Raw genomic sequence first — 56,882 nt, 5'->3', positions numbered from 1 at the left:
GCTTCGCTGGCGTCACGCCGAACAGCGCCCCCTCCTCGGCGAACCGCAGATCACAGGCCGCCGCCAATTGAGCCCCGCCACCCACACAGTGCCCGCGCACCGCCGCCAGCGTCGGCTTCGGGAACGCGGCGAGCGCCTCCTCCGCCGCCACGGCCAGCCCCTGCGCCTCCTCCGGCGAGCCCCGCAGCGTCGAGATGTCGGCACCGGCGCAGAACGTCCCGCCCTCGCCGGTGAGCACCAGCGCCCGCACGGCCGGATCGCCCGCGAGCCGCTCCAGCAGCGGCGGCAGGGACCGCCACATCGCGGCCGTCATGGCGTTGCGCTTCTCGGGATGGCGGATGACGACCGTCGCGACCGAGTCGGTCACGCTGTACAGCAACTGCGGCTCCATGCGCCGGATGCTATCCGGATGCCAAACCCGTACAACCCGAATAGTTCGCCGAGACGGCACAACAGGGACAGGACCAGTCCCACAACTGACCGTGTCATACGCCAACGGTCATAAGTGCTCGATAGTTGCTGACTTCTGTTCAGCCCTGGGGTAGGGAGCGCATCCTTACCAACACTCGGGGTGTGGCGACAATCGAGCGCGAGGGTGGCGACCGGACGATGGACAACGACGGGCGTGGGTTCGGCCCACGCCCAGAGGGCGGCGCGGCGCCCCTCGGCCCCGGGCCCGCGGATCCGCTGCCGTACGAAGGGGTCTGGCGGTTCACCGCACCGGCGGTCGACGCCTCGGTGCCGCAGGCGCGGCACGCCGTACGGGACCTGCTGATGCGTCAGGGGGTGCCCGTCTCGGACGATCTGGCCCAGGGGCTGCTGCTGATCGTCTCGGAACTGGTGACGAACGCCGTGAAGCACGCGGCGGTGCTCTCACCGACCATCGCCGTCGAACTGGCCGTCGGTGCCGAGTGGCTGCGCGTGGCCGTGGAGGACAACCACCCCTACCGGCCGACCGCACTGGAGACCGACCACGGCCGGACCGGCGGCCGCGGACTGCTGCTGGTGCGGGAGATCACCCGGGAGGCGGGCGGGGTGTGCGAGGTCGACCACACCGCGAGCGGCGGCAAGGTGATCTGGGCCACCCTGCCGCTCAAACCCGTGCGCTTCCCCTAGGGATCCCGGTCCGCCAGGGCCGTCGTCACCAGCCGGCCGACGTGCCGGTCAGCTCCCTGATCGCCGGCCGGGCCGCGTCCAGGACGGTCATGAACCAGGACGAGAAGGTGTCCTTGGCGTGCCGCTCCGCCAGCTCGGGCGGGGTCACGAACGCCGTCGACGCCACCTCCTGAGGGTCCGGCCGCAGCACGGCCTGCACCATCCCGACGAAGAGGTGGTTGTACTCCTGCTCCACCAGACCGGACTCCGGGTCCGGGTGGTTGTAGCGGACCGTGCCCGCCTCGGCCAGCAGGGACGGGGAGGCGCCGAGTTCCTCGAAGGTCCGCCGCGCCGCCGCCGCGAAGGGCGCCTCACCGGGGTAGGGGTGGCCGCAGCAGGTGTTCGACCACACGCCGGGGGAGTGGTACTTGCCCAGCGCCCGCTGCTGGAGCAGCAGCCGGCCGTACTCGTCGAAGAGGAACACGGAGAACGCGCGGTGCAACTGCCCGGGCGGCTGATGGGCGGCGAGCTTCTCCGCGGTGCCGATCGTCACGCCGTCCTCGTCGACCAGTTCCAGCAAAATCGCGTCTGCGGCGCCGTTCGACGGGCTCTGCGTCGCGGTGGCAGGTGTGATCGGCATACCCATCCTTCACATCGGTCTTCGCATCCCAAGTCTGCCGTACGAATCCGGCGCTCCCGGCACTTCGCGACGCGCCCGCATGTCCCGCGCGGTGGCGCGGAGCGCGGCGGCGCCGCTCGGAAGAGGGACCCAGTAGGGGATCGTGCCCGGCGCGGTGGGCCGAAAATCGTCCCCGCCGGTGCGGCGAGAGCCAGGGCGCGGACGTGCGCCGGAGCGCTGCGTACACCGGCGCACTCACAGCCCAACGCGCCCCACCAGTGACGTCAACCCCAGGGGTCTCAGAGGCGGGCGCGTCAGTGGCAGAGGCGCGCCTCATGCTCCGCGTGCCCGCCCGGCTCCAGCTGGAAGGTGCAGTGCTCCACGTCGAAGTGGCCGCCGAGACAGTCCTGGAGCTCGTGGAGCATCTTCTCGTGGCCGATCGCGCTCAGGACGTCCGAGCTGACGACCACGTGCGCCGACAGCACCGGCATGCCGGAGGTGATCGTCCAGGCGTGCAGGTCGTGGACGTCCTCCACCCCGTCGGTCGCCAGGATGTGGGCCCGCACCTGAGCCATGTCGACACCCTTGGGCGCCGCCTCCAGCAGGACGTTCAGGGTCTCGCGCAGCAGCTTCACCGTGCGCGGCACGATCATCAGCGCGATGACGAGCGAGGCGATCGGGTCGGCGGCCTGCCAGCCGGTGAACATGATCACCAGGGCGGAGACGATCACCGTGACCGAACCCAGGGCGTCCGCCGCCACCTCCAGGAAGGCGCCGCGGACGTTCAGGCTCTCCTTCTGGCCGCGCATCAGCAACGCCAGCGACACCATGTTGGCGACCAGGCCGATGACACCGAACACGACAGCGAGGTGGCCCTCGGTGTCCGCCGGAGTGACGAAGCGCTGGACCGACTCGTACAGGACGTACCCGCCGACCCCGAGCAGCAACAGACAGTTGGCCAGGGCGGCGAGTATCTCGGCGCGGGCGTAGCCGAAGGTCGCCTGGTCGCTCGGCGGGCGGCTCGAGAAACGGATCGCGAGCAGCGCCATACCCAGGCCCAGCGCGTCCGTCGCCATGTGCGCCGAGTCCGCGACCAGCGCGAGCGAGTCGGCGAGCAGCCCGCCGACGATCTGGACGACCACGATGCCGAGCGTGATCGCCAGCGCGACCCGCAGCCTGCCGCGGTACGCCGAGGTCGCCGTACCGCCGGCCGACGCACCGTGCGCGTGCCCGTGATCGTGCCCAGCCCCCATGAAACCGCCCTCCGGTGTTCATCCGATTGTCGCCCTGATCGCTATCGAGCACCCCAGTGAACTACGGGGAGGGGGTATGCGCAACGCGGCACTGAACACCGTTGTCATGTGTCCTGACCTGCGGAAACGATGTGCAGGTCAGAGCGCCCTCAGGGCCTCAGGAGCCGTGGTGCAGGAGCCAGCCGCGCCAGGCCGACTCGGCCATCTCGCGCACCCCGCGCCGCGCGGTCCAGCCGAGTTCCTCCGCCACCCGGGCCGCCGAGGCGACCGCCCGCGGCGCGTCCCCGGGGCGGCGGCCCTCGACCAGCGGTGGCCGGCGGTCACCGGTGACCTCGCCGATGACCGTGATGAGTTCACGTACCGAGACACCCTCGCCCCGGCCGATGTTGACCGTCAGATCGCCCGTGACGCCCCCGCCGGCGAGCCGCCGGGCCGCCGCGAGATGCGCCTCGGCCAGGTCGGCGACGTGAATGTAGTCACGGACGCAGGTGCCGTCCGGGGTCGGATAGTCGTCGCCGAAGATCCTGGGCGCCTCGTCGCGCGTGAGCCGGTCGAAGACCATCGGCACGATGTTGAAGACGCCCGTGTCGGCCAGTTCCGGTGCGGTCGCTCCCGCCACGTTGAAATAGCGCAGACATACGGTGGAGATCCCGTGCGCCCGGCCCGCCGCCCGCACCAGCCACTCCCCGGCGAGCTTGGTCTCGCCGTACGGGTTCACCGGCGCGCAGGGCGTGTCCTCCGTGATGAGGTCCACACCCGGGTCGCCGTACACCGCCGCCGACGACGAGAACACGAAGCGCTCGATCCCGGCCCCGGCGACCGCCTCCAGGAGGGTCACCAGACCGCCGACGTTCTCCCGGTAGTACCGCGTCGGCTGCGCGACGGACTCGGCGACCTGCTTGCGCGCCGCGAGATGCACCACACCCGTCACGCCGTGCTCGGCGAACACCCGTTTCAGCAGGTCACCGTCGAGCGACGAGCCCTCGACGAGCGGTACGCCCGCCGGGAGCCGCGCGGGCACCCCGGCCGAGAGGTCGTCCAGCGCGAGGACGCGCTCCCCGGCCTCGTCCATGGCCCTGGCCACGTGGGCCCCGATGTAGCCGGCACCGCCGGTGATCAGCCAAGTCATGGTCGTCCACCCTATGCGGCCCTGACCGGACCCGGCCCGATGTCCTCGATGTCCGGTCTGGGGGCGCGGTTTGTGGGGCGGGCCCCGGATCCACGATGATGATCGCGGCAAAGGCCTGGGCGAACCACGTCGATCGAGCTGCCGAACAGGCGGTGAACGGGGCCCTCCCGGCATCCGATAGCCTCTGCCGACATGCCGCCCGGGAGCTTTCCGGCGCGGGCGCCCCCACCATGTACAGCACTGGCGCGGACGCGTCGGTACCCAGGGAGTGAATTCGGTTGTCGACCGCCATCCTCACCGGTCAGCCGGTCCCCGGATCGTCGATCGAGGGCGATCTGCGGTCCCTCGGCTTCGACGTGCGGGTCGCGGCCGACGCCGCCGAGGCCGAGACCCTGCTCGCCGGGGTGCCGGGCGAGCAGCGCGTGGCCCTGGTCGACGCCCGGTTCGTGGGGCATGTGCACGCGCTGCGCCTCGGCCTCACCGACCCCCGCTTCCCGCTCGCCGCGATCCCCGGCGCCGTCACGGCCCAGCCGGCCGGCCGCCAGGCCCTGACCCGGGCGATGGCCCGCGAGAACTCCGCGGGCGGCGGCACCACCCTGGTCGACAGCCTCGCCGACCGCATCGTCACCTCCCTGGACGCCGACGGCACCGAGGTGCACCGCCCCGAGCTGGGCAGCCTCGTCGCCGCCGTCCCCGCCGACCCGCAGGCCCGTAACGAGGCACGGCAGGCCGTGACGGACGTCGACGACGAGGCCGTACGCCTGAAGTCGGCCGTGAAGTCCCGCGACGGCTTCTTCACCACGTACTGCATCAGCCCGTACTCCCGGTACATCGCCCGCTGGTGCGCCCGCCGCGGCCTGACCCCGAACCAGGTCACCACCGCCTCGCTGCTCACCGCCCTCATAGCGGCGGCCTGCGCGGCCACCGGCACCCGCGGCGGCTTCGTCGCGGCCGGCGTCCTGCTGATCGCGTCCTTCGTACTCGACTGCACCGACGGCCAGCTCGCCCGCTACTCCCTGCAGTACTCCACGCTCGGCGCCTGGCTCGACGCCACCTTCGACCGGGCCAAGGAGTACGCCTACTACGCCGGCCTCGCCCTGGGCGCCGCCCGAGGCGGCGACGACGTCTGGGCCCTCGCCCTCGGCGCCATGGTCCTGCAGACCTGCCGGCACGTCGTGGACTTCTCCTTCAACGAGGCCAACCACGACGCCACCGCCAACACCAGCCCCACCGCCGCCCTCTCCGACAAGCTCGACAGCGTCGGCTGGACGGTCTGGGTGCGCCGCATGATCGTCCTGCCCATCGGCGAACGCTGGGCGATGATCGCCGTGCTCACGGCGGCCACGACTCCCCGCATCACCTTCTACGCGCTGCTCATCGGCTGCGCCTTCGCGGCGACCTACACGACAGCGGGCCGCGTGCTGCGCTCCCTGACCCGCAAGGCCGAGCGGACCGACCGGGCGGCCGGCGCCCTGGCCGACCTCGCCGACAGCGGCCCGCTCGCGCAGGGCTTCGCCGAGGCGTTCAAGAAGGCCGCCCGCAGGCTGCCGGGCTTCACCGCCCCCGCCGTCGCCCTGCTCGGCGGCCTCGCCGTCGTCCTCACCGCGGCGCTGACGGACTTCGGCGGCCCCTGGCCGGTCGTCGCCGCCCTCGCCTACGCCATCACCTCGGGCCTGGCCGTCGCCCGCCCCCTCAAGGGCGCCCTCGACTGGCTGGTCCCCCCGTTCCTCCGCGCCGCCGAATACGGCACCGTCCTCGTACTCGCGGCCAAAGCGGACGTGAACGGAGCCCTTCCTGCGGCTTTCGGGCTGGTGGGCGCGGTCGCCTACCATCACTACGACACGGTGTACCGCATCCGCGGCAACGCCGGAGCGCCCCCGGCCTGGCTGGTGCGTTCCATCGGGGGGCACGAAGGACGGACGCTGCTCGTCACCGTCCTCGCCGCGCTGCTCACCGCCTCGCAGTTCACGGTCGCGCTCACGGCTCTCGCCGTGGCCGTGGCCCTGGTGGTGCTCGTCGAGAGCATCCGCTTCTGGGTGTCCGCAGGGGCGCCCGCCGTACACGATGAAGGAGAACCCGCATGATCGGCCTCGTGCTGGCGGCCGGCGCCGGACGGCGTCTGCGCCCCTACACCGACAGCCTTCCCAAGGCTCTGGTGCCGGTGGGCCCCGCGGGCATAGAAGGCGAACCCACGGTTCTCGACCTGACCCTGGCCAACTTCGCCGAGGTCGGCCTCACCGAAGCCGCGATCATCGTCGGCTACCGCAAGGAGGCCGTGTACGCGCGCAAGGAGGCGCTGGAGGCGAAGTACGGCCTCAAGCTCACCCTCATCGACAACGACAAGGCCGAGGAGTGGAACAACGCCTACTCCCTGTGGTGCGGGCGTGACGCCCTCAAGGACGGTGTGATCCTCGCCAACGGCGACACCGTCCACCCGGTCTCCGTCGAGAAGACGCTGCTCGCCGCCCGCGGCGACGGCAAGAAGATCATCCTCGCCCTGGACACCGTGAAGGACCTGGCCGACGAGGAGATGAAGGTCGTCGTCGACCCCGCCAAGGGCATGACGAAGATCACCAAGCTGATGGACCCCGCCGAGGCCACCGGCGAGTACATCGGCGTCACCCTCATCGAGGGCGACGCGGCCCTCGAACTGGCCGACGCGCTGAAGACCGTGTGGGAGACCGACCCGCAGCAGTTCTACGAGCACGGCTACCAGGAGCTGGTGAACCGCGGCTTCCGTATCGACGTGGCGCCGATCGGCGACGTCAAGTGGGTGGAGATCGACAACCACGACGATCTCGCCCGTGGACGGGAGATCGCATGCCAGTACTGACCCGGCTCATCCCCTCGCCGCTGGTCGTGGACATCCGCCCGGGTGCCCTCGACGACCTGGCGTGCGTCCTCGCCGACGAGCGCATCTCGCACTCCGGCCGCCTCGCCGTCGCCGTCAGCGGCGGCTCCGGCGCCAGGCTGCGCGAGCGCATCTCGCCGAGCATGCCCGGCGCCACCTGGTACGAGGTCGGCGGCGGCACCCTCGACGACGCCGTCCGGCTGGCGAGCGACATAAAGGCCGGCCACTACGACGCGGTCGTCGGCCTCGGCGGCGGCAAGATCATCGACTGCGCCAAGTTCGCCGCGGCCCGGGTCGGCCTGCCCTTGGTCGCCGTGCCCACGAACCTCGCGCACGACGGCCTGTGCTCGCCGGTCGCCACCCTCGACAACGACGCGGGCCGCGGCTCCTACGGCGTGCCGAACCCGATCGCGGTCGTCATCGACCTGGACGTCATCCGCGAGGCCCCGGTCCGTTTCGTCCGCGCCGGCATCGGCGACGCCGTCTCCAACATCTCGGCGATCGCCGACTGGGAGCTGGCGGGCCGCGTCAAGGGCGAGCGGATCGACGGACTCGCCGCGGCCATGGCCCGCCAGGCCGGCGAGGCCGTACTGCGGCACCCGGGTGGCATCGGGGACAACGACTTCCTCCAGGTGCTCGCCGAGGCGCTGGTCCTCAGCGGCATCGCCATGTCGGTGTCGGGCGACTCGCGGCCGTCCTCCGGAGCGTGCCACGAGATCAACCACGCCTTCGACCTGCTCTACCCCCAGCGGGCCGCCGCCCACGGCGAGCAGTGCGGTCTCGGCGCGGCCTTCGCGATGTGGCTGCGCGGGGCGCACGAACAGTCGGCGTACATGGCCGAGGTGCTGCGCCGGCACGGGCTGCCCGTGCTGCCGGACGAGATCGGCTTCACGACGGACGAGTTCGTCAAGGCCGTCGAGTTCGCCCCGGAGACCCGGCCCGGCCGCTACACCATCCTCGAACACCTCGACCTGAACACCGAACAGATCAAGGACACCTACACCGACTATGTCAAGGCCATCGGTAGCTGAACTCCGCCCCGTCGTTCACCCCGCGGGGGTGAAGGACCGGCGCAGCGGTGAGCACTGGATGGGACGCCTCTACATGCGTGAGGTGTCCCTGCGGGTCGACCGTTACCTGGTCAACACGAGGGTCACGCCCAACCAGCTCACCTACCTGATGACCGTCTTCGGTGTGCTCGCGGCCCCGGCACTTCTCGTGCCGGGGATCCCGGGTGCCGTGCTCGGCGTGGTGTGCGTCCAGATATACCTCCTGCTGGACTGCGTCGACGGCGAGATCGCGCGCTGGAAGAAGCAGTACTCGCTGGGCGGCGTCTACCTGGACCGCGTCGGCGCCTACCTCACCGACGCCGCCGTGCTCACCGGCTTCGGCCTGCGCGCCGCCGACCTGTGGGGCGGCGGCCGGATCGACTGGCTGTGGGCCTTCCTCGGCACCCTGGCCGCCCTCGGCGCCATCCTGATCAAGGCCGAGACCGACCTCGTCGGCGTCGCCCGGCACCAGACCGGGAAGCCGCCGGTCCAGGAGGCCGCCGCCGAGATCCGCTCCTCCGGCATGGCGCTGGCCCGCAAGGCCGCCGCCGCGCTCAAGTTCCACCGCCTCATCCTCGGCATCGAGGCGTCCCTGCTGATCCTCGTCCTGGCGATCGCCGACCAGGTCCGCGGCGACCTGTTCTTCTCCCGGCTCGGCGTGGCCGTGCTGGCCGGCATCGCGCTGGTGCAGACCCTGCTCCACCTGGTGTCGATCCTCGCTTCGAGCAGGCTGAAGTGAGCGGTATGAAGGTCGGCGCCGTCATCATCACCATGGGCAACCGCCCCGACGAGCTGCGCGCCCTGCTCGACTCGGTCGCGGGGCAGGACGGCGACCCGGTCGAGGTGGTCGTCGTCGGCAACGGCTCGCCCGTCCCGGACGTCCCCGAGGGCGTCCGCACGATCGAACTGCCCGAGAACCTCGGCATACCCGGCGGCCGCAACGTCGGCATCGAGGCCTTCGGCCCGGCCGGCCGGGACGTCGACATCCTGCTGTTCCTCGACGACGACGGCCTGCTGGCCGGCCACGACACCGCCGAGCTGTGCCGCAAGGCCTTCAAGGCCGACCCGAAGCTCGGCATCATCAGCTTCCGCATAGCCGACCCGGACACCGGCGTCACCCAGCGCCGCCACGTCCCCCGGCTGCGCGCCGCCGACCCGATGCGCTCGTCCCGGGTCACCACCTTCCTCGGCGGCGCCAACGCCGTCCGCACCCGCGTCTTCGCCGACGTCGGCGGCCTCCCGGACGAGTTCTTCTACGCCCACGAGGAAACCGACCTGGCATGGCGGGCCCTCGACGCGGGCTGGATGATCGACTACCGGTCCGACATGGTGCTGTACCACCCGACGACCGCGCCCTCGCGGCACGCCGTCTACCACCGCATGGTCGCCCGCAACCGCGTCTGGCTCGCCCGACGCAACCTCCCCGCGCCGCTCGTCCCCGTCTACCTCGGCGTGTGGCTGCTGCTCACCCTCGTACGCCGTCCCTCGGGCCCCGCGCTGCGGGCCTGGTTCGGCGGATTCCGCGAGGGCTGGACCAGCCCGTGCGGACCACGCCGTCCGATGAAGTGGCGTACGGTGTGGCGGCTGACCCGGCTGGGCCGGCCCCCCGTCATCTGACAAGCTCGTATCGGAGTATCCGGGAGCACCCGGGCCGTACCCTGGCCCCCGGCTCATGCAGGCCCGGACAGGCCGCGCATCTCGAAGACGAAAGTTTCCACTAGTGAGTGAGACAACGCACGACGCCACGGTCGCGGTCAACGCGCCCGCGGCGCCCGACGAGGGACTCACGGCGAGGGAGCTCGCCGCCAAGTACGGGCTGAGCGTGAGCGGCGCCCGGCCGTCCCTCATCGAGTACGTCCGTCAGCTCTGGGACCGGCGGCACTTCATCCTCGCCTTCTCCCGCGCGAAGCTGACCGCCCAGTACAGCCAGGCCAAGCTCGGCCAGCTGTGGCAGGTGGCCACACCACTGCTGAACGCGGCCGTGTACTTCTTCATCTTCGGCCTGCTCCTGGAGGCCGACCGGGGCATGTCCCGCGAGGTCTACATCCCGTTCCTCGTCACGGGCGTGTTCGTGTTCACCTTCACGCAGAGCTCGGTGATGGCGGGCGTGCGCGCGATCTCCGGCAATCTCGGCCTGGTCCGCGCCCTGCACTTCCCGCGCGCCTCGCTGCCGATCTCCTTCGCGCTCCAGCAGCTCCAGCAGCTGCTGTTCTCGATGATCGTGCTGTTCGCCGTCGCGGTCGGCTTCGGCCACTACCCGGACCTGTCCTGGGCGCTGATCGTGCCGGTGCTCGTCCTGCAGTTCTGCTTCAACACCGGCCTCGCGCTGATCATGGCCCGGGCGGGCGCCAAGACCCCGGACCTCGCGCAGCTGATGCCGTTCGTGATGCGGACCTGGATGTACGCGTCCGGTGTGATGTTCTCCATCCCGATCTTCCTCGAGGACAAGCCGGACTGGATCGCGAACATCCTCCAGTGGAACCCGGCCGCGATCTACATGGACCTGATGCGCTTCGCCCTCATCGACGACTACGGCTCCGAGTACCTCCCCGACCACGTGTGGGCGGCCGCCGGCGGCTGGGCCGTGCTGTTCGCCCTGGGCGGCTTCGTGTACTTCTGGAAGGCGGAGGAGAGGTACGGCCGTGGCTGAGCGCAAGCAGGACGAACGGATCCCCACCGTCATCGCGGACGACCTGCACATCGTCTACCGCGTCAACGGCGCGAAGAGCGGCAAGGGCAGCGCCACGGCCGCCCTCAGCCGCATCCTCAAGCGCGGCGAGGAGCGCGGCGTGCGCAAGGTGCACGCGGTGCGCGGCGTCTCCTTCGTCGCCTACCGCGGCGAGGCCATCGGCCTGATCGGCTCCAACGGCTCCGGCAAGTCGACGCTGCTGCGCGCCATCGCCGGTCTGCTCCCCGCCGAGCAGGGCAAGGTCTACACCGACGGCCAGCCCTCGCTGCTCGGCGTCAACGCGGCCCTGATGAACGACCTCACCGGCGAGCGGAACGTCATATTGGGCGGGCTCGCCATGGGCATGTCCCGGGAGGAGATCAAGGAGCGCTACCAGGACATCGTCGACTTCTCCGGCATCAACGAGAAGGGCGACTTCATCACCCTGCCCATGCGCACCTACTCCTCCGGCATGGCGGCCCGGCTCCGCTTCTCCATCGCCGCGGCCAAGGACCACGACGTCCTGATGATCGACGAGGCCCTCGCCACCGGTGACCGCAAGTTCCAGAAGCGCTCCGAGGACCGCATCCGGGAGCTGCGCAAGGAAGCCGGCACGGTGTTTCTGGTCAGCCACAACAACAAGTCCATCCGCGACACCTGCAACCGCGTCCTGTGGCTGGAACGCGGCGAGCTGCGCATGGACGGCCCGACCGACGAGGTGCTCAAGGAGTACGAGAAGTTCACCGGCAAGTAGTCCGGCACGCCCAGGGCCTCGCCGGAACTGTTCCGGCGGGGCCCTGCGTCTGGCAAAAGAAGCGTCAACTCCGGGCTTACTTAGGAATCTTGGGGCCAATCGGTGTGTTCTCGTGATGTGCGGGACACCCTGGCGATCCTCGATGCGTTGTACAACGTAAGCTGTACCGGTCCCGAAACGCGGCAATCAGGGCGATAATGCGCGACATCGCTCGTCGCACCGCCGTGCGGACGGCTGGGCGGCGTGTCCGAAATAGTATGTATTGGGTCGGCAGTGTAGAACGGGAGATGTGACGGCGATGGCTACGGAAACTCCCCAGCTCCACGCAGCACGTGCCGTCCTCGCGCCGGGCAGCCGGCGGTGACGGGAACCGGCACGGCGCGCGCCCTCGACCCGGAGCGCGGCACGCTCGACAAGGCCGCGGGCGAGAACTTCCCGGTGGCCCCGTTCTTTCTGCCCCGGGCCTGGCGCACCGACCTCATGGCCGTCTACGGCTTCGCCCGTCTCGTCGACGACATCGGCGACGGTGACCTGGCCCCCGGCGGTGCCGACGCCCGACTGCTCGGCGTGTCCCCGCAGGAGGCCGAGGACCGGCTGGTCCTGCTGGACGCCTTCGAGGCCGACCTGCGCAGGGTCTTCGACTCGACCCCGCGTCACCCCCTGCTGCGCCGCCTTCAGCCGACCGTCCGCCGGTGTTCCCTGACCCCCGAGCCGTTCCTCGGCCTGATCGCCGCCAACCGCCAGGACCAGCTGGTAGGCCGGTACGAGACCTACGACGACCTCCTCGCCTACTGCGAGCTCTCCGCCAACCCCGTAGGCCGTCTCGTCCTCACCGTCACCGGCACTTCGACGCCCGAGCGGATCCGCCGCTCCGACATGATCTGCACGGCCCTCCAGATCGTCGAGCACCTCCAGGACGTGGCCGAGGACCTCGGCCGCGACCGTATCTACCTGCCCGCCGCCGACATGAAGCGCTTTCACGTCGAAGAGGCGGACCTCGCCACGAGATCCGCCGGAGCGTCGGTCCGTGCGCTGATTGCGTACGAAGCGCAAAGGGCCCGGGATCTCCTGAATGAAGGCGCCCCCTTGGTGGGTAGCGTCCACGGCAGGTTGAAGCTGCTGCTCGCAGGGTTCGTGGCGGGAGGAAGGGCGGCCGTCCGCGCGATCGCCGCCGCCGATTACGACGTACTTCCCGGCCCGCCCAAGCCCGGCAAGGTCCGGTTGCTGCGTGAGGTGGGCGTGACTCTGCGAGGAGAGAGGTGATCCGGACCGTGGAGTCGGAACCACACGCGTCCCCACCGGTACTCGCCGCTTACAGCTACTGCGAGGCCGTCACCGGGCGGCAGGCCCGTAACTTCGCCTACGGCATCCGGCTGTTGCCGACGCCCCAGCGCCGTGCCATGTCGGCGCTGTACGCGTTCTCGCGGCGGGTCGACGACATCGGTGACGGTGCGCTCGCCGACGACGTCAAGGTGGCCAGGCTGGAGGAGACCCGGGCGCTGCTCACCCGGATCCGCGAGGGCGACGTGGCGGAGGACGACACGGACCCGGTCGCCGTCGCCCTCACGCACGCCGCAGGACACTTCCCGATCCCGCTCGGCGGCCTGGACGAGCTCATCGACGGCGTCCTGATGGACGTACGCGGCGAGACCTACGAGACGTGGGACGACCTGAAGGTGTACTGCCGCTGTGTGGCGGGGGCCATCGGACGGCTCTCGCTCGGTGTGTTCGGCACCGAGCCGGGGGCGCGCGGCGTCGAGCGCGCGCCCGAGTATGCCGACACGCTGGGGCTCGCGCTCCAGCTCACCAACATCCTCAGGGACGTCCGTGAGGACGCCGTGGACGGGCGCACCTATCTGCCCGCCGACGACCTCGCCAAATTCGGCTGCTCGGCCGGGTTCTCCGGGCCACGGCCACCGGAGGGCTCCGACTTCGCGGGCCTCGTGCACTTCGAAGTGCGACGGGCCCGCGCTCTTTTCGCCGAGGGCTACCGGCTGCTTCCCATGCTCGACCGGCGCAGCGGCGCCTGTGTCGCCGCCATGGCCGGCATCTACCGCCGCCTGCTCGACCGCATCGAGCGCGACCCGGAGGCCGTGCTGCGCGGCCGCGTCTCCCTGCCCGGGCGGGAGAAGGCCTACGTCGCCGTGCGCGGCCTGTCGGGCCTGGACGCCCGCCACGTGACCCGACGGACGGTCAGGAGGCGCGCATGACGGACGGACTGATCCAGGGAGAGGCCACCACCACCCGCCCTGTGGGTGCGGGCCCGCGCTGCCGGACAGCACCTCGGAGCACAACGCCGCACGCCCGGCAGGCCCGGCATGAGACCGAGCCGACGCTTTCCCCGGCCCGTCGGCGGGGGAGCGCCCCGGTCGCCGGGGCTGGGACGGGGCGTTCCGCGCGCGTGACCTCGGTGGCGGAGCGAGGGTGTGACGTCCGGCAGAGCCGGCATGAGAGCGAGCCGGTGCTCTCCCTGGTCCGCCGGCGCAGGCGCGTCGGTGTCGGGTCCGGTGGTCTCGCCGGCGTGACCCCGGCGGCCGAGCGCGGGCACGGCGCCTCGTCCGGCCACACCGTCGGAGACAAGCGGCGGGCAACCCTCCGGCGTGGGGTGGCGTCCCTGACGGAGACGGTCGGTCGTGCGTCGTTCGAGCGGTACGGCCGCCGCGCAGGGGAGGGTGCACGATGACCCGAGGCACAGGATCCCGGGGACCGGTCGCCGACGGGCGGCACACCGTCGTGGTGGGCGGCGGGCTCGCCGGCATCACCGCCGCGCTCGCGCTCGCCGACGCGGGCGTGCGCGTCACCCTGCTGGAGGGCAGGCCGAGACTCGGCGGGCTGGCCTTCTCCTTCCAGCGCGGCGAGCTGACCGTCGACAACGGACAGCATGTGTACCTGCGCTGCTGCACCGCCTACCGCTGGTTCCTCGACCGCATCGAGGGCGCGGCGCTGGCCCCGCTCCAGGACCGGCTCGACGTGCCCGTCCTGGACGCCGCGCGTCCCGCGGGGCGACGGCTCGGCAGGCTGCGGCGCGACGCGCTGCCCGTACCCCTGCACCTGGGCCGCAGTCTCGCCACCTATCCGCACCTGTCGCTCGCCGACCGAGCCAGGGTGGGCCGGGCCGCCCTCGCGCTCAAGGGGCTCGACCTCGCCGATCCCGTCCTGGACACGCAGGACTTCGGCAGCTGGCTGGCCGCGCACGGCCAGTCGAAGCGCGCCGTCGAGGCCCTGTGGGACCTGGTCGGGGTCGCCACCCTCAACGCCGTCGCGGGCGACGCCTCCCTGGGGCTCGCCGCGATGGTGTTCAAGACCGGTCTGCTGTCCGACCCGGGCGCGGCCGACATCGGCTGGGCTCGCGTCCCGCTGGGCGACCTGCACGACCGGCTGGCCCGCAAGGCGCTCGACTCCGCGGGCGTCCGTACCGAGGTCCGTGCACGCGTCACCTCCGTCTCCGAGAATGTGAACGGAGGGTGGAGCGTCCAGGCTCCCGGCGAGACGCTCCAGGCCGACGCCGTCGTGCTCGCCGTACCCCAGCGCGAGACGCACGACCTGCTGCCCGCGGGTGCCCTCGACGCGCCGGAGCGGCTCCTGGAGATCGGCACCGCGCCGATCCTCAACGTCCATGTGGTGTACGACCGCAAGGTGCTCACCCGGCCGTTCTTCGCCGCCCTCGGCACCCCGGTGCAGTGGGTGTTCGACCGGACCGAGGCGTCCGGACTGCGCGAGGGGCAGTACCTCGCGCTGTCGCAGTCGGTGGCCCAGGACGAGATCGACGAACCCGTGGCCGTGCTGCGCGAGCGGTACCTGCCCGAGCTGGAGCGGCTGCTGCCGCCCGCCCGCGGTGCCGATGTGAAGGACTTCTTCGTCACCCGGGAGCGCACCGCGACGTTCGCTCCCACCCCCGGCGTCGGGCGCCTCAGGCCCGGCGCCCGCACCAAGGCATCCGGCCTCTACCTGGCCGGAGCGTGGACCGCCACCGGGTGGCCCGCGACCATGGAGAGTGCGGTCCGCAGTGGTGTGAGCGCGGCGGACGCCGTGCTGGGCGCCCTGGGCCGGCCCCGCCCGCGGCACCTCTTCGAGTTCGAGGAGGCGGCGTGATGCTCGCTCGGAACAGCGCGGCAGACGGCCCCCGCACCCCCGGTACCGCGACAAGAGGAGAGACTGTGCCCACTGTGCCCCCGGCCTCGAAGACTGCCGAGGCGGTGGACGTGACCGCGCTGCTGGAGCGCGGCCGGACCCTGGCCACTCCGGTACTGCGGGCGGCCATCGACCGCCTGGCACCTCCCATGGACACTGTTGCCGCCTACCACTTCGGATGGATCGACGCCCAGGGCCGGCCCGCGGCGGGCGACGGCGGCAAGGCCGTACGCCCCGCCCTCGCGGTGCTGTCCGCCGAGGTCATGTCCGCCGCCCCCGAGACCGGCATCCCCGGCGCCGTCGCCGTGGAACTCGTCCACAACTTCTCCCTCCTCCACGACGACCTGATGGACGGCGACGAACAGCGCCGCCACCGCGACACGGTCTGGAAGGTGCACGGCCCCGCCCAGGCCATCCTGGTCGGCGACGCCCTGTTCGCCCTCGCCAACGAGGTGCTGCTCGAACTCGGCACCGTCGAGGCCGGCCGCGCCACCCGCCGCCTGACCACCGCCACCCGCGCCCTGATCGACGGTCAGGCCCAGGACATCTCCTACGAGCACCGCGACCGTGTCACCGTCGAGGAGTGCCTGGAGATGGAGGGCAACAAGACCGGCGCCCTGCTCGCCTGCGCCAGCTCCATCGGTGCGGTCCTCGGCGGCGCCGACGACCGCACCGCCGACACGCTGGAGAAGTACGGCTACCACCTGGGCCTCGCCTTCCAGGCCGTCGACGACCTCCTCGGCATCTGGGGCGACCCGGACTCCACCGGCAAGCAGACCTGGAGCGACCTGCGCCAGCGCAAGAAGTCACTGCCGGTCGTCGCCGCGCTCGCGGCGGGCGGGTCCGCCTCCGAGCGGCTCGGCGAGATCCTCGCCGCGGATGCCAAGGCCAGTGACTTCGAGAACTTCTCCGAGGAGGAGTTCGCGGCCCGAGCCGCCCTCATCGAGGAGGCGGGCGGCCGCGAATGGACCGCCGACGAGGCACGCCGTCAGCACACCATCGCCATCGAAGCCCTCGACGCCGTCGACATGCCCGACCGGGTGCGGGAGCAGTTCACGGCCCTCGCGGACTTCGTCGTCGTACGAAAGAGATGATCACTATCGGTCGAATAGCCCTCGCGTAGTCGCCGGCCGGTGCCGCGAGACACCACGGAGCACCGGCCGACGGCGGACCCACAGCAGCTGCACACCTTGCACCACTGCACGAAGGGGAAGCCATGACAGCGACGACCGACGGAAGCACCGGGGCCCCGCCACCCCGCGCTGCCGCGGCCAGCGACACCGCCATCGACAACACCACCCCCGCGGCGGCCGGGGTACCGCAAGCCGCCGCCCGCGCCGCACAACGCGCCACCGACTTCCTGCTCTCCCTCCAGGACGCCCAGGGCTGGTGGAAGGGCGACCTCGAGACCAACGTCACGATGGACGCCGAGGACCTGATGCTCCGCCAGTTCCTCGGCATCCGCGACGAGAAGACCACTCAGGCCGCGGCGCTGTTCATCCGCGGTGAGCAGCGCGAGGACGGCACCTGGGCCACCTTCTACGGCGGCCCCGGCGAACTCTCCGCCACCATCGAGGCCTACGTCGCCCTCCGCCTGGCCGGCGACGACCCCGGCGCGCCGCACATGGCGAAGGCCTCCGCCTGGATCCGCGAGCAGGGCGGCATCGCCGCCGCCCGGGTCTTCACCCGCATCTGGCTGGCCCTGTTCGGCTGGTGGAAGTGGGAGGACCTGCCCGAACTGCCCCCGGAGCTCATCTACTTGCCGAAGTGGGTGCCGCTCAACATCTACGACTTCGGCTGCTGGGCGCGGCAGACCATCGTCCCGCTGACGATCGTCTCCGCGAAGCGGCCGGTACGCCCCGCGCCCTTCCCGCTGGACGAGCTGCACACCGACCCGGACCGTCCGAACCCGGCCAAGCCGCTCGCGCCGGCGTTCAGTTGGGACGGCGCCTTCCAGCGGATGGACAAGGGCCTGCACGCCCTGCGGAAGGTCGCGCCGCGCCGGCTGCGCAGAGCCGCGATGAACAGCGCCGCCCGCTGGATCATCGAGCGGCAGGAGAACGACGGCTGCTGGGGCGGCATCCAGCCCCCGGCCGTGTACTCGATCATCGCCCTGCATCTGCTCGGCTACGACCTGGAGCACCCGGTGATGCGGGAGGGGCTGGCGTCCCTGGACCGGTTCGCCGTGTGGCGCGAGGACGGGGCCCGGATGATCGAGGCCTGCCAGTCGCCGGTGTGGGACACCTGCCTGGTCGCGATCGCGCTCGCGGACGCCGGACTGCCCGCCGACCACCCGCAGTTGGTGAAGGCCGCGGACTGGATGCTGGGCGAGGAGATCGTCCGGCCCGGTGACTGGTCGGTGCAGCGGCCCGGACTGCCGCCCGGCGGCTGGGCGTTCGAGTTCCACAACGACAACTACCCCGACATCGACGACACCGCCGAGGTGATCCTCGCGCTGCGCCGGATCGCCCACCACGACCCGGTGCGGGTCGACAAGGCCGTCGGGCGCGGCGTGCGCTGGACGCTCGGCATGCAGTCGAAGAACGGCGCGTGGGCCGCCTTCGACGTCGACAACACCAGCCCGTTCCCGAACCGGCTGCCCTTCTGCGACTTCGGCGAGGTCATCGACCCGCCCTCCGCCGATGTCACCGCGCACGTCGTCGAGATGCTCGCGGTGGAGGGCCTCTCCCACGACCCGCGCACCCGGCGCGGCATCGAGTGGCTGCTGGCCGAACAGGAGCCCGACGGCTCCTGGTTCGGCCGCTGGGGCGTCAATTACGTCTACGGCACCGGGTCGGTCGTACCCGCCCTGGTGGCCGCGGGCATCCCCGCCGCGCACCCGGCGATCCGCCGGGCCGTGACCTGGCTGGAGTCGGTCCAGAACGACGACGGCGGCTGGGGCGAGGACCTGCGCTCCTACAAGTACGTCAAGGAGTGGAGCGGCAGGGGCGCCTCGACCGCCTCCCAGACGGCGTGGGCCCTGATGGCCCTGCTCGCGGCGGGGGAGCGGGACTCCAAGGCCGTCGAACGCGGCATCGAGTGGCTCGCCGCCACCCAGCGGGAGGACGGTTCCTGGGACGAGCCGTACTTCACGGGAACGGGCTTCCCGTGGGACTTCTCGATCAACTACCACCTCTACCGGCAGGTGTTCCCGCTCACCGCGCTCGGCCGGTACCTGCACGGGGAGCCCTTCGCCGACCGGCACCAGGGCGCCGGGGCGGCCGGGAAGCCGCTCGCCGCGGCCGAGGGGAGCGGGGAGACCGGGAAGCCGCTCGCCGACGCCGAGGGGAGCTGATGAGCACACAGCCCGCTCCGGCCCCGCTGCTGATCGCCTGCGCGCTCGGCATCGAGCAGTTCGCCCTGCGCGCGGGGGACCGTGGCGGCGCCGGCGGGCCGGTCACCGTGCTGCGGACCGGGATGGGGCCGGCGGCGGCCGAGCGGTCCGTCACCCGGATGCTCGCCGGTCCGGCCCTGCGCGACGCCGCCGTTCTGGCCACCGGCTTCTGCGCGGGGCTCGCGCCCGGCATGCACCCCGGTGACCTGGTCGTCGCCGAGGAGACCCGCGACCCGCGCGGCACGACCGCCTGCGTCGGGACCGACCTGCTGGTCAAGGAGCTGGGCCGCGCGGTGCCCGGGCGGACCGTGCACACCGGGCCGCTCACCGGCTCCGACCACGTCGTCCGAGGTCACGAACGGTCCGATCTGCGCGCGACCGGCGCCATCGCGGTCGACATGGAGTCGGCGGCCACGCTCCTGAGCGCCGTGCGCGCGGGCGAGCGCCCGGTTGCGGCCGTCCGGGTGGTCGTGGACGCTCCAGAACATGAACTCGTCCGGATCGGCACGGTGCGCGGTGGAATATCAGCTTTCCGTGTTCTTCGTTCCGTCCTACCCGCTTTCTTCGAATGGCACCGTTTCTTGCTGCTCCCCAGGAGGTGAGCCAGATGGCCATGCCGCTCCGACAGTCCATCAAGGTCGCTACGTACTTGGCTGAACAGAAGCTGCGTCGGCGGGACAAGTTCCCGCTCATCGTGGAGCTGGAGCCGCTGTACGCCTGCAACCTCAAGTGCGAGGGGTGCGGCAAGATCCAGCACCCGGCCGGGGTGCTCAAGCAGCGGATGCCGGTCGCGCAGGCCGTGGGGGCCGTGCTGGAGTCCGGTGCCCCCATGGTGTCCATCGCAGGCGGCGAGCCGCTGATGCATCCGCAGATCGACGAGATCGTGCGGCAGCTGGTGGCCAAGCGGAAGTACGTCTTCCTGTGCACCAACGCCCTGCTGCTGCGCAAGAAGATGGACAAGTTCAAGCCCTCCCCCTACTTCGCGTTCGCGGTGCACATCGACGGGCTGCGCGAGCGGCACGACGAGTCGGTGGCGAAGGAGGGCGTGTTCGACGAGGCGGTCGAGGCCATCAAGGAGGCCAAGCGGCAGGGCTTCCGGGTGACCACCAACTCGACCTTCTTCAACACGGACACCCCGCAGACCATCATCGAGGTGCTGAACTTCCTCAACGACGACCTCAAGGTCGACGAGATGATGATCTCGCCCGCCTACGCCTACGAGAAGGCCCCCGACCAGGAGCACTTCCTCGGCGTGGAGCAGACCCGCGAGCTGTTCAAGAAGGCCTTCGCGGGCGGCAACCGGCGGCGCTGGCGGCTCAACCACTCCCCGCTCTTCCTGGACTTCCTGGAGGGCAAGGTCGACTTCCCGTGCACCGCCTGGGCGATCCCGAACTACTCGCTCTTCGGCTGGCAGCGCCCCTGCTACCTGATGGCCGACGGGTATGTGCCGACGTACCGGGAGCTGGTCGAGGACACCGACTGGGACAAGTACGGCCGCGGCAAGGACCCGCGCTGCGCCAACTGCATGGCGCACTGCGGCTACGAGCCCACCGCCGTCCTCGCCACCATGGGATCGCTGAAGGAGTCCCTGCGCGCCATGCGCGAGACGGTCTCCGGAAACCGGGAGTGAGGCCATGACCGCCATCCCGCTGGGCGTTCCCGAGGTACCGGTCCGGCCGATCGCCGAGCGGCGCGTCTCGCGCCGGATCCAGGTCGGTCCGGTGACGGTCGGGGGCGGTGCCCCGGTGTCGGTGCAGTCGATGACGACGACCCGTACGTCCGACATCGGCGCCACGTTGCAGCAGATCGCCGAACTCACCGCGTCCGGCTGCCAGATCGTCCGGGTCGCCTGCCCCACGCAGGACGACGCGGACGCGCTGGCGACCATCGCGCGCAAGTCGCAGATCCCGGTGATCGCGGACATCCACTTCCAGCCGAAGTACGTCTTCGCGGCCATCGAGGCGGGCTGCGCGGCGGTCCGCGTCAACCCCGGCAACATCAAGCAGTTCGACGACCGGGTCAAGGAGATCGCGCGGGCCGCCAAGGACCACGGCACCCCGATCCGGATCGGCGTCAACGCCGGCTCGCTGGACCGGCGGCTGCTCCAGAAGTACGGCAAGGCGACCCCGGAGGCGCTCGTGGAGAGCGCGCTGTGGGAGGCGTCCCTGTTCGAGGAGCACGACTTCCGGGACATCAAGATCTCCGTCAAGCACAACGACCCGGTCGTGATGATCGAGGCGTACCGGCAGCTCGCCGAGAGTTGCGACTACCCGCTGCACCTCGGGGTGACGGAGGCGGGTCCCGCCTTCCAGGGCACGATCAAGTCGGCGGTGGCCTTCGGCGCGCTGCTGTCGCGGGGCATCGGCGACACGATCCGGGTGTCGCTGTCGGCGCCGCCGGCCGAGGAGGTCAAGGTCGGCATCCAGATCCTGGAGTCCCTGGGGCTGCGGCAACGCCGGCTGGAGATCGTCTCCTGCCCCTCCTGCGGGCGCGCCCAGGTCGACGTCTACAAGCTCGCCGACGAGGTCACGGCCGGACTCGAGGGCATGGAAGTGCCGCTGCGGGTCGCCGTCATGGGATGTGTGGTCAACGGACCCGGCGAGGCGCGGGAGGCCGATCTGGGGGTGGCCTCCGGCAACGGCAAGGGGCAGATCTTCGTCAAGGGCGAGGTCATCAAGACCGTCCCCGAGTCGAAGATCGTCGAGACGCTGATCGAAGAGGCGATGAAGCTCGCCGAGCAGATGGAGCAGGACGGCGTGGGGTCGGGGGAGCCGGCCGTCACCGTGAGCTGAAGAGCACGGAATTCGAAGGGGGCCCGAGCGTGACGATTCTGGAGAGCATCCGGGGACCACGCGACCTGAAAGCGCTGTCCGAGCCGGAACTCGGCGAACTGTCCGCGGAGATCAGGGAGTTCCTGGTGCACGCGGTCGCCAGGACCGGGGGGCATCTGGGACCCAACCTGGGGGTGGTGGAGCTCACCGTCGCCCTGCACCGGGTCTTCGAGTCGCCGGTCGACCGCATCCTGTGGGACACCGGCCACCAGAGCTACGTCCACAAACTGCTGACCGGACGCCAGGACTTCTCCAAGCTGCGCGGCAAGGGCGGCCTGTCCGGCTACCCCTCGCGCGAGGAGTCCGAGCACGACGTCATCGAGAACAGCCACGCCTCCACGGCGCTCGGCTGGGCCGACGGGCTCGCCAAGGCACGCCAGGTGCAGGGGGAGAAGGGCCATGTCGTCGCGGTGATCGGCGACGGCGCCCTGACCGGCGGCATGGCCTGGGAGGCGCTCAACAACATCGCGGCCGCCAAGAACCGCCCGCTGATCATCGTCGTCAACGACAACGAACGCTCCTACGCCCCGACCATCGGCGGCCTCGCCAACCACCTCGCGACGCTGCGCACGACCGACAGTTACGAGCGGGTCCTCGCTTGGGGCAAGGACGTGCTCCAGGGCACGCCACTGGTCGGCACCACCCTCTACGAGGCCCTGCACGGCGCCAAGAAGGGCTTCAAGGACGCGTTCGCCCCGCAGGGCCTGTTCGAGGACCTGGGCCTGAAGTACGTGGGCCCGATCGACGGGCACGACATCGGGGCCGTGGAGTCCGCCCTGCGGCGCGCGAAACGCTTCCACGGGCCGGTCCTCGTCCACTGCCTCACGGAGAAGGGCCGCGGCTACGAACCCGCCCTCGCCCACCAGGAGGACCACTTCCACACCGTCGGCGTCATGGACCCGCTGACCTGCGTGCCGCTCTCCCCGGCGGGCGGCCCCTCGTGGACCTCCGTGTTCGGCGACGAGATCGTCAGGATCGGCGAGGAACGGGACGACGTCGTCGCGATAACCGCCGCCATGCTCCATCCCGTCGGCCTGGGCAGGTTCGCCGAGCGGTTCCCGGACCGGGTGTGGGACGTCGGTATCGCCGAGCAGCACGCGGCCGTGTCCGCGGCGGGCCTGGCGACGGGCGGCCTGCACCCGGTCGTCGCCGTCTACGCCACCTTCCTCAATCGCGCCTTCGACCAGCTCCTGATGGATGTGGCCCTGCACCGGTGCGGGGTGACCTTCGTGCTGGACCGGGCCGGTGTCACCGGCGTCGACGGGCCCTCCCACAACGGCATGTGGGACATGTCGATCCTCCAGGTGGTCCCCGGCCTCAGGATCGCCGCGCCGCGGGACGCCGACCAGCTGCGCGCCCAGCTGCGCGAGGCCGTCGCCGTCGACGACGCGCCGACTCTGCTGCGCTTCCCGAAGGAGTCCGTCGGCCCGTCGATCCCGGCGGTCGACCGCGTGGGCGGACTGGACGTGCTGCACCGCGCGGACCGGGCGGAGGTGCTTCTGGTCGCCGTCGGTGTCATGGCGCCCGTCTGCCTCCAGGCCGCCGAGCTGCTCGAAGCCCGCGGCATCGGCTGCACCGTCGTCGACCCGCGCTGGGTCAAGCCCGTCGACCCGGCGCTGCCCTCTCTCGCCGCCGAACACCGCCTGGTCGCCGTCGTCGAGGACAACAGCCGGGCGGCCGGGGTCGGCTCGGCCGTGGCGCTGGCCCTGGGGGACGCCGAAGTCGACGTGCCCGTACGGCGCTTCGGGATCCCGGAGCAGTTCCTCGCGCACGCCAAGCGCGGCGAGGTGCTCGCCGACATCGGCCTGACACCCGTCGAGGTCGCCGGACGGATCAGCGCGAGCCTGACCGTGAAGAAAGAGCTGTCCAAGGAGCCACAGGAATGACCACCGCCGAATCCGCATCGGAGTCGTCGCAGGCCGGGGAGTTCGACCTCGGTGCACTGCTGGCCGAGCGCGGAGCCGAGCGCTACGAGCTGCACACCCGGTACCTCAACCACCAGCTCCCGCGCATGCTGCACACCATCGGCTTCGACAAGGTCTACGAGCGCGCCGAGGGCGCCTACTTCTACGACGCGGACGGCAACGACTACCTGGACATGCTCGCCGGGTTCGGGGTGATGGGCCTCGGCCGTCACCACCCCGTGGTGCGCAAGGCGCTGCACGACGTCCTGGACGCCGAGCTCGCCGACCTCACCCGCTTCGACTGCCAGCCGCTCCCGGGCCTGCTCGCCGAGAAGCTGCTCGCGCACAGCCCCCACCTGGACCGGGTGTTCTTCGGCAACAGCGGCACGGAGGCCGTCGAGGGAGCGCTGAAGTTCGCCCGCTACGCCACCGGCAGGCCCAGGATCCTGTACTGCGCGCACGCCTTCCACGGCCTGACCACCGGCTCCCTCTCCGTCAACGGGGAGTCGGGTTTCCGTGACGGCTTCGCCCCGCTGCTGCCCGACACGGCCGTACCGCTCGGCGATCTCGACGCGCTGGAACGGGAGTTGAGGAAGGGCGACGTCGCCGCCCTGATCGTCGAGCCGATCCAGGGCAAGGGCGTGCTGGAATCCCCGCCCGGTTACCTCCTGGCCGCCCAGGAACTGCTGCACCGGCACAAGGCGCTGCTGATCGCCGACGAGGTGCAGACGGGCCTCGGCCGCACCGGCGACTTCTACGCCTACCAGCACGAGGAGGGCGTGGAACCCGACCTGGTGTGCGTGGCCAAGGCGCTCTCCGGCGGCTATGTGCCGGTGGGCGCGACGCTCGGCAAGGACTGGATCTTCAAGAAGGTCTACTCGTCGATGGACCGGGTGCTGGTCCACTCGGCGAGCTTCGGGTCCAACGCGCAGGCCATGGCGGCGGGCCTGGCGGTGCTGTCGGTGCTGGAGAACGAGCAGATCGTCGCGGGGGTCCGGGCCACCGGGGAACTGTTCAGATCCCGGCTCGCGGCGCTGACGGACAAGTACGAGATGCTCGCCGACGTCCGCGGGCGGGGCCTGATGATCGGCATCGAGTTCGGCCGGCCGAAGTCGCTGAAGCTGCGCAGCCGCTGGGCCATGCTCCAGGCCGCGCGCAAGGGACTGTTCGCGCAGATGGTCGTCGTACCGCTGCTCCAGAAGCACCGGATCCTCACCCAGGTCTCCGGCGACCACATGGAAGTGATCAAACTGATCCCGCCGCTGATCATCGGGGAGCGGGAAGTCGACCGGTTCGTCGACGCCTTCACGGCCGTGATGGACGACGCGCACGACGGGGGCTTGATGTGGGACTTCGGCAAGACACTCGTCAAACAGGCGGTGGCGAACCGCTGACCTTTTGCCTGTGAGGCAAGAAATTTGCCGCTGGGGCAAGGCTGCGGCTGAATGGAGGCATGAGCTCCTCCGAGACCGAGCGGCCCTCCAGGGCCGCCCCGTCGCCCGACCAGGCAGCGGATGCGCTGCCCGCCGTCGCGCCGCAGCTGCGGTCGCTGCGGCGCCAGGCCTCACTGACCCTGGAGGCCGCGGCCCGCGCCGCCGGGCTGTCGCCCGCCCACCTCTCCCGCCTGGAGACCGGGCAGCGCCAACCCTCACTGCCGATGCTGCTCGCGCTCGCCCGCATCTACGGTACGACCGTCGCCGAGCTGCTCGGCGAGACGGCCGCCGCTCGGGACGCCGTCATACGCGCCGCCGACATGGAACCGACCGAGGCGGGCGGCTGGACGTACTGGCAGGCCGGCGCGCCCGGGCGCGGGATGCAGGCCCTGCGCGTCCACGTCCCGTACGGCTCCCAGGGCGACATCGTCCGCGTCCATCCCGGCGAAGAGTGGCTCCATGTGCTCCGGGGACGGCTGCGACTGCGCCTCGGCGACACCACGCACCAGCTCGCGCCGGGCGACAGCGCCCACTTCGACTCGCTGACCCCGCACCGGATCGCCGCTCAGGACCCGGACGGTGTCGAACTGCTCTTCGTCCACACCCTCTTGCAGAGTCCCACGGCCGCCCTGTGCCTGGGCCCCACCCCGGGAGACAGGCCGTGAAGGACATGGAGGAGAAGTTTCCCCGCGCCCTGTGGGTGCGGCTGTTCATCTACCTCGTCGTGGGCCATGTCTTCGCGGCCTTCGTGTATCTGCTCTTCGAGGTGGGCGCCAAGTAGCCGGCGGGCCGGCGGCGGCCGTCAGTCCAGCAGCCGCTCGCGCAGCCGCCCCCGGGTCTGCGGGGTGAGCCCGAGCCCCTTCTCCAGGTAGGCGTCGACGCCGCCCCAGGTCTCCTGGATGGTGTCGAAGGCCGCCGTCAGATACTCGGCGCGCGCGTCGAACAGGGGGCTGAGCAGCTCCATGACCTCGGGGGAGTAGGCCGAGGCGGCGGTGCTGCTGCGGTGCACCTTGTAGCGGCGGTGCTTGGCGTTGGACTTCAGGTAGTCGTCGACGATCGCCTCGCGCTCGACGCCCAGGGCGAGCAGTGTCACCGCGATGGACAGGCCCGCGCGGTCCTTGCCCGCCGCGCAGTGCATCAGCGCGGGGACGCTGTCCTCCGCGAGCGCGTGCAGCACCCGGGAGTGCTCGGCCGTGCGGCTCCGGATGATCGCGCGGTACGAGGCGATCATCCGGTCCGCGCCCTTGCCGTCCGCGAGGATCGCGCGCAGCTGGTCCAGGTCGCCGTCGCGCACCATCTTCCAGAACTCGGCGCCGTCGGCGGGGTCGCTCAGCGGCAGGTTCACATTGCGCACGCCCGGCAGTTCGACGTCCGGCCCTTCCAGCTTCTGGTCGGCCGCGTTGCGGAAATCGAAGATCGTGTGCAGGCCCAGGGTGGCCAGGAAGGCGGCGTCCTCCCCGGTCGCATGGGCGAGGTGGCCGCTGCGGAACAGCACTCCCTGCCGCACCCGCCGTCCGTCCACGGTCGGAAGCCCGCCCACATCGCGGAAGTTGCGCACTCCGGCCAGCTCGGGCTCGGTCGACGGGACCTGCTGTGTCACGAGGGCTCCTCCCCTTCGGCGCCGCCGGCGCGGCTCGTCGACGGGCATCACTCGACGATACGACATGCCTGCCTGGGGCAATGAGTTGTCCACAGGCGTTGCCGGAAGCCCCCGCGGCCCTTGATGATGTCGGAGCCTGGTCGCACCTGGTCGGGCTTGTTCGAATCTGTGAGGCCTTGATGCTGGACATCTCCGAAGACGGTCGTACATGGGTCCTCTCCGGGCCGGCCAGCAGCTACGCCGTCCATGTCACCGACCGGGACGAACTGCTGCACCTGCACTGGGGGCCCCGGATCGCCCTCGCCGACGCCGAGGCCCTCGCCGTCCGGCCGCTGCCGGACTACTGGCCCTTCGAGTCACCGCTCGACGGACGCGAGGAGTATCCGGTCGAGGGCGGCCCCCGTTTCACCCGGCCCGCCCTGTCCGTACGCACCGGCGAGCGGCGCGGCACCGAGTGGACCTACGAGGGCCATGACGCCGAGGACGGTGAGCTGCGGCTGCGCTTCCGCGACGGCGAGCTGGCCATCACGCTGCACTACCGGATGCGCCCCGGGACGGACGTCGTCGAACGCCGGGTGACCCTCGACAACCACGGACCCGCCGTTGAGGTGCTGCGCGCCGACTCCGCCACCTGGACCCTGCCCGACCGCGACTCCTGGCGGCTGTCGCAGCTGTACGGCCGCTGGGGTGCCGAGTCCCGGCTGGAGCGCTCCGGCCTCACCCACGGCGAGAAGGTCATCGGCAGCCGCCGCGGCCACACCGGTCACCAGCACCTGCCATGGGTCGCGCTCGACACCGACGCGACCGAGGAGCACGGCGAGGTCTACGGATGCGCCCTGAGCTGGTCCGGGTCCTGGCGGATCGCCGTGGCCCAGCTCCCGGACGCGCGCGTGCAGATCACCGGCGGGGCCGGCTACGACGACTCGGGCCTGCTGATGCTGGGCACGGGGGAGTCATACACGACGCCCGTCTTCGCCGGGCTCTGGAGCGACGGCGGCTTCGGCGGGGCGAGCCGCGCCTGGCACGCCTACCAGCGGACGTACGTGATCCCGGACGCGGACCAGGACCGGCCGGTGCTGTTCAACTCGTGGGAGGCCACCGAGTTCGACATCTCCGAGGAACAGCAGCGGGCGCTCGCCGAGCGGGCCGCCGCCATGGGTGTCGAGCTGTTCGTGGTCGACGACGGCTGGTTCGGGACGCGCACGAGTGACCGGGCCGGGCTCGGCGACTGGACCCCCAACCCCGACCGCTTCCCGGGCGGCCTGAAGCCGCTCGCCGAGCACGTGCACGGCCTCGGCATGCAGTTCGGGATCTGGGTCGAGCCGGAGATGGTCAACCCGGACAGCGAGCTGTACCGCGCGCACCCGGACTGGGTGCAGTATCAACCGGGACGAAAGCGGACGGAGTTCCGCAATCAGCTCGTACTGAACCTCGCCCGCGAGGACGTCCAGGAGTACCTCTGGGAGCAGCTCGACGGGCTCCTGTCCAGCGCGCCGATCGACTACGTCAAGTGGGACTTCAACCGCTGCTTCACCGACGCCGGGTGGCCGGACGACCCCTACCCGCAGCGGCTGTGGGTCGACCACGTGCACGCCCTGTACGCCCTGCTGGACCGGCTGCGGGCCGCCCACCCCGGGGTGGCCTTCGAGTCCTGCTCGGGCGGCGGCGGCCGGATCGACCTCGGTGTGCTCGGCCGCACGGACCAGGTGTGGACCTCGGACAATACCGACCCGCTCGACCGGCTCGCCATCCAGCACGGCTTCAGTCAGATCCACCCGGCCCGGGTCATGGCCGCCTGGGTCACCGACAGCCCGAACGCCATGCTCAACCGCCGGGCCAGCTCCCTGCGGTTCCGGTTCGTCAGCGCCATGGCCGGGGTGCTCGGGGTCGGCGGCGACCTCACGAAGTGGACGGAGCGGGAACTCGCCGAGGCGCGGGACTGGGTGGAGCTCTACAAGGAGATCCGGCCCGTGGTGCAGCGCGGCGACCTGTACCGGCTGCGCCCGCCGGAGGGCGGCCTGAGCGCCGTGCAGTACGTCCTCGGCGACGAGATCGTCGTCCTCGCCTGGCTCCAGGCGCAGCGCTACGGCGAGCCCGTTCCGCCGCTCCGGCTGCGGGGTCTCGACCCGGCGGCGTCGTACGAATGCCTCGAAACGGGCGAAACTCACCGGGGAGCCGTGCTGCTCCATCACGGGCTGCGGGTCGGTCTGCGCGGGGATCTGGACGCCACCGTCGTCCGGCTTAAGAGCAAATAGCCCTTCTGTCCGAATGGAGAGTGCTTCGGTTGTTTAGGCATAACGTGCCCCGGCTGTAAAGGAGATGAGGTCGGGGTGCGTGAGCATCGTCATATTCGTGACGATGTGTTGTTGCCATGTGCACGTAATTTCGGTGTGATTCAGGGGAATTGCGGGGAGCTGGAGATCGGAAATCCACGCTCCGTGACGGAAAAAATGTCGGCGCGTCAAGAAAAACGCCGTCACGGGCAACCGCGAGCTTGTCCCTTTGCGTCCTGGTCGCTTACGTTCCCCACCAATCCGGACGGACGCCTAATCCTGCCGCCGCCCGGAGCCCGCACACACTGACCCGACGTACGGCAGGAGCGGGGGACCCACAGGTAAGACGCCTGTTCCGGTTCCCGGAACGGCTTGGGGTTAAGCCGCGCCTCGGCGTGGCCGGGCATCTCCAGTCCGAACCCGACAGCTCACCTCGCAGGCGACGGAGAGGAATTCGCCATGCCCGCGAAGGGTAAGCATCGCCGCCCGAAGTCCCAGCGTTTCACCCGCTCCATCGCCGTCGCCGGAACCGGTGGGGCCGCTCTCGCCCTTCCACTCATGGGGGCCGCCGGCGCCCACGCCGCCACCCCGCAGTCGGCTCCGGAAAAGGCCGTCCAGTCCGCGCCGGCCGCCGAGAAGAAGGCCACCGAAAAGGCTACGGGCGCCCGCTCGTACACCGTGCGGGCCGGTGACTACCTCGCGAAGATCGCCGACGAGCAGCACGTCGACGGCGGCTGGAAGAAGCTCTACTCGGACAACCGTGACGCCGTCGGCGACGACCCGTCGCTGATCCACCCGGGGCTGAAGCTGGCGATCGGCAAGAAGGCGGCGGCGAGCGGGTCCCCGGCCCCGTCGAAGGCCTCGCCATCCAAGTCCTCGAAGTCCCCGGCGTCGAAGTCGTCCGCTGCCGAGTCGCCCTCGAAGCCGGCCGCCGCCAAGCCGGCCGCCGCCAAGTCGGCCGCCGCGACCTCCAGCGGCTACACCCTCCCCGTCGAGGGCGCCACCGTCGGCACCCCGTACCACATGTCCGGCAGCATGTGGTCCAGCGGCTACCACACCGGTGTCGACTTCGTCGTCCCGACCGGCACCTCGCTCAAGGCCGTCAGCGCGGGAACGGTCGTCTCCGCCGGGTGGGGCGGCGCGTACGGCAACCAGGTCGTCATCAGGCTGAACGACGGCAGCTACGCGCAGTACGCCCACCTGTCCTCGCTCTCCGTCTCGGCCGGCCAGACCGTGAGCGCCGGGCAGCAGATCGGCCTGTCCGGTGCCACCGGCAACGTGACCGGACCGCACCTGCACTTCGAGATCCGCACCACGCCGGACTACGGCTCGGACGTGGACCCGGTCGCCTTCCTGCGCTCGCACGGCGTCTCCGTCGGCTGACCGACCGCGTCACCACCTGCCTGACACGCGACCGAAGGCCGGACCCCGATCCCCGGGTCCGGCCTTCGGTGTGTGCGCGCACCTTCCGATCGCCCCAAGGGATCGACAGCGGGCGGCAGTTGGGACACAGTGATCCCATCCGGAGCGCAAGCGCTTTCTAGATCCTTCCAGGCGGATCACCAAGGAGATGTGTCCCGTGCCGACCTCCCGCAGAGCGTTCGCCAGCCTGGCCGCCGGAGCCGCCGTGGCGGCCCTCGTCCCGACGGGCGCCGCGCACGCCGCGCCCCGGCACCGCCGCCTCATCGCCCGAGACGACTTCCATCACGGCCTCGCCCAGTGGGCGACCGAACTCCAGGACGGCGGCACCGTCACCGCGTCCCGTGGTGTTCTGGAGATCGACGTACCGAGCGGCGCGACCGTATGGTTCAGGCAGCGGCTCGAAGGGCCGTACGCCCTCGAGTACACCGCCACGCCCGTCTCCGAGGGCGGGGCCAACGACCGTGTCTCGGACCTCAACAACTTCTGGAACGCGACCGACGTCCGCTCCCCGGCCGACCTCTTCGCCACGCCGCGCGGTGGGGCGCTGGACGAGTACGACCACCTCACGACGTACTACGCCGGCTACGGTGCCAACTACAACACTACGACCCGGCTGCGGCGGTACGTCGGGCAGCCCGGAGTCCGGCCCCTGGTCCACGACTACACCGAGCCGCTGCTGGTGCCGGGTGAGCCGAACCGGGTGCGGATCGTCTCCGACGGTTCGACGGTGCGGTGGTGGAACAACGGGAGGCTCGTCTTCGACTACCGCGATCCGGAGCCGTACACGAGTGGGCACTTCGGCTTCCGGACCGTGTGGAGTCACTTCCGGATCACGGGATTCCGGGTGTGGCGACTGACCCCCCAACATCGCTGACGGGTGTCCTATTCCGGAGTTGGTGAACACTTGGGGAGTGGCTTATCTCACCGCCCGTCAACCCTTTCCTACGGTCGCGTAGGTCACATTAGAAGGTGAATCATGTGCTGCTGTGGCAGACGATTCGAAGAGTGACAGCAGAGCAGTGATCGGGTCGTACGTGGCGGTGGGGGACAGCTTCACCGAGGGTGTCGGTGATCCCGGCCCCGACGGGGCGTTCGTCGGCTGGGCCGACCGGTTCGCCGTCCTGCTCGCCGACCGCCGGCCCGAAGGCGACTTCCAATACACCAACCTCGCCGTGCGCGGGAAACTCCTCGACCAGATCGTGGCGGACCAGGTTCCACGGGCCGTAGAAATGGCCCCGGACCTCGTCTCGTTCTGCGCCGGAGGTAACGACATCCTCCGGCCCGGTACCGACCCGGACGAGGTGGCCGAGCGCTTCGAGCGGGCCCTGGTGCGGCTCACCGCCGTGGCCGGCACGGTGATGGTGACGACTGGGTTCGACACGCGTGGGATGCCCGTGCTCAAGCACCTGCGCGGCAAGATCGCGACCTACAACGGGCATGTGCGGGCCATCGCCGACCGGTACGGCTGCCCGGTGCTCGACCTGTGGTCCCTGCGCAGTGTCCAGGACCGCAGGGCCTGGGACGCCGACCGGCTGCACCTGTCGCCGGAGGGGCACACGCGGGTGGCGCTCCGCGCGGGGCAGGTGCTCGGGCTGGAGGTTCCGGCGGACCCGGAGCAGCCGTGGCCGCCGCTGCCGGCTCGGGGCCCTCTTGAGGTCCGGCGGGACGACGTGCACTGGGCGCGGGAGTTTCTGGTGCCGTGGATCGGGCGGCGGCTGCGTGGGGAGTCGTCGGGGGATCATGTGACGGCGAAGGGTGCGTTGTCGCCGGAGGACATCCGGATGCGGATCGCTGCGGTGGCGTAGCGGCTGCGGCTGCGCCCGCGGCTGGCTTGTAAGTCGGGGCCGCGTCGGGGGGTGTCCGTCCTCGGAACGGCGCGATGGGGTCGGACACCCCCCGACACGTCCCCTTCTCGCCGTGCGCGGCCGCGCGTGCGTAGTGGCTCAGCTGCCGTCGGCCGCCGCTGCGGGCAATCGTGCCTCCCCCAGTGCCTCAAGGGCCTGGGAGGTGCCCCCAGGCGGCACGGGTGGGCGCAGCGGCACCCCGCTCCGCCGGGCTGCGCCCCCGCCCGCCCCGGGCAGCCGCCGGCAGCAGCTTGCGGCGCCGGGTTGGGCAGTGCCCGGCGCTGGCCTCGGCTCGGTGTATTGCGGCGAGGCGAACCTCGTGAAGGCGGCCTTCAGCGACCGCTGCCCTGAACCATGTGCGTCACGCTCATGGACAGGGACCACGGAGGACTGCATGGACCGTCGTACGTTTCAGCGAGGGCTCGTCGCGCTCGGTGCCGCGGGAGGAGCCGGTCTCGCACTCGGCCCGGACGCCGCGTCGGCCGCACCCGCGAGCCCCGGCAGGCTCCGGAGCCGGTCGCTGAGGGAGTACTCCCTTCCTGAGGCCGGACAGACCCATGAACCCGTGAAGGTGCCCGGCGCCCCGCTGCTCCTCATCACCCAGTGGTACCCCAGCCGACTGCTCAAACTCGCACTGGACCCGCACACCGAACAGGTCACCGGGCTCGCGCAGTTCCCGCTGGGCGACGACACGGACCTGCCGCACGGCCTGGCCGCCTCCACCCGCTACCCGGGCCGGATCTGGGCCACGCTGGAAGGCGGGAACCACTTGCTGCTGCTGGACCCCGCGCCGCACTCTTCGCAGGCGGCACCCCGACCACCGTCACCCCGAGCGCCACTGGTTCTTCGAAGCCCGCGCACAGCCGGTCTTCGTCGGGCGGCACCCGGTGAGCGGCGAGTTCTACGCGAGCCAGGACAAGGCCAGTTCCCTGCTGCGGATTCCGTTCCCGTCCGGTCGTACGACGCAGATCGCGATTCCGCCGGAGCGTGGTGCCACCCCCGTCGGGGTGATCGCCGGGCTGGACGCGCTGTTGATGGCGCTGCTCGGTACGGAGGAGGGAGGTACGGGCACCTTCAGACGGATCGACGAGCAGGGCCGGATCACCCGGTACCGCCTGTCGTCTCCCATGGCACGTACGGCCGGGCTGCTGCACCTCGCCTTCGACCCTCCCAAGTCCGGCCGAGGCCGTGGCCTGTGGCTCCTGGGCTCGTCCATCGTCAGCGACCGCGTCCTGGATCTGATCGTGCGGGTGGAGCTGGACCGCTCACACCGGCGGATCGTCTCCGAGGACGCGGTGGCGCTGCCCACCCAGCTGTCCAAAGCCCACCGTCTGCTGGTGACGCGCCGCAGCGTCTTCGCCACGGAGATGCACACCCCGACCCTCGCCCAACTGGATTCTGCCTGAGGCGCGTTGCTCAGTCCGTCGACGCGGCCCGCTCGGTCCGACCGCCGCCGAACACCTCCTCGACGAGCCTCTGCGTCGCCTGCTGGAACGGCCCGGCCAGGGACATAGCGGCGTCGTCCACGTAGTTCAGCGTGGCGGTCAGGGTCGTGCGGCCGTCGGGCGTGCTGTACATCAGCGCCGCGTGGCCCGTGATGCCGCCGTTGTGGGTGATGATCGTGCCGCCGCCCTCCGTGTCCTGCACGAACACCCCCAGACCGTAGCCCGCCTTGGGATGCGGCGTGCACATCTCCGCCAGCAGCGGAGCCGGCAGGAGCTTGCCGCCCAGGAGCGCGGAGATGAACGTGTGGAGGTCCCGGGTGGTCGAGATCATGTCACCGCCGCCGGAGATCCAGGAGGGGTCCTGCCGGGTGACGTCCACCGTCTTCTGCCGGCCGTCCTCCTCCTCGTACCGGTAGTAGGCGTGGGCATGCGGCTCAGGGACCTCATGCTGGGTGTAGGGCGCCACGGTGCCCGACAGTCCGAGCGGCTCGATGATCCGCCGCCGCATCTCCTCGGCCGGCGAGCGGCCGGTGACCTTCTCGACCAGCAGCCTGGCCAGCACGTAGTTGGTGTTGGAGTAGTTCCAGTCCGTCCCCGGCTCGAACCGCGCCGGCTTGGACAGCGCCAGCTGTACCAGTTCCTGCGGCCGGTAGGTCTTGAATCGGTTGTCCACCCACTCCTTGCCCCTGACGGGGATGCCCGGCGCGAACGTCCCGTCGTCGTAGAACTCGCCGGTGAAGTTGAACACCCCGCTGGTGTGCTGGAGCAGCATTCGCACAGTGACCCGGCGGTCCAGCCCGAACTCGGGCAGGTGGTCATCCGCCGGGGTGTCCAGCCCGATCCTGCCTTCGGCCACCAGATGCAGGACCAGGGCCGCGGTGAAGGTCTTGGTGTTGCTGCCGATCCGGCAGTGTCCGTCGGCCGGCGGCTCGGCACTCTCGCCCAACTCGCGTAAGCCGGCGCTGCCGGCCCACTCGCCCCGCTCGTCGTGCACGCGCAGCTGCACCCCGGTGAAACCGGAATCGACGATCTCCTGCATGGCCTTCTGCAACTCCGGGCGATCGGTCATCGTGCTCTCCTACGTTCGTTGTTTCGGATGACAGAAAAGCTACGTTGCGTTTAGAGAGACGGCAATTGCACTGTTGCGTGGGGTCGCAGTTTCTGCAGGACTTAGCAGAAAAATCGTTGCAATGGGTTTACACTCAATGCAACGACCGTTGTTCTGGCCGTTGCAATGCTGGGAAAGTGAACGCTATGCTCGCGGCACCTTGGAGCACGAAGGAGTTCGCGATGCCGGGAGGCAGGCTCACCCTGCAGGAGCGTCAGCAGATCGCGCAGGGGCTGGGTGATGGACTCGCCTATGCGGAGATCGCCAGAGGGCTCGGGCGCCCGACCTCGACGGTCACGCGTGAGGTGATGCGCAACGGCGGCCCGACCGCCTACCGTGCCGACCTGGCCCACCGCGCCACCGAACGCCGGACCCACCGGCGCAGGCAGGTCGCTCCCCGGGGGGCGCAGACGCCCGCGCCGGGCCACGGGCGTGACGTCGAGGCCGTGCGCGAGTACGAGGAGATGTTCACCACCCTCCTCATGCAGCAGGGCCTGCCCAAGATGATGTCCCGGGTGCTGACCTGCCTCTACACCACCGACGCGGGCAGCCTCACCGCGTCCGAGCTCGTCCGGCACCTTCAGGTCAGCCCGGCCTCCGTGTCCAAGGCGGTCGCGTTCCTGGAGAGTCAGGGGCTCATCCGCCGGGAGCGCGGCGAGGGCCGCCGCGAGCGCTACGCCGTCGACGACGACGTCTTCTACCAGTCGATGATCGCCGCCGCCCGGTCCAACACCCAACTGGCCGCGGCCGCACGGCAGGGCGTCGGTGTCCTCGGTCCAGACACCCCGGCCGCCATCCGCCTGGAGAACATCGCCCGTTTCGTCGACTTCGTCGCCGAGAGCCTCATCCGTGCCGCGGAGCAGGCCCGCGAGGTGCTCCACAGCAAGCCCGAAACGACCTCGGGCGGCACCGACCCTCGTGAATAGGCGGCTGTTTCGGGTCGCTTCCGGTCAGGGGCGGCTCAAGGCCGCCGGTTCCAGGCCCAGTTCGCGGGCCAGTGCTTCCTCGGCCCACTCCTGGGCCCGTGCCCGCGGCACCGCGCCCGGGTAGGAGGTCAGCTGGACGGCGAGGCCGTCGAGGAGGGCGGTGAGGCGCAGGGCCGTGCCGTGGGGGTCGGGGCAGTGGAACTCGCCTGCCGCCATGCCCTCCGTGATGACCTCGGCGAGAGCCGCCTTCCACTGCCGGTCGAGGTCCTGGGTGACCTCCCGCAGCGCGGGCTCGCGCAGTGCCGCCGCCCAGCCCTCGATCCACAGCCGCCAGCCCTTGGCCTGGCCGGTCGGGGCGTACCACCGTACGGCCGACCGCAGCCGGCGCAGTGCCGACGTGCGGCGGCCGAGCAGCCTGCGCAGATGCGCGAGGTCGGCCTCGGCCGCGTGCCGGAACGCAGCGGCGACCAGCTTCTCCTTCGTCGAGAAGTGGTAGAGCACCAGTGCGTTGCTCACGCCGAGCGCCGAGGCCACGTCGGCGATCCTGACCGCTGCCACACCCCGGGCCTCGATCTGCTCGACGGCTGCCCGCAGCAGCTCCCCGCGCCGTTCCGCCACGCTCAACCGGACTCTCGTCACGCCGTCACCCTACACACGCGCCCGCACCCTCTTGACCGGTGTATTCAGCCGGTACGGCAAGGGGCCCAGGGCTGTTCCAGCCGTCTCTCAGCGGTAGCAGCCGAACCGTTCCGCCATGACCGGCAGCCGGTCCGCCACGAGGGCGTGGGCGGCGGCCCGCGGTGTCGTGCCGTCGGCCCGTGCGCGGGCCAGCATCCGCTCCACCAGGGACCGCATCGAGCGGCGCGTGTGCGCGAACGCCTCCTCGGCGTCGGGGCCGATGTCCCCGAACAGCGTCCACCACCACCAGGCGTTCGTCCCGGAGTTGACCACGACGTCGGGCAGCACGGTCACCCCGCGCGCGGCGAGCAGCAGCTCCGCCTCCGGTCGTACGGGCATGTTGGCCGCCTCGACGACCCAGCGGGCGGTGATCCGCTCCTGGTTCGCGGCGTCGATCGCGTACGAGACGGCCGCGGGGACCAGGACGTCCGCGTCGGCCGACAGCCAGGCGTCGCCCGGCAGTTCGAGGTCGCCGGGGCGCAGGGCGGAGCGATCCACGGTGCCGTGCGCGTCCCGCGCGGCGAGCAGTGTCTCGACGTCGAGCCCCGCCGGACTGGCGATCGTGCCCTTGATGTCGGCGACGGCCACGACCGTGAGTCCCGCGCGCGTGAGGAACCGCGCGGTGGCCCCGCCCATGGTGCCCAGCCCCTGGAGGGCGACCCGCGTCCCCGCGCGGGGCACTCCGGCGTGGTCCAGTGCCGTGAGGGCCGCCTCGGCGACACCGCAGCCGCCGGCCAGTGCGTCCAGGCCGATGCCGTCCACCTCGACCGCGAAGGCGTCCCGGAGCCGCCGCCGCGCCTCGGCCTCGTCGTCCAGCAGCGGGTAGACGGCCTGGATGGAGGAGACCAGCCCCGCCTCGGCCGCGGCCCGGTCGACCAGGTCCTGGGTGAGCCCGAGGTCCTCGCCGGTCGTCCAGAGGCTTTCGATGTACGGCCGCATGGCGCGCAGGTACCGCACCAGCAGCGGATAGGCCTCCGGGTCGCGCGGGTCACAGTCGATGCCGCCCTTGGCGCCGCCGAGCGGGACGTAGCGGGCGGCGGGGTCGTAGTGGAGCGCCTCCTTCATGGTCATGCCGCGGGCCAGGCCGGTGACCTCGTCCAGAGTGCAGCCCGCGCGCATCCGCAGGCCGCCGCTGGCGACACCGCGTAGCAGCCGGTCGACGACCAGGAAGCCCTGGCGGCCGGTGATGTGGTCGGTCCAGGTGAGGGACAGCAGGGGGCTGGCCATGCGGGCTCCTTCGCCGTGATATCGCCGTGATTACTGAATCGGCGTTCAGTATCACCGCCGTGGGACCCCTGGGTCCCGGTGTGTGCGGAGGGGCCGACCATAATGGAAAGCCTGACCGACTCCACCTGGAGGTACCGTGGCCGGTTTCCGTTCCCCGAGCTCCGGGCTCCGTGCGCTCCGGCCCGGGGCGTTCGGCGCGGATCCGAGCGGTGAGCGCATGGCGCGCATCCGTAGATCGCCCCACTTCAAGGACGGGGTCTTCCAGAACCCCGGAGGTCCCGCGCGGACCCGGCCCTCGGGCTCCACCCTCGACTTCGCCAAGGTCTTCTTCGACAAGGAGACCCGGCCCCGCCGTGCCCCGAAGGGCACCGTGCCGGTGCACGCCACGACCCTCGCCGATATCGCCCGGCCCCCGGCCACCGGGCTGCGCCTGACCTGGATGGGGCACTCCAGCGTGCTCGCCGAGATCGACGGCCGGCGCGTGCTGTTCGACCCCGTGTGGGGTGAGCGCTGCTCCCCGTTCCCGTTCGCCGGGCCGAAGCGGCTGCACCCGGTGCCCCTGCCGCTGGCCGCGCTCGGCCCGGTCGACGCCGTGGTCATCTCGCACGACCACTACGACCACCTGGACATGCCCACCATCAAGGCCCTTGCCGGCACCGACACGCTGTTCGCCGTGCCGCTCGGCGTCGGCGCGCACCTGGAGCACTGGGGCGTGTCCGCCGGCCGGCTGCGCGAACTGGACTGGCACGAGTCGACGAAGATCGGCGGCCTCACCCTGACCGCCACTCCGGCCCGGCACTTCTGCGGCCGGGGCCTGCGCAACACCCAGCACACCCTGTGGGCCTCCTGGGTCGTCGCCGGCGAGGAGCACCGGATCTACCACAGCGGCGACACCGGCTACTTCGACGGCTTCAAGGGGATCGGCGCCGACCACGGGCCGTTCGACGCCACGATGATCCAGATCGGCGCGTACTCCGACTTCTGGCCCGACATCCACATGACCCCCGACGAGGGCATGCGCGCCCACCTCGACCTCCAGGGCGGACCGGAACACGGTCCGATGCTGCCGATCCACTGGGCCACGTTCAACCTCGCGACCCACCCGTGGGCGGATCCCGGCGAGGGGACGGTCGCGGCCGCCCGCGCCGTGGGCGCACGGATCGCCCTGCCCCACCCCGGCGAGCCCTTCGAGCCCACGGCCGAGAGCGTCCCTTCCGAGCCGTGGTGGCGCGGGGTGGCGCTCGCCCCGGCCGGTGGGTTTCCGGTCGGCGAAACCCTCGCCGACGCCGCGATCAAGACCACGTCGGACGCGGCAGCCGTGGCCCAGGCCGATACGGTGAGTGACGGTGGTGGCAAGGCGGCCAAGGGTACGGAGGACCCGGAAACGCTTCCGGCGGGCTGAGCCGGAGGGAGCGGAGGATCGACGGCGAGGGCCGGGGAGCGACAGGCTCCCCGGCCCTCGCCGTGTCTGTGTGACCACTTCTGACCAGGTCGGATCGAACGGTTGCCGTTCGAGTTCGGAGGTGTCAGGGGGTTATCGGTCTGTCGTACGAGACCTCATACCAGAGCGGGACGCTCACCGTATGAGTTTGTCAACTGCCCACCGCACATGATGCGCTGACGACTACTGTCAGTGTCCGTCGGGAGACAGACGGATCAGGGAGTGGGGACCGGTACGTGCAGGCGCATGGCGGACGAGGGAGTCGACGCGAGGGGGATCCCCGCCGCCCGCGCACGACCGACGCCGGAACGGGAGCCGCCGTGGTGGCCGCCTCCGGGCCCGGGCAGCACTCGGACTCCGGACCCGGCGGTGCCGGGCGGATGCCGGACGGGCCCGAGCGGATGCCGGACGGGCCCGAGCGGAAGCCGGACGGGCCCGAGCGGGCGGCCCGGGGCGTGCGGAAGCGGCCGCGTGAGCCCGGCCGCACCACCGCAAGCCCCCCTGGCACCCAGGACCGACGGACCAGTACGAGGACACCGATGTCTCACCTCCGCGCCCCGGCCGCACGCGCAGACCGCCGTGAGAGCGGGCGGCACGGGCGGCCGGCCGGCCGCACCGCACCCACGCTGCCCGAGACCCATATACGGCCCCAGCTGCTGCGTCTCGCCGTGCTGCCGCCCGTCGCCGTCGCCCTCAGCGGCTGTGCCGCCGTCCTCTTCACCGTCCGGTCCACCGGGGCGCGGCCTGGGCCGACGCTGTGGGCCGTGCTCTCCGGGGCGGTCTCGGTGACCCTCGTCGGCATCGTCGTCGCCGCGGTGGCCGCCAACCGGGCCGCCCGGTCCGTGCACGACCGCATCGGCGTCCTGCGCCGCGCCACCGCGCGGCGCGAGGCCGACCTGCGCGCCCTGGTCGAGGCGCTGCGCCGCGGCGACGTTCCGCCGCAGCCCGGCCCGCAGAGCAGTCCACGCGGGGGCCCCGCAGAGGGCGCCGACGACTTCGAACTCCTCGCCGCCGACCTGACCCGCGCGCACGACGGCGCCGTCACCGCCGTCGTCCAGGCCTCACAGCTCTCCAGCCAGGCGGGCAGCGAACAGAAGCTCGAGGTGTTCGTCAACCTCGCCCGCCGCCTGCAGTCACTCGTGCACCGCGAGATCTCCATCCTCGACGAGCTGGAGAACGAGATGGAGGACCCCGACCTGCTCAAGGGGCTCTTCCACGTCGACCACCTCGCCACCCGCATCCGCCGCCACGCCGAGAACCTCGCCGTGCTCGGCGGGGCCGTCTCCCGCCGTCAGTGGAGCAACCCCGTCTCCATGACCGAGGTGCTGCGCTCCGCCATCGCAGAGGTCGAGCAGTACTCGCGGGTCAAGCTCGTGCCGCCGATCGACGGCACCCTGCGCGGACACGCCGTGGCCGACGTCATCCACCTGCTGGCCGAACTCGTCGAGAACGCCACGGTGTTCTCCGCCCCGCACACCCAGGTGCTGCTGCGCGCCAACCTCGTCACCTCCGGGCTCGCCGTCGAGGTCGAGGACCGTGGACTGGGCATGCCGCTGGAGGAGCAGACGCGGATGAACGCCCTGCTCGCCGACCCGGACCAGGTGAACGTCGCCCGGCTCCTCGCGGACGGCCGCATCGGGCTGTTCGTCGTCTCGCAGCTGGCGCGGCGGCACGGCATCACCGTCCGTCTCCAGAGCAACATCTACGGCGGAGTGCAGGCGGTGCTCGTCGTGCCGCAGGCGCTGCTGGGGGCGGAGGCGGACGTGCCCGGGGGCACCGGGCAGGCCGTGGGACAGCTCGGGCAGCTCGGGCAGTCAGCGGGCGGGGCTGGAGACTCCGGCGGGAGCGGGCCCGAGTCCGGAGCCGGAGCGGTGTCGAGGAGGGGGTCGTCCCGAGCCGAGGGCGCCGTGTCAGGAGTCCCGGCGGTGTACGGGTTCTCGTCCGGGTCGGGTGCCGCGTCCGAGGCGTCACCGTCGGTGCCGCAGACGGCCGGTGCGTCCCGGGCCCACCAGCAGGAGGCCGAACGGGACTCGGGCGGAAGCCCGCAGAGCGGCCGGCCCGCGCCCCTGCCCGTGCGCGGGACGCATCGGGGGCGGCCCAATCCGGCCGAGGCGAGGCCCGGGATCAGCCCCGACGACCGGCGCATCCTCGCCGAGAACGGGACATCGCCGCCCACCCCGCGCAACGGCACGGTGCGCGGCACCATGGGCAAGCCCCAACTGCCCCGCCGCCGTGCCCAGGAACACATCGCCCCCCAGCTGCGCGACGGTCCCACGCCGCGTCAGGACCCCGAGCTTGTCGTCGGCCACGACCCCGGCCTGATGGCGGCCTTCCAGCGCGGCATCAGCCTCGCCGAGGCCCAACAGCACATGGAGGCCGGGAACATGGACTGGGGCGACACGGCCCCGTCGACGCGCACGGAGCCGACGCACACGGAGTCGGCACACATGGGGCCGACACACACGGAGTCGGCCCACGTGGAGTCGGCCCATGTGACGCCGCTCCACAGAGAGCCCACACGCAACGAGCCCACCTCCAGGGAACCCACACACAGGGAGTCCGCACACCGGGACCCCATCCCCATGGAGCCGGTGCACACCGAGTCCCTCCCCACCGTGGACGCGGCCCGCATAACCGAGGCGCGCGGCGCACGGGACGGTGTGACCGCGTCCCGCCCCGACCACACCACCACCCGGCAGGACGGGAGCGCACCCGCCGGATGACCACCCCCCTTTCCACCCACGTTTCCACCTCCACCCCCAGCGCTCCCGCAGACCTTCGTACCTCAAGGAGTCGATCCACCATGGCGAGCGATGCGCCGACCGCCCATGTATCCGATCTCGACTGGCTGATGAGCGGCCTCGTGCAGCGCGTACCGCACACGAGCGCCGCGGTGCTCCTGTCCTGCGACGGGCTCGTGAAGTCCGTGCACGGCCTCGACCCGGACAGCGCCGACCACATGGCCGCCCTGGCCTCCGGCCTGTACTCCCTCGGCCGCAGCGCCGGCGTCCGCTTCGGCGACGGCGGCGACGTCCGGCAGGTCGTGGTCGAACTCGCCTCGACCCTGCTGTTCGTCACCACCGCCGGCTCCGGAACCTGCCTGGCCGTGCTGGCGGGCCGCGAGGCCGACGCGGCCGTCCTCGGCTACGAGATGGCGATGCTGGTCAAGAGTGTCCGCCCGTACCTGATCACCGCTCCCCGCCAGCAGTCCGTCGAATCCCCGGCGATGAGGCCTTGAGGGTGGCGGCGGCCGGTGACGGGCCCTGGCTCGACGACGCGGCCGGGCGGCTGGTGCGCCCGTTCACGGTCAGCAACGGCCGCACCCGTCCCACCGTCGCGCTCGACCTCATGTCGCAGGTGATGGCCACCGGGGCGACCCCCCTCGGCTACTTCGGCCCCGAGCACGCGCAGGCACTCGAGCGGTGCAGTGTGCCCGTCGCCGTCGCGGAGGTCGCCGCCCATCTGAAGCTGCCGGTGGCCGTCACCAAGGTGCTGCTGGCGGACCTCGTCGACTGCGGGGCGCTGACCACCAAGCCCCCCGCGTTCCACCACAACCCGACGGACCGGGCCCTTCTGGAGGCAGTGCTCGATGGACTACGACGACAGCTCTGACTACGCCGACGCTTCCGGCCACGGCGGCGATCCGTTCCCCACGGCCCTCAAGATCCTGGTGGCGGGCGGGTTCGGCGTGGGCAAGACGACCTTCGTCGGCGCGGTCAGCGAGATCGCGCCGCTCAGCACGGAGGAACTGCTCACCACCGTCAGTGCCGCGACCGACAACCTCGACGGCATCGAGAACAAGGTCGAGACGACCGTGGCCATGGACTTCGGCCGCATCACACTCGATCCGAAACACGTGCTGTACCTGTTCGGCACCCCAGGACAGGAGCGGTTCTGGTTCATGTGGGACGAGTTGTGCGCGGGCGCGCTCGGGGCGGTCATCATCGCCGACACCCGCCGCCTCGAGGAGTGTTTCGCGGCCGTCGACTTCTTCGAACAACGCGGCCTCGGCTTCATCGTCGCCGTCAACGAGTTCGACGGCGCCTACCGCTACGACCCGGGGGAGGTGCGCGCGGCCCTCGACCTGTCCGAGGAGATCCCCGTCGTGTGCTGTGACGCCCGGATCTCCAGCTCCGGGATCCAGACCCTGTTGACTCTCGTGCGCCACCTCATCGCCCATGCACCGGTTGCCCCCACGACCGGGTATGGCGCCCACATGTGATCCCTCAACACCCGTCACGGAGCCTGTATATGACGCATGCCCACAGTCCGGGAGGACGCCCATGAGCTACGACCCGCCGCGCCCGGCCGGTCGTCTGCTGCTCACACCCGAGGACAAGGAGGCCCCCGCCCGCGCCGGCCGACTGCGCCTGCTGGGTCTGGGGGAGCGCCCCGAACCCGCACTCGACGCCTTCGCGCACGGTCTCGCCGAGCTCACCGGGGCGCCGTACGCCATGGTCAACTTCCCGGACGAGCGGGGCCAGTTCTACGCGGGCCTGTACGTGCCGGCCGTCGCGCCGGTGGTGCGGAGCGACGGCACCCGCCCCCGGGTGGGCCGTACTCTGCCCCGCGACCATGGCTTCTGCCCCCATGTGGTGGCGCGACGCAAGGCTCTGGTCCTGGAGGACGTCCACGACTATCCGCGGTTCGCGGGCAATCCGGTGGTCGACGAGTTCGGTATCCGCTCCTATCTGGGAGCACCGCTCATCGACGGTACGGGCCTGGTGCTGGGCACGGTCAGCGTCGCCGACGTCGGGCCCCGGCCGTGGGGGAAGCCGGGCCTGACGGCCATCAAGGGACACGCCGCGCAGCTCGTCGCACAGCTGGAGGGCCGGGACGGGATGCTGCCCTACTGACACGCCCCGCGTTGCGCAGGGCACGCAGGGGGCGTGAAGGAAAGCTGAGGCGGCGCTTAAGAAAACCTCGATGGACCCGTGCGGCCGGCGTACGGCAGATTGCTGTGCGATTCCACTCCTCTCCCGGCCCAGGGGCTCCTTCGGCATGCCCGGAGCCGGGACTCACTCCCTGGAGCCGTAGCGGTGAAGGCGCTGGTCAAACAGAAGGCGGAACCCGGGCTGTGGCTCGCGGACGTCCCCGAGCCCGCCGTCGGGCCGGGTGATGTACTGATCAAGGTGCTGCGCACCGGCATCTGCGGCACCGACCTGCACATCAGGGCCTGGGACGGCTGGGCGCGGCAGGCGATCCGCACCCCACTCGTGGTCGGGCACGAGTTCGTCGGCGAGGTCGTCGAGACCGGGCGGGACGTCATCGACATAGCCGTAGGCGACCGGGTGAGCGGCGAAGGCCATCTGGTGTGCGGCAAGTGCCGCAACTGCCAGGCCGGGCGCCGGCACCTGTGCCGGGCCACCATAGGGCTGGGCGTGGGCCGCGACGGCGCGTTCGCGGAGTACGTCGTCCTGCCGGCCGCCAACGTCTGGGTGCACCGGGTGCCCGTCGACCTCGACGTGGCCGCGATCTTCGACCCGTTCGGCAACGCCGTGCACACCGCGCTGTCGTTCCCGCTCGTCGGCGAGGACGTGCTGATCACCGGCGCGGGCCCGATCGGTCTGATGGCCGCCGCCGTGGCCCGGCACGCCGGCGCCCGCAACGTCATGATCACCGACGTCAGCGAGGAGCGGCTGGACCTGGCCCGCAAGGTCGGGGTCAGCCTCGCGCTCAATGTCGCGGACGCCACCATCGCCGACGGGCAGCGCACGCTCGGCCTGCGCGAGGGCTTCGACATCGGCCTGGAGATGTCCGGTCGCCCCGAGGCCATGCGGGACATGATCGCCAACATGACGCACGGCGGCCGGATCGCGATGCTCGGCCTGCCCGCGCAGGAGTTCCCCGTCGACTGGGCCCGGATCGTCACCTCGATGATCACGATCAAGGGCATCTACGGTCGCGAGATGTTCGAGACCTGGTACGCGATGTCCGTGCTGCTGGAAGGCGGTCTCGATCTCGCGCCCGTGATCACCGGCCGGTACGGCTTCCGCGACTTCGAGGCGGCGTTCGCCGACGCGGCGAGCGGCCGCGGCGGCAAGGTCATCCTCGACTGGACCACGTAACTCCCCCTCACCGCCCAGCACTTCAGGAGCCCTCATGTTCGACTCCGTGCGCGACGACCTGCGCGCCACCCTCGACGAGATCCGCGCCGCCGGACTGCACAAGCCCGAGCGCGTGATCGGCAGCCCTCAGTCCGCCACCGTGAACGTCACCGCGGGCGGCCGGCCGGGCGAGGTCCTCAACTTCTGCGCCAACAACTACCTCGGCCTCGCCGACCACCCCGAGGTCGTCGCCGCCGCCCACGAGGCCTTGGACCGCTGGGGCTACGGTATGGCCTCGGTCCGCTTCATCTGCGGCACCCAGGAGGTGCACAAGGAACTGGAGGCGCGGCTGTCGGCGTTCCTCGGCCAGGAGGACACGATCCTGTACTCCTCCTGCTTCGACGCCAACGGCGGCGTCTTCGAGACGCTGCTCGGCCCCGAGGACGCGGTCATCTCCGACGCACTCAACCACGCGTCGATCATCGACGGCATCCGCCTGTCCAAGGCCCGCCGCCTTCGCTACGCCAACCGCGACCTCGCCGAGCTGGAGGCCCGCCTCAAGGAGGCCTCCGACGCGCGCCGCCGCCTGGTCGTCACCGACGGCGTCTTCTCCATGGACGGCTACGTCGCCCCGCTGCGCGAGATCTGCGACCTCGCCGACCGCCACGACGCGATGGTCATGGTCGACGACTCGCACGCCGTCGGCTTCGTCGGCCCCGGCGGCCGCGGCACGCCCGAGCTGCACGGCGTCATGGACCGCGTCGACATCATCACCGGCACCCTCGGCAAGGCGCTCGGCGGCGCCTCCGGCGGCTATGTCGCCGCCCGCGCCGAGATCGTCGCCCTGCTGCGCCAGCGCTCCCGTCCGTACCTCTTCTCCAACACGCTCGCCCCGGTGATCGCGGCGGCCTCCCTCAAGGTCCTCGACCTGCTGGAGTCGGCGGACGATCTGCGCGTCCGGCTCGCCGAGAACACGGCCCTGTTCCGCGGCCGGATGACCGACGAGGGCTTCGGCGTCCTTCCCGGTGACCACCCCATCGCCCCGGTGATGATCGGCGACGCGGCGGTCGCCGGGCGCATGGCGGAGCTGTTGCTGGAGCGCGGCGTGTACGTGATCGGCTTCTCGTACCCGGTGGTGCCGCAGGGGCAGGCCCGGATCCGTGTCCAGCTGTCGGCCGCGCACTCGACGCAGGACGTCGACCGCGCGGTCGACGCCTTCGTGGCGGCACGGGCGGAGCTGGCCGGCTGAGCAGCACCGGCGACCTGAGAGAATCGATCGCATGATCGAAGCGCGGCGGCTCCACATCCTCCGTGCGGTGGCCGACCACCGTACGGTGACGGCGGCTGCCGCCGCGCTGTACCTGACCCCGTCGGCCGTGTCCCAGCAGCTCGCCGCGCTGGAGCAGGAGACCGGGCACCGGCTCGTCGAGCGTGGCGCCAAGGGCGTACGCCTCACCCCCGCAGGCGAGATCCTGCTCAGCCACACCAACGCGGTCCTCGCCCAGCTGGAGCGGGCCGAGGCCGAACTGGCCGCCTACAGTTCGGGAGCGGCCGGCACCGTCACGGTCGCCTCCTTCGCGACCGGCATCGTCCTGGTCGTCGCGCCCGCCGTGGCCCGCCTCGCCGAGTCGGCGCCCGGGATCCGCATCCGCGTCCAGGACGCCGAGGGCGACGCCAGCCTGCCGATGGTGCTGGACCGGCAGGTCGATGTCGCCGTCGCCGTCGAGTACCGGGGCGCCCCGGCCGCCGACGACCCTCGACTGACCCACGTGCCGCTGTACGCCGAGCCCTTCGACGCGGTCGTGCCGGTCACCCACCGTCTGGCCGACGCGGCGGAGGTCCCGCTCGCCGAATTGGCCAAGGACCCGTGGATCGGCCCGTACCCCGGCAACCCCTGCCACGACGTGGTGGTCCTGGCCTGCGAGAACGCCGGTTTCCAGCCCCGCATGGAGCACTCCTCGGACGATTTCCGGGCGGTCGTCGCCCTCGCCTCCGCAGACGCGGGCGTCGCCCTCGTGCCGCGCTCGGCGCTGCGCGGCATGGACCTCGCCGGAGTGGTCGTCCGCCCCGTCGACGGCACGGCCCCCACCCGGCGGGTCTTCGCCGCCGTACGCCGGGGAGCCGAGGAGCATCCCCTGATCCGCCCGGTACTGGACGCGCTCGGTGTGGCGGCCCAGGTGTGAGGACTCGTTAATACGGTCGTCTCATATCCGGGATAGCGTCCCACATGTGAGAAGCGACGACACGGACCCGGTCGACACCCGGCTGGGCGCCCGCCTGGCCGAGCTGCGGACCGAATACGGCTATTCCCTGGGCGAGTTGGCGGACCGCAGCGGAGTGAGCCGGTCCACGCTGTCCCGGGCCGAGCGGGCGGAGATCAGCCCCACGGCCTCTCTCCTGAACCGCCTGTGTGCCGTCTACGGGCGGACCATGTCCCAACTGCTCAGCGAGGTCGAGGCCGAACCGGCCCCCGTGGTGCGGACCGCCGACCAGCCCGTCTGGCAGGACCAGGCCTCCGGTTTCGTACGGCGGTCCATGTCACCGCCGCATCCCGCCCTGCGCGGCGAACTCGTCGAGGCCCGGCTCGCACCCGGTGCCGACATCGCCTACGACCGTCCGCCCGTCACCGGCCTGGAGCAGCACATCTGGGTCCTGGAAGGGGCCCTCGACGTGACGGTGGAGAGCACCGAACACCACCTCGGCGCCGGTGACTGTCTGCGCATGCGGGTGTGGGGCCCGACCCGGTTCCGGTGTGCCGCTCCCGAGGGCGTCCGGTACCTGCTGGCGGTGGTGCGGCCGTGATCCGTCTGGACGAGGCTCAGCTGCTCCGCTCCACCGGGGCATTGGCGGACCTGCTGACCGACACCGTGAACGGCGGTGCCTCGGTCGGCTTCCTCGCCCCGCTCGACCGTGCGGAGGCGCTCGCCTGGTGGGAGGAACGGGCCGCCGACATGGCAGCGGGACGGCTCGCCGTGTGGGCGGCGTACGAGGGGGGCCGGGTGCTGGGCACCGTGAGCCTGGCCTTCCCCGCCAAGCCGAACAGCCGTCACCGTGCCGAGCTCGTCAAGCTCATGGTGCACCGCGACGCCCGCGGCCGTGGCCTCGGACGCAGGCTCCTGACCACGGCGGAGGGCGCCGCCGCCGAGGCCGGTGTCACGCTCCTGCACCTGGACACCGAGAGTGGCAGCCCCGCCGAGCGGCTGTACCGGTCCGCCGGCTGGACCGCGGTCGGCGCGATCCCCGACTACGCGGCGAGTCCCGACGGGGAGCTGCGGCCGACGACGATCTACTACAAGCGCGTACCGGCAACCGCTCTCACCAGGTGATTGTCAGTGGCAGCCGATACGGTGCCTGCCATGCCGGATGCCGAAGACGTACGACGTATCGCCCTGTCCCTGCCGGACACGACGGAGAAGATCGCCTGGAGCATGCCCACGTTCCGGGTCGCGGGAAAGATGTTCGCCACGCTGCCGGAGGACGAGACGTCCATCGCCGTGCGCTGCCCCAAGGAGGAGCGGAACGAACTGGTGCTCGCCGAGCCGGGCAAGTTCTGGATCGCCGACCACGAGGCCCAGTTCGCCTGGGTGCGGGTCCGGCTCGACGCGCTGGAGGACGAGGGCGAACTGCGGGACATCCTGGCCGACTCCTGGCGCCAGGCGGCCCCGACCCGGCTCCTGGAGGCGCATCCCCGGCTGGGTCTCGCGGCGGTGGAGTGACCCCTCGCCCTGACGGACCGCTGCTCATCTCGGCCCCCGGAAACTGATGCGCGATCACTGGCGCGAGTGCGGTATTGTTTCCCTGCGCGTTCGGCCGGGGGGAATCCCCAGGTCAGATGGGCAACGGGACGTGGCGCAGCTTGGTAGCGCACTTGACTGGGGGTCAAGGGGTCGCAGGTTCAAATCCTGTCGTCCCGACAGAGTCGACCAGCGGGTCTGCCGATATCGGCAGACCCGCTGATTGCGTTCGGGCAGTCGCCGGGCGGGCTCAGCCGCCCCCGTCGAGGTCGTCGCGGCGGCGCAGCACCGTCAGTTCGTGACCGCTGAGCTCCATCTCGTAGAGCTTCCCGCGCGCGTTCTCGAAGGGCCGGTGGAGGATCATCATCAGGCGGCCGTCGAAGGTGTGGAACAGCATGCCGTGGCCGCTGTCGTCGCGGACCAGCGGCCAGTGCTGCCGCCACGGGCCCTGGAGGTCCCCGGACCTCGACACGGCGTAGGTCTGCACATAGCCGCCGCTGACCGTGCCGTCAGCACCGGCCGTGTGCTTCTCGTACGTCGACCACAGCATCAGCAGGGACCCGTCAGGGGTGCGGTACAACTGGGGGCCGTCGGTGATGTACGGCGGCAGCTGGTGCGGTACGCCCGCGGGGATCTGCTCGGCGGTCCAGGGCGCGTCCGACGCCTTGAAGAGGTACACCGGGTCACCGGCCGTCCGGGACAGGTCGGGAGCCAGCCGGACCGCCTCCATCGTTCCGTCGATCGTCTGGAGCCACTCGTGCGCGTACACCATCCAGGGCTGCCCGGCCGGGTCGACGTACAGCGTGCCGTCGAGGGTCATGAGGTGCTCGGGCGGGACGGGGCGGGCCGGGTCGAGCACGGTGAACGGGCCGAGCAGTGAGTCGGAGACGGCCGTGATCGTGCCCCGCACATGGGTCGGGGTCGCGAACGGGACACCCCACTGGTTGGACGGCGGGACCGGGAGCGGCCGGTTCTCGTCGTGCAGCGTGGTGAAGAGGTAGTACCTGCCGTCCCAGGCGTGCACCTCCGGGGCCCATGCGCCGTCCGTCGCCCAGATGCCCTCCTGCCCGGCGGTCAGGAACACCACGGCGGGGCGCGTCCAGTCGCGCAGGTCGCGGCTGCGGTAGACCATCGTGCCGGTGCCGTCCACGCCCGATACGGAGGGGTCGTTGGACGTGTACAGGTGATAGGTGTGCGTCGGTTCGTCGGCGACGACGAACGGGTCGTGCAGCGGCATGTCGGGAAGCCGCATCAGCTCACCCCCCGGTGCCGGCCCGAACCCGTCAGATCGCGCAGCCCGCATGGGCCAGCGCCTGCTTGAGCAGCACCCCGTGACCGCCCGGCATCTCGCTCTGCACCGCCTCCGAGACGGCCTCCTGCGGGCTGAACCACACCAGGTCGAGAGCGTCCTGCCGGGGCCGGCAGTCACCCGTCACCGGCACGATGTAGGCGAGGGACACCGCGTGCTGGCGGGGGTCGTGGTAGGGCGTGATGCCCTGCGTCGGGAAGTACTCCGCGACCGTGAACGGCTGGAGCGACGCCGGGACGCGGGGCAGGGCGACCGGGCCGAGGTCCTTCTCCAGGTGGCGCAGCAGGGCGTCGCGGACGCGTTCGTGGTGCAGTACGCGGCCGGACACCAGCGTCCGGCTGACCGTTCCGTCGGGCCCCATGCGCAGCAGCACACCGACACTCGTGACTTCACCGCTGTCGTCGACACGGACCGGGACGGCGTCGACGTACAGGATCGGCATGCGGGCGCGTGTCATCTCCAGTTCGTCGGAGGACAGCCAGCCGGGCGTGGTTTCGGTCATGTCAGACATCGCTTGATCATACTTTCAGCCGTTCGGACTTCCTGGATAGCCGCTCGGGAGGAACTGTGACCGTCCCCACGCCGTTCAACCGCCTTCCGCGGAGGTATCCGGGAACCGGTAGACCCGCAGGGCGTTGTCCCGGCCCGCCCACCGGGCGATCCGCAGCGCGTCCGGCAGGGACAGCTCGTCGGCGTCCACCCGCTCCTGGAGCAGTTCCGCCATGCCCTGCCGGAAGGCGAGCGCCCCGAGGTGGAAGAACTCCGGCACACCGTAGGCGTCGGAGCTGTACAGAAGTTTGCGGAACGGTGTGATCTCCAGGGCCTCCGCCAGCACCGCACCGGCCCTGGCCGGGCCGACGTGGTGGAGGGTGAGGCCGACGTCGAGATACACCTGCTCGAAGACCGCCGCGAGGTACGCGGCCTGCCGCTGGTACGGCCAGCAGTGCAGCAGCAGGACCGGGATCGTCCCGGCGGTCAGATGCAGCCAGTCCGTGAGGAGGGCCGGGTCGGCCCGGTGCAGCCGGATGTCGTTGTCGCCGAACCCGGTGTGCAGCTGGAGGGGCAGGCCGAGGTCGACGGCGGTCCACAGCAGGTGCCGGACCAGCACCGGGTCGTCCAGGCGGCCGCCGCGGGCCGCCCAGAGCCGGGCGGCGCCGGTGACCTCCGCGTCCGAGGGGCGGGCCGGGTCCAGGTCGAAACCGGTGCGGTAGGCCGCCACCGACTTCACGGCCACCACGCCGGGTTGCCGTACGGCGTCCAGCGCCGCCGCCCGGAAGGCGTCCGCGTAGGCGTCCGGCTCGACCCCCGCGTCCCGCACCGACTCGGCGACGCCCTCCAGCCGCACGACCTCGTACGCCGCCCCGCCCGCGGCCTCGGGGATCTCACCGGGGGTGGTCAGCCGGTCGGGGGCGTACCCGGTGTCGACGCAGAAGACGCCCGTGCCCGAGGCGCGCAGGAAGCGCCGCTGCACCTCACTCCGGCCGAGCTCCGAGCGACGGGCCAGGTACTGCTCGGCGGGGGCGTGCCGTGGCAGGTCCAGCAGGGGCGCGCAGTGGCGGCGCACGGCCACGCCCACGGGGCTGTCGAAAGGCGAGACGCCCGGCCACGCGTCGCCCTCGGTGAGGAGCGGCTCGAAGGCCTCCCGGTCGAGATCGGCGGCGACCGTGCCGTGGCAGTGGTGGTCGACCAGGCTCAGCGCGTCGAGCGCTTCGCGGACCGCGCCCATGTCAGTACGTCCACCGGTACGCCGCCGCCACCTGGTCGGCGTCGAGCCCGGCGACGGACGCCAGCTCTCCCCGCCGTACGGCGATCACCGCGTCGGCCAGGACCGGGCCCAGGGCCGCCCGCAGCACACCGTCCTCGCGGAACTCCTCGACAGCCTGCTCCAGCGAGACCGGCAGCCGCCGTACGCCCCGGCCCGCCGCCTCCGCCTCGCCCAGCCGCGCCGGGTCCCCCGTGGTCTCCTCGGGCAGCGCGGCGGACGAGGTCAGGCCGTCCAGCCCGGCGGTTATGAGGGAACCGATCGCGAGGTAGGGGTTGGCGGCCAGGTCGACGGGTTTGATCTCCAGGTTGGCCGCCTGGTCGCGCAGGCCGGCGGTGCCGGTGACGACCCGCAGGGCGGTCTCCCGGGTCTCGCGGCCCCACGCGGTGAACACCCCGGCCCACTGGGAGGGCCTGAGCCGCAGATAGCTGGCGGGGCTCGGCGCGGTCACGGCCGTGAGCCCGGGCAGATGGGCGAGAAGGCCGGCCGTGAACGACTCCGCCCCGGCCGTCATGCCGTACCGGCCCTCGCCCCCGGAGTGCAGATTCACCCCGCCGCGCCAGGCCGAGAGATGGACGTGCCCGCCGTTGCCGACGCCCTGCCCCACGACGGCCGGGGCGAAGGAGACGCGCAGCCCGTGCCGCTGGGCCACCGCGCGGATCGTCTGCCGCACCAGCACACTGCGGTCGGCCGCCGCCACCGGGTCGACCGCACCCACGGAGATCTCGAACTGCCCGGGCGCGTACTCGGGATGGACCTGTTCCACGTCGAGCCCCTGGGCCGCGCACGCCGTCAGCAGGTCGGCGGCGTAGTCGCCGAGCTCGACCTGCCGCGTGGCCCCGTACGCCGGACCGGTCGTCGCGGGCACGAACGCGTCACCGGGCGCGTCCCCGCGGGCCAGGGTCCACTCGACCTCCACGGCCGCCTTGAACGTCAGGCCGTGCCGCTCGGCCGCCTCGGCGACGACGCGGCGCAGGAACGTACGACCGCAGCCGGGATGCCGCTCCCCGTCCTGCGTGACCCGGTCGACCGGTGCCCACGCCCAGCCGGGCTGCGCGGCCAGCACCACGAGCTGGTCGAGGTCCGGGTAGAGACGCAGATCGCCGTCGGGGGAGCCGAGGACGTCGGTGGTGACGATGGAGTCGTTCGCCAGGAACGTGTCGAACACCGGGGACATGCCGATACCCCAGGCCGCGGCGGAGGCGAGCCGGGCCGTCGGGATCGTCTTCACCCTGCCGATGCCCGCGGTGTCGACGTAGGACAGCACGACGCCGTGCACACCCCGCTCCGCCAGCTCGCCGCTCAGCGCGGTGGCCCGCTCGACGTCGCCGGGACGGCCGCCGGGCACCGGATCGGCCAGGGTCGTCATGCGTCCTCCTCGATGCGTCCCCCTCGACGAAGGTGGGCGCCGGGCGTCAGGGCTTCACGGCCACCGCGCCGTACTGCGGCACCAGCACGGCCGAGCCGGCGTCGGCGCGCCACTGGCCGCACGACACCAGGCCCGGCTCGAGCAGCTCCAGACCGTCGAAGAACGCGGCGATGTCCGTGCCGCTGCGGGCGGTGATCGGGGGAGTGGCGTTCTCGTTCCAGAACTTCATGGCCGGGATCTGCCCCGCGCCGCCGAGCTCGTCGTCGAACGTCGGGTGGGTGAGGACCAGGTAGCTGCCTGAGGGGACCGCGGCCATCACACGGCGCACGATGTCCCGGGCCTTCTCGGTGTCCAGGACGAAGTTGAGGATGCCCAGCATCATGACGGCGACGGGCCGGGTGAGGTCGAGGGTGTGCCCGGCCCGTTCGAGGATGGCGTCCGGGTCGTGCACATCGGCGTCGATGTAGGCGGTGACGCCGTCGGAGGTACCGGTCAGCAGGGTGCGGGCGTGCACCAGCACGATCGGGTCGTTGTCGACGTAGACGATCCGGGAGTCGGGCGCCAGCCGCTGGGCGATCTCGTGGGTGTTGTCCGCCGTCGGCAGCCCCGTGCCGATGTCGAGGAACTGCCGCACTCCGCGCTCGCCGGCCAGGAACGACACGGCCCGGCCCAGGAAGTCCCGGTCCGCCCGGGCGATGTCCCGGATGATCGGGAACATGCCGGCCACCTGCTCGCCGACCTTCTGGTCGACCTCGTAGTTGTCCTTGCCGCCGATCCAGTAGTTCCACACACGCGCGTTGTGCGCCACACCGGTGTTCAGCCGCGCCGATCCGCTCGGCGGGGTGTGGCTCTCACTCACGTCTCTTCCTCTCCTCGCACGGGCGACCGGTACCGGTCATCGCCGCCATTGTGCCGCTCCGGTGATCACCTGTCCCCGGAATCGGCAGAAGCCGGCGGGGGTGTAGGCGCGCGGCGGGGGGGAGAGAGCTGCCGACCGTGCTACTCGACCTCGCCGGGGTTCGGGGCAGGCGTCTTACCGGCCAGCACGTCCTTCAGGCGCTGGGTGCCGAGCCGCACCGCCTGCCCGACGGAATCGCTCTCGCCCCCGTCCAGCCCGCCCGCCGTGACGGTGATCGCGTCGTCGCCGACGCGTACCGCGGCGACGTCCAGGGTCAGCGTGGCCTGCGTGCCGCCGGTGGTCCCCCGTACCGTCACGCGCAGGCCCTCACGGGCGTCGCCCACGCCGGGCAGCGAGGTCTCGACGACCTGCACGGTGCGCTGTTCGCCGTCGTCGGTGACGGTGAACCGGTCGCACTTCTCCGGCAGGTCCGCCATCCAGTTCAAGGAGTCCTGCGGGTCAGCCCGCTCGTAGGAGGCGACCTGGTACAGCAGGCGCGAGTCGCCCTGCTGGAAGCCGCGCAGTTCGGACGCTCCGGACGGCCTGCCCAGCAGGTCGTCGTTGAAGAGGGAGTCGAGGAGCCGCTGACAGTCGGCGGCCTGGGCCTTGGCGGTGAGGAAGTCGGAGACGTCGACCCTGCCGATGAGCAGGCTGTCGTGCCAGTTCTCGGCCTCCGTGTCCTTGACCTGGGTCCAGTCGTCCTCGACGTCCGCCTCGGTGATCAGCGCGGTCCGCGCGCCGTCCATGGTGAGGGTGGCGGTCGCAGAGGGGGTCTGCCGCTTCCCGGCGACCTGTGACGCGGCGACGTCCGGAACGCGCGAACCGTCCGTGCCGCCGTCGTCCGAGCAGGCGGCGGTGGCCAGCAGCGTGCCTGCCGCCAGGGCGGAGGAGAGACCACGGACGAGCCGGTTCGGACGACGGGTCATCGGGAGTGCCTCCTGAGAGCGTGACGCGTGCCCTCAGCGCACCACCGGCACCGACGGCCCACCACCGGCACCGGACTGTTCGGGTGAGCGCCGCCCGCGGCGCACACTCCTCACGCTTTGCGCTGTCTCTGGCGCGGCGCACCCCACCGGCTGTTCAATGATGCTGCACACCCGCCCACGCTGGAGAGGAGCCGCCCGTGTCCCCCGCCGTCGTGCCGCCCGTCGGTGCGCGTATCCGGCAGGCGCGTCTGGAGCGCGGGACGAGCCTGCGCGCGCTCGCCCGGGAGGCCGGCGTGTCGGCGAGCCTCGTGTCGCAGATCGAGACCGGCAAGAGCCAGCCCTCCGTCAGCACGCTGTACGCGATCACGACGGCCCTTGGCATCTCCGTCGAGTCCCTCTTCGACGCCAGGGAGAGCGCCGTCCCGGAGAGCGCGGTCCGGGAGAGCGCCGGGCTCCCGCGGAACAGAGCTGCCCCGCTCACGGCGGCGGCCCCCGGCACCGTCCCGCACGCCCTGGCCGCCCTTGCAGCCGACCCGGGACGGCGGATCGGCCCGCTGGTCCGCGCCGGTGAGCGCGAGACGCTGGAGCTGGACTCGGGCGTCGTCTGGGAGCGCCTGGGACGGGTGCCGGGCGTGGACGTCGACTTCCTGCTGGTGACCTACCGGCCCGGCGGCTCCTCCTCCGGCTCCGGCGGGCTGATGCGGCACTCCGGCACCGAGTACGGCTATCTGACCTCCGGCGAACTGATCCTCACCCTCGGTTTCGACGAGTACACCGTGCGCCCGGGCGACGCCGTCTCCTTCGAGTCGACGACCCCCCACCGCTACCGCAACGATGGAGAGGTACCGGCTGTCGGTGTCTGGTTCGTGTCCGGCGATGTTCAGTGACACTTGACACCCGCAGGCCCCGGGCGTTCACTCCGAGATGGGGGTGGTCGCCATGGCGATCCGCACATACGGCCCCAACGCCGTCGACTGGGAAGAGCGCATCGACCTGGACCGGCTGCGCGGACAGCGCCTGGCCCGGCTGCACGAGTCCCTGAACCGCTCCGAGGTCGGCGCGCTGCTCAGCTTCGACTTCGCCAACATCCGCTACATGACCGCCACGCACATCGGCACCTGGGCGATGGACAAGCTGATCCGCTTCGCCCTCCTGGTGCGCGACGGCGAACCCGTCGTCTGGGACTTCGGCTCCGCCGCCCGCCACCACCAGCTGTACAACCCGTGGCTCGACTACAGCGACGGCAAGGGCGGCCCGCCCACCGGCGCCCGCGCCGGTATCTCCACACTGCGCGGCGCCTTCCATCCGGAGGCGGGCATCGCCGAGGACGTGGCCGCCAAGATCGCCGCCGAGCTGCGCGACCACGGGCTGGCGAACGAACCGCTCGGCGTCGACGTCGCCGAGATGCCCGTCCTCGCCGCCCTGCGCGCCGAGGGCATCGAGGTCGTCGACGGGCAGCAGGTCTTCCTGGAGGCCCGCCGGATCAAGACCGGCGACGAGATCGCCCTGCTCACCCAGGCCTGCGCCATGGTCGACGCGGCCTACGAGGAGCTGTACGGGTATCTGCGCCCGGGCGTGCGCGAGAACGAGTGCGTCGGAGTCGTGGCCAAGGTCCTGTACGACCTCGGCAGTGAGTACGTCGAGGGTGTCAACGCCATCTCGGGCGAACGGTGTTCACCGCATCCGCATGTCTACAGCGACCGTCTGGTCCGCCCCGGCGACCCGGCCTTCTTCGACATCCTGCACAGCCACCTCGGCTACCGCACCTGCTACTACCGCACGTTCGCCGTGGGCAGCGCCTCCCGTGCGCAGCGGGACGCCT

The 56,882-nt window shown here is 71.4% G+C and carries 55 protein-coding genes, 1 tRNA gene and 1 riboswitch (2 of these 57 only partly in view); of the genes, 42 read left to right on the top strand and 14 right to left on the bottom strand.

All coding sequences use genetic code 11. The features are described 5' to 3' along the window. Positions 1–391, bottom strand: partial view of an enoyl-CoA hydratase/isomerase family protein gene (locus ACIBL4_RS02830; protein WP_399405825.1) — the 5' portion only. The gene continues 359 nt to the left of window position 1, outside the view; the window shows 391 of its 750 coding nt (coding positions 1–391); the start codon lies at positions 389–391; its stop codon lies off the left edge, out of view. 218 nt (positions 392–609) lie between these two features. Here ACIBL4_RS02830 and ACIBL4_RS02825 point away from each other — a divergent pair, with 218 nt between their 5' ends. Continuing rightward, positions 610–1,116: an ATP-binding protein gene (locus ACIBL4_RS02825; RefSeq protein WP_399406546.1), complete on the top strand. Its 507-nt coding sequence runs from the start codon at positions 610–612 to the stop codon at positions 1,114–1,116. Positions 1,117–1,141: 25 nt separating this feature from the next. Here the strand turns inward: ACIBL4_RS02825 and idi are convergent, their stop codons facing one another. From idi to galE, 3 genes are all read right to left on the bottom strand, one after another. After that, positions 1,142–1,735: an isopentenyl-diphosphate Delta-isomerase gene (gene idi, locus ACIBL4_RS02820; RefSeq protein ID WP_399405823.1), complete on the bottom strand. Its 594-nt coding sequence runs from the start codon at positions 1,733–1,735 to the stop codon at positions 1,142–1,144. 293 nt (positions 1,736–2,028) lie between these two features. Next, positions 2,029–2,967 carry a cation diffusion facilitator family transporter gene (locus ACIBL4_RS02815; RefSeq protein WP_399405821.1) on the bottom strand — a complete coding sequence of 313 codons (939 nt, stop codon included), beginning with the start codon at positions 2,965–2,967 and terminating at the stop codon, positions 2,029–2,031. Between the two features lie 157 nt (positions 2,968–3,124). Then, positions 3,125–4,096 (bottom strand): UDP-glucose 4-epimerase GalE, encoded by a 972-nt coding sequence (galE, locus tag ACIBL4_RS02810; RefSeq protein ID WP_399405819.1) that lies wholly within the window; start codon positions 4,094–4,096, stop codon positions 3,125–3,127. A gap of 278 nt (positions 4,097–4,374) precedes the next feature. Between galE and ACIBL4_RS02805 the strand changes: the two genes are divergently transcribed. From ACIBL4_RS02805 to ACIBL4_RS02710, 20 genes are all read left to right on the top strand, one after another. After that, a complete protein-coding gene (locus ACIBL4_RS02805; RefSeq protein ID WP_399405817.1) occupies positions 4,375–6,180 on the top strand; it encodes a DUF5941 domain-containing protein in 1,806 nt (601 codons plus the stop codon). Continuing rightward, positions 6,177–6,929: a sugar phosphate nucleotidyltransferase gene (locus ACIBL4_RS02800; protein ID WP_399405815.1), complete on the top strand. Its 753-nt coding sequence runs from the start codon at positions 6,177–6,179 to the stop codon at positions 6,927–6,929. The genes ACIBL4_RS02805 and ACIBL4_RS02800 overlap by 4 nt, the downstream gene beginning before the upstream one ends. Then, positions 6,917–7,978, top strand: coding sequence for an iron-containing alcohol dehydrogenase family protein (locus tag ACIBL4_RS02795; protein ID WP_399405813.1), 1,062 nt, complete (start codon positions 6,917–6,919; stop codon positions 7,976–7,978). The genes ACIBL4_RS02800 and ACIBL4_RS02795 overlap by 13 nt, the downstream gene beginning before the upstream one ends. After that, a complete protein-coding gene (locus ACIBL4_RS02790; protein ID WP_399405811.1) occupies positions 7,956–8,735 on the top strand; it encodes a CDP-alcohol phosphatidyltransferase family protein in 780 nt (259 codons plus the stop codon). Before ACIBL4_RS02795 ends, ACIBL4_RS02790 begins: the two co-directional genes overlap by 23 nt. A 5-nt stretch (positions 8,736–8,740) precedes the next feature. Then, entirely contained in the window at positions 8,741–9,613 is an 873-nt protein-coding gene (locus ACIBL4_RS02785; RefSeq protein ID WP_399406544.1) for a glycosyltransferase family 2 protein, read from the top strand. 103 nt (positions 9,614–9,716) lie between these two features. Beyond that, positions 9,717–10,646: an ABC transporter permease gene (locus tag ACIBL4_RS02780; RefSeq protein WP_399405809.1), complete on the top strand. Its 930-nt coding sequence runs from the start codon at positions 9,717–9,719 to the stop codon at positions 10,644–10,646. Next, on the top strand, positions 10,639–11,418 hold the full coding sequence (locus ACIBL4_RS02775; RefSeq protein WP_399405807.1) for an ABC transporter ATP-binding protein: 780 nt from the start codon (positions 10,639–10,641) through the stop codon (positions 11,416–11,418). The genes ACIBL4_RS02780 and ACIBL4_RS02775 overlap by 8 nt, the downstream gene beginning before the upstream one ends. 360 nt (positions 11,419–11,778) lie before the next feature. Then, entirely contained in the window at positions 11,779–12,681 is a 903-nt protein-coding gene (gene hpnC, locus ACIBL4_RS02770; RefSeq protein ID WP_399405805.1) for a squalene synthase HpnC, read from the top strand. After that, complete coding sequence (hpnD, locus tag ACIBL4_RS02765) at positions 12,678–13,628, top strand: presqualene diphosphate synthase HpnD (protein WP_399405803.1); 951 nt, start codon at positions 12,678–12,680, stop codon at positions 13,626–13,628. The genes hpnC and hpnD overlap by 4 nt, the downstream gene beginning before the upstream one ends. Next, the gene (locus ACIBL4_RS02760) at positions 13,625–14,101 is read left to right on the top strand and encodes a DUF6380 family protein (protein WP_399405801.1); all 477 of its coding nucleotides are present in this window, start codon (positions 13,625–13,627) and stop codon (positions 14,099–14,101) included. Before hpnD ends, ACIBL4_RS02760 begins: the two co-directional genes overlap by 4 nt. Continuing rightward, positions 14,098–15,510: a hydroxysqualene dehydroxylase HpnE gene (hpnE, locus tag ACIBL4_RS02755; RefSeq protein WP_399405798.1), complete on the top strand. Its 1,413-nt coding sequence runs from the start codon at positions 14,098–14,100 to the stop codon at positions 15,508–15,510. Before ACIBL4_RS02760 ends, hpnE begins: the two co-directional genes overlap by 4 nt. Next, positions 15,510–16,643, top strand: coding sequence for a polyprenyl synthetase family protein (locus ACIBL4_RS02750; RefSeq protein ID WP_399405796.1), 1,134 nt, complete (start codon positions 15,510–15,512; stop codon positions 16,641–16,643). The genes hpnE and ACIBL4_RS02750 overlap by 1 nt, the downstream gene beginning before the upstream one ends. A gap of 122 nt (positions 16,644–16,765) precedes the next feature. Beyond that, positions 16,766–18,844 carry a squalene--hopene cyclase gene (shc, locus tag ACIBL4_RS02745; RefSeq protein WP_399405794.1) on the top strand — a complete coding sequence of 693 codons (2,079 nt, stop codon included), beginning with the start codon at positions 16,766–16,768 and terminating at the stop codon, positions 18,842–18,844. Further along, positions 18,844–19,485: a 1-hydroxy-2-methyl-2-butenyl 4-diphosphate reductase gene (locus tag ACIBL4_RS02740; protein ID WP_399405792.1), complete on the top strand. Its 642-nt coding sequence runs from the start codon at positions 18,844–18,846 to the stop codon at positions 19,483–19,485. The genes shc and ACIBL4_RS02740 overlap by 1 nt, the downstream gene beginning before the upstream one ends. A 5-nt stretch (positions 19,486–19,490) precedes the next feature. Then, positions 19,491–20,513 (top strand): adenosyl-hopene transferase HpnH, encoded by a 1,023-nt coding sequence (gene hpnH, locus ACIBL4_RS02735; RefSeq protein WP_356922744.1) that lies wholly within the window; start codon positions 19,491–19,493, stop codon positions 20,511–20,513. Positions 20,514–20,517: 4 nt separating this feature from the next. Continuing rightward, a complete protein-coding gene (ispG, locus tag ACIBL4_RS02730; RefSeq protein ID WP_399405790.1) occupies positions 20,518–21,675 on the top strand; it encodes a flavodoxin-dependent (E)-4-hydroxy-3-methylbut-2-enyl-diphosphate synthase in 1,158 nt (385 codons plus the stop codon). A gap of 29 nt (positions 21,676–21,704) precedes the next feature. Further along, complete coding sequence (dxs, locus tag ACIBL4_RS02725; protein WP_399405788.1) at positions 21,705–23,600, top strand: 1-deoxy-D-xylulose-5-phosphate synthase; 1,896 nt, start codon at positions 21,705–21,707, stop codon at positions 23,598–23,600. Further along, positions 23,597–25,012: an aspartate aminotransferase family protein gene (locus tag ACIBL4_RS02720; RefSeq protein WP_399405786.1), complete on the top strand. Its 1,416-nt coding sequence runs from the start codon at positions 23,597–23,599 to the stop codon at positions 25,010–25,012. The genes dxs and ACIBL4_RS02720 overlap by 4 nt, the downstream gene beginning before the upstream one ends. Positions 25,013–25,071: 59 nt before the next feature. Further along, entirely contained in the window at positions 25,072–25,716 is a 645-nt protein-coding gene (locus ACIBL4_RS02715; protein WP_399405784.1) for a helix-turn-helix domain-containing protein, read from the top strand. Then, on the top strand, positions 25,713–25,832 hold the full coding sequence (locus ACIBL4_RS02710) for a DUF6126 family protein (protein WP_040903800.1): 120 nt from the start codon (positions 25,713–25,715) through the stop codon (positions 25,830–25,832). Before ACIBL4_RS02715 ends, ACIBL4_RS02710 begins: the two co-directional genes overlap by 4 nt. A gap of 21 nt (positions 25,833–25,853) precedes the next feature. Here ACIBL4_RS02710 and ACIBL4_RS02705 read toward each other — a convergent pair whose 3' ends face one another. Next, positions 25,854–26,651: a tyrosine-protein phosphatase gene (locus tag ACIBL4_RS02705; protein ID WP_399405782.1), complete on the bottom strand. Its 798-nt coding sequence runs from the start codon at positions 26,649–26,651 to the stop codon at positions 25,854–25,856. A gap of 179 nt (positions 26,652–26,830) precedes the next feature. Here ACIBL4_RS02705 and ACIBL4_RS02700 point away from each other — a divergent pair, with 179 nt between their 5' ends. The 5 genes from ACIBL4_RS02700 to ACIBL4_RS02680 all read left to right on the top strand — a co-directional run bounded on the left by ACIBL4_RS02700 (position 26,831) and on the right by ACIBL4_RS02680 (position 33,596). Continuing rightward, entirely contained in the window at positions 26,831–28,906 is a 2,076-nt protein-coding gene (locus tag ACIBL4_RS02700; protein ID WP_399405780.1) for an alpha-galactosidase, read from the top strand. Between the two features lie 311 nt (positions 28,907–29,217). Beyond that, positions 29,218–29,379: riboswitch (cyclic di-AMP (ydaO/yuaA leader) on the top strand. 4 nt (positions 29,380–29,383) lie between these two features. Continuing rightward, positions 29,384–30,307 carry a peptidoglycan DD-metalloendopeptidase family protein gene (locus ACIBL4_RS02695; protein ID WP_399405778.1) on the top strand — a complete coding sequence of 308 codons (924 nt, stop codon included), beginning with the start codon at positions 29,384–29,386 and terminating at the stop codon, positions 30,305–30,307. 196 nt (positions 30,308–30,503) lie between these two features. After that, the gene (locus ACIBL4_RS02690; protein WP_399405776.1) at positions 30,504–31,220 is read left to right on the top strand and encodes a DUF6250 domain-containing protein; all 717 of its coding nucleotides are present in this window, start codon (positions 30,504–30,506) and stop codon (positions 31,218–31,220) included. 145 nt (positions 31,221–31,365) lie between these two features. Beyond that, positions 31,366–32,151: an SGNH/GDSL hydrolase family protein gene (locus ACIBL4_RS02685; RefSeq protein WP_010044665.1), complete on the top strand. Its 786-nt coding sequence runs from the start codon at positions 31,366–31,368 to the stop codon at positions 32,149–32,151. A 926-nt stretch (positions 32,152–33,077) separates the two neighbouring features. Beyond that, a complete protein-coding gene (locus ACIBL4_RS02680; protein WP_399405774.1) occupies positions 33,078–33,596 on the top strand; it encodes a hypothetical protein in 519 nt (172 codons plus the stop codon). A gap of 10 nt (positions 33,597–33,606) precedes the next feature. Here ACIBL4_RS02680 and ACIBL4_RS02675 read toward each other — a convergent pair whose 3' ends face one another. Next, the gene (locus ACIBL4_RS02675) at positions 33,607–34,704 is read right to left on the bottom strand and encodes a serine hydrolase domain-containing protein (RefSeq protein ID WP_399405772.1); all 1,098 of its coding nucleotides are present in this window, start codon (positions 34,702–34,704) and stop codon (positions 33,607–33,609) included. 221 nt (positions 34,705–34,925) lie between these two features. Between ACIBL4_RS02675 and ACIBL4_RS02670 the strand changes: the two genes are divergently transcribed. Then, positions 34,926–35,669: a helix-turn-helix domain-containing protein gene (locus ACIBL4_RS02670; RefSeq protein WP_399406542.1), complete on the top strand. Its 744-nt coding sequence runs from the start codon at positions 34,926–34,928 to the stop codon at positions 35,667–35,669. 24 nt (positions 35,670–35,693) lie between these two features. Here the strand turns inward: ACIBL4_RS02670 and ACIBL4_RS02665 are convergent, their stop codons facing one another. Both ACIBL4_RS02665 and ACIBL4_RS02660 read right to left on the bottom strand, forming a co-directional pair. Beyond that, positions 35,694–36,308, bottom strand: a complete 615-nt coding sequence (locus tag ACIBL4_RS02665; RefSeq protein WP_399405770.1) for a TetR/AcrR family transcriptional regulator — start codon at positions 36,306–36,308, stop codon at positions 35,694–35,696. Positions 36,309–36,395: 87 nt separating this feature from the next. Continuing rightward, on the bottom strand, positions 36,396–37,574 hold the full coding sequence (locus ACIBL4_RS02660) for a Glu/Leu/Phe/Val dehydrogenase dimerization domain-containing protein (RefSeq protein WP_399405767.1): 1,179 nt from the start codon (positions 37,572–37,574) through the stop codon (positions 36,396–36,398). A gap of 136 nt (positions 37,575–37,710) precedes the next feature. On the opposite strand from ACIBL4_RS02660, the gene ACIBL4_RS02655 reads away from it, so the two are divergent. The 13 genes from ACIBL4_RS02655 to ACIBL4_RS02595 all read left to right on the top strand — a co-directional run bounded on the left by ACIBL4_RS02655 (position 37,711) and on the right by ACIBL4_RS02595 (position 48,976). Next, positions 37,711–38,976, top strand: coding sequence for an MBL fold metallo-hydrolase (locus ACIBL4_RS02655; RefSeq protein WP_399405765.1), 1,266 nt, complete (start codon positions 37,711–37,713; stop codon positions 38,974–38,976). A 578-nt stretch (positions 38,977–39,554) separates the two neighbouring features. Continuing rightward, positions 39,555–41,738 (top strand): ATP-binding protein, encoded by a 2,184-nt coding sequence (locus tag ACIBL4_RS02650; protein ID WP_399405763.1) that lies wholly within the window; start codon positions 39,555–39,557, stop codon positions 41,736–41,738. Positions 41,739–41,818: 80 nt separating this feature from the next. Then, positions 41,819–42,253, top strand: a complete 435-nt coding sequence (locus tag ACIBL4_RS02645; protein WP_399405761.1) for a roadblock/LC7 domain-containing protein — start codon at positions 41,819–41,821, stop codon at positions 42,251–42,253. Positions 42,254–42,255: 2 nt separating this feature from the next. After that, positions 42,256–42,627, top strand: coding sequence for a DUF742 domain-containing protein (locus ACIBL4_RS02640; protein ID WP_399405759.1), 372 nt, complete (start codon positions 42,256–42,258; stop codon positions 42,625–42,627). After that, complete coding sequence (locus ACIBL4_RS02635; protein WP_399405757.1) at positions 42,605–43,237, top strand: GTP-binding protein; 633 nt, start codon at positions 42,605–42,607, stop codon at positions 43,235–43,237. The genes ACIBL4_RS02640 and ACIBL4_RS02635 overlap by 23 nt, the downstream gene beginning before the upstream one ends. A 61-nt stretch (positions 43,238–43,298) precedes the next feature. Continuing rightward, positions 43,299–43,871, top strand: coding sequence for a GAF domain-containing protein (locus ACIBL4_RS02630; RefSeq protein WP_399405755.1), 573 nt, complete (start codon positions 43,299–43,301; stop codon positions 43,869–43,871). Between the two features lie 183 nt (positions 43,872–44,054). Beyond that, entirely contained in the window at positions 44,055–45,083 is a 1,029-nt protein-coding gene (gene tdh, locus ACIBL4_RS02625) for an L-threonine 3-dehydrogenase (RefSeq protein WP_399405753.1), read from the top strand. 34 nt (positions 45,084–45,117) lie between these two features. Beyond that, a complete protein-coding gene (locus ACIBL4_RS02620) occupies positions 45,118–46,311 on the top strand; it encodes a glycine C-acetyltransferase (protein WP_399405751.1) in 1,194 nt (397 codons plus the stop codon). Between the two features lie 31 nt (positions 46,312–46,342). Continuing rightward, positions 46,343–47,245: a LysR family transcriptional regulator gene (locus ACIBL4_RS02615; protein ID WP_399405749.1), complete on the top strand. Its 903-nt coding sequence runs from the start codon at positions 46,343–46,345 to the stop codon at positions 47,243–47,245. 46 nt (positions 47,246–47,291) lie between these two features. Continuing rightward, positions 47,292–47,864: a helix-turn-helix domain-containing protein gene (locus ACIBL4_RS02610; protein WP_399405747.1), complete on the top strand. Its 573-nt coding sequence runs from the start codon at positions 47,292–47,294 to the stop codon at positions 47,862–47,864. Then, positions 47,861–48,388, top strand: a complete 528-nt coding sequence (locus ACIBL4_RS02605; protein WP_399405745.1) for a GNAT family N-acetyltransferase — start codon at positions 47,861–47,863, stop codon at positions 48,386–48,388. The genes ACIBL4_RS02610 and ACIBL4_RS02605 overlap by 4 nt, the downstream gene beginning before the upstream one ends. A 30-nt stretch (positions 48,389–48,418) precedes the next feature. Next, positions 48,419–48,778 carry an MmcQ/YjbR family DNA-binding protein gene (locus ACIBL4_RS02600; protein WP_399405743.1) on the top strand — a complete coding sequence of 120 codons (360 nt, stop codon included), beginning with the start codon at positions 48,419–48,421 and terminating at the stop codon, positions 48,776–48,778. A 124-nt stretch (positions 48,779–48,902) separates the two neighbouring features. Beyond that, positions 48,903–48,976, top strand: a tRNA-Pro gene (locus ACIBL4_RS02595). 70 nt (positions 48,977–49,046) lie between these two features. Here the strand turns inward: ACIBL4_RS02595 and ACIBL4_RS02590 are convergent. The 6 genes from ACIBL4_RS02590 to ACIBL4_RS02565 all read right to left on the bottom strand — a co-directional run bounded on the left by ACIBL4_RS02590 (position 49,047) and on the right by ACIBL4_RS02565 (position 55,060). After that, a complete protein-coding gene (locus ACIBL4_RS02590) occupies positions 49,047–50,048 on the bottom strand; it encodes a glycoside hydrolase family 43 protein (RefSeq protein WP_399405740.1) in 1,002 nt (333 codons plus the stop codon). Between the two features lie 31 nt (positions 50,049–50,079). Next, entirely contained in the window at positions 50,080–50,616 is a 537-nt protein-coding gene (locus ACIBL4_RS02585) for an NUDIX hydrolase family protein (protein ID WP_356922771.1), read from the bottom strand. Positions 50,617–50,691: 75 nt separating this feature from the next. Then, positions 50,692–51,831 carry an amidohydrolase family protein gene (locus ACIBL4_RS02580; RefSeq protein ID WP_399405738.1) on the bottom strand — a complete coding sequence of 380 codons (1,140 nt, stop codon included), beginning with the start codon at positions 51,829–51,831 and terminating at the stop codon, positions 50,692–50,694. Between the two features lies 1 nt (position 51,832). Beyond that, a complete protein-coding gene (locus ACIBL4_RS02575; protein WP_399405736.1) occupies positions 51,833–53,236 on the bottom strand; it encodes a glutamine synthetase in 1,404 nt (467 codons plus the stop codon). Positions 53,237–53,282: 46 nt separating this feature from the next. Beyond that, on the bottom strand, positions 53,283–54,095 hold the full coding sequence (locus ACIBL4_RS02570) for an SAM-dependent methyltransferase (RefSeq protein ID WP_399405734.1): 813 nt from the start codon (positions 54,093–54,095) through the stop codon (positions 53,283–53,285). 140 nt (positions 54,096–54,235) lie between these two features. Beyond that, entirely contained in the window at positions 54,236–55,060 is an 825-nt protein-coding gene (locus tag ACIBL4_RS02565) for a hypothetical protein (protein ID WP_399405732.1), read from the bottom strand. Positions 55,061–55,257: 197 nt separating this feature from the next. Here ACIBL4_RS02565 and ACIBL4_RS02560 point away from each other — a divergent pair, with 197 nt between their 5' ends. Both ACIBL4_RS02560 and ACIBL4_RS02555 read left to right on the top strand, forming a co-directional pair. Beyond that, positions 55,258–55,947: a helix-turn-helix domain-containing protein gene (locus tag ACIBL4_RS02560; protein ID WP_399405730.1), complete on the top strand. Its 690-nt coding sequence runs from the start codon at positions 55,258–55,260 to the stop codon at positions 55,945–55,947. 52 nt (positions 55,948–55,999) lie between these two features. Next, positions 56,000–56,882 carry the 5' portion of a M24 family metallopeptidase gene (locus ACIBL4_RS02555; RefSeq protein WP_399405728.1) on the top strand. 455 nt of this gene lie beyond the right edge of the window, so 883 of the gene's 1,338 nt are visible here — the first part of the coding sequence; the start codon lies at positions 56,000–56,002; its stop codon lies beyond the right edge, outside the window.

This window comes from Streptomyces sp. NPDC050416, assembly GCF_044458845.1.
GTDB lineage: Bacteria > Actinomycetota > Actinomycetes > Streptomycetales > Streptomycetaceae > Streptomyces.
This window is presented reverse-complemented; position numbering and strand designations above follow the sequence as displayed.

Coding starts and splice junctions, on each gene's coding strand:
- ACIBL4_RS02825 (WP_399406546.1), top strand. CDS start 610: ATGGACAACGACGGGCGTGGGTTCGGCCCACGCCCAGAGGGCGGCGCG.
- idi (WP_399405823.1), bottom strand. CDS start 1,735: ATGCCGATCACACCTGCCACCGCGACGCAGAGCCCGTCGAACGGCGCC.
- ACIBL4_RS02815 (WP_399405821.1), bottom strand. CDS start 2,967: ATGGGGGCTGGGCACGATCACGGGCACGCGCACGGTGCGTCGGCCGGC.
- galE (WP_399405819.1), bottom strand. CDS start 4,096: ATGACTTGGCTGATCACCGGCGGTGCCGGCTACATCGGGGCCCACGTG.
- ACIBL4_RS02800 (WP_399405815.1), top strand. CDS start 6,177: ATGATCGGCCTCGTGCTGGCGGCCGGCGCCGGACGGCGTCTGCGCCCC.
- ACIBL4_RS02795 (WP_399405813.1), top strand. CDS start 6,917: ATGCCAGTACTGACCCGGCTCATCCCCTCGCCGCTGGTCGTGGACATC.
- ACIBL4_RS02790 (WP_399405811.1), top strand. CDS start 7,956: ATGTCAAGGCCATCGGTAGCTGAACTCCGCCCCGTCGTTCACCCCGCG.
- ACIBL4_RS02785 (WP_399406544.1), top strand. CDS start 8,741: ATGAAGGTCGGCGCCGTCATCATCACCATGGGCAACCGCCCCGACGAG.
- ACIBL4_RS02760 (WP_399405801.1), top strand. CDS start 13,625: ATGACGGACGGACTGATCCAGGGAGAGGCCACCACCACCCGCCCTGTG.
- hpnE (WP_399405798.1), top strand. CDS start 14,098: ATGACCCGAGGCACAGGATCCCGGGGACCGGTCGCCGACGGGCGGCAC.
- ACIBL4_RS02750 (WP_399405796.1), top strand. CDS start 15,510: ATGCTCGCTCGGAACAGCGCGGCAGACGGCCCCCGCACCCCCGGTACC.
- shc (WP_399405794.1), top strand. CDS start 16,766: ATGACAGCGACGACCGACGGAAGCACCGGGGCCCCGCCACCCCGCGCT.
- ACIBL4_RS02740 (WP_399405792.1), top strand. CDS start 18,844: ATGAGCACACAGCCCGCTCCGGCCCCGCTGCTGATCGCCTGCGCGCTC.
- hpnH (WP_356922744.1), top strand. CDS start 19,491: ATGGCCATGCCGCTCCGACAGTCCATCAAGGTCGCTACGTACTTGGCT.
- ispG (WP_399405790.1), top strand. CDS start 20,518: ATGACCGCCATCCCGCTGGGCGTTCCCGAGGTACCGGTCCGGCCGATC.
- ACIBL4_RS02720 (WP_399405786.1), top strand. CDS start 23,597: ATGACCACCGCCGAATCCGCATCGGAGTCGTCGCAGGCCGGGGAGTTC.
- ACIBL4_RS02715 (WP_399405784.1), top strand. CDS start 25,072: ATGAGCTCCTCCGAGACCGAGCGGCCCTCCAGGGCCGCCCCGTCGCCC.
- ACIBL4_RS02700 (WP_399405780.1), top strand. CDS start 26,831: ATGCTGGACATCTCCGAAGACGGTCGTACATGGGTCCTCTCCGGGCCG.
- ACIBL4_RS02695 (WP_399405778.1), top strand. CDS start 29,384: ATGCCCGCGAAGGGTAAGCATCGCCGCCCGAAGTCCCAGCGTTTCACC.
- ACIBL4_RS02675 (WP_399405772.1), bottom strand. CDS start 34,704: ATGACCGATCGCCCGGAGTTGCAGAAGGCCATGCAGGAGATCGTCGAT.
- ACIBL4_RS02670 (WP_399406542.1), top strand. CDS start 34,926: ATGCCGGGAGGCAGGCTCACCCTGCAGGAGCGTCAGCAGATCGCGCAG.
- ACIBL4_RS02660 (WP_399405767.1), bottom strand. CDS start 37,574: ATGGCCAGCCCCCTGCTGTCCCTCACCTGGACCGACCACATCACCGGC.
- ACIBL4_RS02650 (WP_399405763.1), top strand. CDS start 39,555: ATGTCTCACCTCCGCGCCCCGGCCGCACGCGCAGACCGCCGTGAGAGC.
- ACIBL4_RS02645 (WP_399405761.1), top strand. CDS start 41,819: ATGGCGAGCGATGCGCCGACCGCCCATGTATCCGATCTCGACTGGCTG.
- ACIBL4_RS02635 (WP_399405757.1), top strand. CDS start 42,605: ATGGACTACGACGACAGCTCTGACTACGCCGACGCTTCCGGCCACGGC.
- ACIBL4_RS02630 (WP_399405755.1), top strand. CDS start 43,299: ATGAGCTACGACCCGCCGCGCCCGGCCGGTCGTCTGCTGCTCACACCC.
- ACIBL4_RS02620 (WP_399405751.1), top strand. CDS start 45,118: ATGTTCGACTCCGTGCGCGACGACCTGCGCGCCACCCTCGACGAGATC.
- ACIBL4_RS02615 (WP_399405749.1), top strand. CDS start 46,343: ATGATCGAAGCGCGGCGGCTCCACATCCTCCGTGCGGTGGCCGACCAC.
- ACIBL4_RS02600 (WP_399405743.1), top strand. CDS start 48,419: ATGCCGGATGCCGAAGACGTACGACGTATCGCCCTGTCCCTGCCGGAC.
- ACIBL4_RS02590 (WP_399405740.1), bottom strand. CDS start 50,048: ATGCGGCTTCCCGACATGCCGCTGCACGACCCGTTCGTCGTCGCCGAC.
- ACIBL4_RS02585 (WP_356922771.1), bottom strand. CDS start 50,616: ATGTCTGACATGACCGAAACCACGCCCGGCTGGCTGTCCTCCGACGAA.
- ACIBL4_RS02580 (WP_399405738.1), bottom strand. CDS start 51,831: ATGGGCGCGGTCCGCGAAGCGCTCGACGCGCTGAGCCTGGTCGACCAC.
- ACIBL4_RS02575 (WP_399405736.1), bottom strand. CDS start 53,236: ATGACGACCCTGGCCGATCCGGTGCCCGGCGGCCGTCCCGGCGACGTC.
- ACIBL4_RS02565 (WP_399405732.1), bottom strand. CDS start 55,060: ATGACCCGTCGTCCGAACCGGCTCGTCCGTGGTCTCTCCTCCGCCCTG.